Here is a 42,374-nt window from a genome sequence, read left to right as displayed (position 1 = left end):
TCCACAGCATTGTCATAGAGCCTTTGCATTTGAGCATTGGGATCTTCAACATCAAGAAGAGTGCGATTGCCTGTCAGTTCAAAGATTTGCTCACCCACCAGACGATATTCAAAATAAGCATCCCCCAACTTTTTGAACACGTGCTCAGGCTTATAATTGCCAATCTTTTTTAAGTAATAGTCCGATCCTAAAAATTTACTTGGGTTGATAAAATCTGGACGCGTCTCGACTAAAAATGGCACATCCGGTGTTTGGGTCTGAGCCAATTCTGTCTTGACAGAGTTAAGCCCATCTTGCGTTGGCACTTGTATGGATTCTGGTGCGGGTGTTTTTGTGCTTGGTGCAAAAAGCCCTTTGTGCCCTTTCAAACCATTGATAATACCGTCTAATCGATCATCACTAATCAGTGGTTTGGAACCGTCAAAATCGGTGTTTTTAACACCAGCCAAACCTTTATCGCCAGAGCTTAAGCCAACTTGCTCAACCCCCTCACGCACCGCATGATTGTCAATATAGCCTGTCAACTTGGCATCAAGCGTGCCACCAGCTTCAATCGTGCCGTAAACAGCATCATAAGTGCGTTTGAGTGTTTGGGTAAAAGTAGGACCATCCCATTCTTCTGCACCTTGCCCTATACATGCTGGATTTGTGGCACTACATTGCTTATATCTGTAGCGTGTTTCAGTTACAATCTTGGTTGTTTCAATTAAATCACGCCCCTCATTGAGCAGCGTATCACCCTGCATCTCAATGTTGCCATTAGCAGCAATCAAACTATAGCTATTGCGGATATCACCGGCATGGACCGTGAGATGACGCCCTACCAAAATCTGTGCCGCATTATTGGTAAAATGAGGCTGCTGACGAATGATCGTAGTGTCGATATTTTTCTTGATCCTTGTGTGTTTATCAACATTTGGGATATTTTCCCATTCTCCTCGCACGTAACTGTGAGAAATCACTTTATCGCTAACTTCAACCCCACCTTCGCGCATGTTGGTAAGCGCTGAGACATCGAAGATCATATCGCCTGACACGGCTTCTAAAAGACCCGAGCTGTTGATCACATGACCAGCCCGCTCTCCACTTAAACCACGGATGATGAGATTGTCTTCAGCAATGACATCGGCAAACTTATTGATAAAATCCCCATCTAAGGAGAAAATGGCAGATTTCTTGGTATAAATCAGCCCACTATTACTCAGATCAGCGCTCACATTGAGCGCAACCCCATCACCACTTGAGCCAATACTGCCGGCATTGTCCAAAACATCTGCGGTTAAAACAAAAGCGCCACCACTTTTGAGAACACCGTCTTCACCATTTAAAACCAGAGCAACTTGCCCCAATGACGGATCATGACTTTTTGCTATAAGCGTAAAGGCGCCATTGGATAAAGTACTTCTAGTAGATATGGTTATAGCAGTGCTAATCTTCACTATGCTGTTCTACAAGGAGCTATTAACCTTGTCGTGCAGAAGGAAAAAATATCTACAACACATTTGGGTCTTGTCCGAACCTACGGGCAACTCTCTTTCACCCCAAAAGATATGCAAGATGCAAATAAGAGTACTGTGGAAAAATGGTTACTCACAACCTATGGAACCATACAACATGACAAGTAGTTTCTATCTTGATACGCTGTTATCCTATGTCTTCCTAAAGGGAAAGATCACCAATGCCCTCATTAGTACAACCACAAAATTGAAAAATGCAAAAATGTTGGCGATCTCCACAACTGTTAGCAAACAATTTGCAACGGGTATCCAAGGCGTAACATTCGAACCGCAGGCACAGCTTGCCTATCAACATTTGATGTTTGATACCATTAAAGATGCTGATAATCTGACCATTAAGATGCAAAATCCTTCTCAATGGATAATCCCGTGTTGGTGGACGTTTGACAAAAACCATTGCCACTGAAAACAGCCGTCCTATGTCTTTCTATGGAAAAGTAAACTTAATCAAAACCTTTGGTGATGATCAGACATTCCATATTGATAAGTATTATAAATGTGACCCCTCGGGAAGTTTCGTTGAAGGTGGCCCACAATTGTCCGCTAACCTCTCCCTTCATGGTGATGTCAGCTATCAACAAAAGCTTCAAAAACTGGTATAAGTGGTGCAAGCTTTTCAGGAGGAATACTCTATCAGTTTTAAATCAAGACTGTAAAAATAGCCTATTCAATTTAACAAAAAGGCAGCATATTGCTGCCTTTTTGGTTTATTATAAGCTGTTTTTAAGCGCTTTTTTAAATAGAGAACAGCGAAATATTTGAAGACAGTCATTGACCATTGGATGTTTTTTACAAAAAATTCTTTTTATAAAGAATAAAACTGTAAAAAAGAGAACAACCAAAAACAAAATGATATTGTAAAATAATGAGAAGCTTTTCTAGAAAATACAACATTACTATCGTTTGTTATTTCTCACGAATTTAATGCTTAAAATTCCAAAATAAAACTTTTGAACATAAAATGATAAGTAAAAAATAATGCAATAATATCAAACAAAGGGATGTATGTTATAAGTCACTCATATATTTCAAAATGGAAGTTCTAATAGGATTTAAAATATTACAGCTCAAACACTGCCCAGAAAATTCATACTGAAAAAATCCTATTATCCCCTTCCCTCTTAACAATGCCGCCAAACATCTCCAGAAACTTCAAAACAAATAAAATTGCATTTTCTCTTCTGTAAAATTGATCATGCTCTTTGCTCTCTATGGACAATAGGCTCTATACTTGCTTCAAAAAACTCCTTTGTATAATCGTGTTGCGCATGTAGATTACGCAATTCATCATTGCTAAGCTCTTCAAGAATAATCCCTTTATGCATAATTCCAACACGTTCACAAATATGTGCAACAACAGCAAGATCATGGGATACCATTAAATAAGTAAGCTTTTTTCTCACGCGCAGTGATTTCAACAAGTTTAAAATTTCAGCCTGTACCGACACATCCAATGCAGATGTTGGCTCATCAAGCAACAACACCTCTGGCTCAATAATTAAAGCACGTGCAAGAGCAATACGCTGACGCTGCCCTCCAGACAACTCATGAGGATAACGATAAAGAAATGAAGAATCTAAACCAACGGAATCTAAAGCATCCTCCACCCGCTCTCTTTGATTATCCATTCCATGGATTTTGAGCGATTCAGAAAGAACCGTATGGACCATTTTTCTTGGATGCAGCGAAGCATAAGGATCTTGAAAAACCATTTGAATACAGCGTAAAAAATCCTTACTTCTTTTCTTTTCAACTTCTTGTCCAGCAAAAAGGAATTTTCCACTATAATCTGGAATAAGCCCCACCAATGTATTCAAAATAGTTGACTTTCCACATCCGGATTCACCAATCAAACCATAAGCTTCACCACGCTTAATATGAAAATTAACATTTTTAACAACTGTTACTGCCTTATGCCTGTGCCCAAAAGTTACAGATAAATTAGAAACATCAATAATATTCTCACAATTTGTCATGAGGAACCTCCTCAACGCCATTAACAATCGTAGGATTATACAACCAATCAGGATCACGCTCAGGAACAGCCAAAATATCAACTGGATTATCAAGCCGTGGCAAACTCGCGAGCAACGCCTTTGTATAAGGATGACAAGCGTGAGACAAATCAGAAGCAGGCAACTCTTCTAAGACACGGCCCGCATACATCACCAAAATACGATCACAAAAATCAGCAATCATATTTAAATCATGACTAATGAAAATAAGTCCCGTTCCAGATTTTGTCACAAGTTCATCTAATACAGATAAAACTTGTCGTCTGACCGTAATATCAAGTGCAGATGTTGGCTCATCAGCAATAATTAAATCAGGTTTTGGAATGAGCATCATTGCAATCATCACGCGCTGCCCCATCCCCCCAGATATTTCATGAGGAAAGAGACGCATCACATGTTCAGGATCACGAATATGAACAGATTCTAACATAGATATGGTGCGCTCCCTCGCTTCAGCTTTTGAAACACGGTAATGAATACGGTAAGCCTCCATAATCTGTTCCCCGATCCGTATTAATGGATTAAGTGAATATTTGGGATCCTGTAAAATCATTGAAATACGTTTCCCACGGATTTTTCGCATCTGAGGTTCACTTGCGGCCAATAAATCAACATCCTCAAAGCGCATTTTTTTAGCTTTAACAATGGCTGCTTTTGGACTCAATCTTAGTATTGCGCGCCCAGTCATCGATTTTCCAGATCCGGATTCACCAACAATTCCAATTTTTTCTTTTCCAACAGAAAAACTAACGCCACGCACAACTTCTGAAATGCCGCGCGTTGTAGGAAAAGAAATACGTAAATCTTCTACTTCTAATAATTTATTACCCATTGCGTGGATCCAATACATCACGAAGACCATCACCTAAAAGGTTGAAAGCAAGACTTGCAAATAATATTGCACAGCCTGGTATTGCCGCCAACCACCAATTTGTCATCATAAATTCCCGCCCTGAAGAAAGCATCGCACCCCATTCAGGACTTGGAAGTTGAGCTCCCAACCCTAAAAAACCAAGACCAGCAGCCGTTAAAATAATTCCAGACATATCCAAAGTTAATCGTACAATCACTGAAGGAATACACATGGGCGCAACATGAAACAAAATAATTCGCCAAGCAGAGGCCCCTTGCAAGCGAACTACAGAAACATAATCAGAAGAACGTATTGTCAAAGTCTCAGCACGTGCTAAACGTGCAATTGGTGGCCATGCTGCAATTGAAATTGCAATAGAAGCATTTTCAATCCCTGGTCCCAATGCGGCTGAAAATGCAAGAGCTAAAATCAAACCTGGAAAAGCAAGAAAAATATCGACAATGCGCATGAGCACAGTATCAACCCATCCGCCCATATAACCAGATACAGTTCCAACAATAAGCCCTATTGGACCTACAATAACTGTTGTAAGAAAAACAACATAAAGAGTAATACGGGAACCAAAAACAAGGCGACTAAAAATATCACGTCCCAATTCATCTGTTCCAAAATAATGCGCCATAGAGGGTGGCTGCAACCGATGCCCTAGATCATTGCTAAGAAAATCATGCGTAGCAATCCAAGGAGCAAAAAATGCACATATGATAATAATACAAATAATAAGCAGACCGAATACAGCCGAAAAGTTATGAAAAAACTTAGCCAGTGCGTGATAAATTCTTTGTATGTTCGCTTGAATTATGGAGTTTGGAACAGGATCGTTTAACCAACTACCTAAAGAAGATGATGATTGCGATTTATGATGATTACTTACTGTCATATTCAACGTGTCCTTGGATCAAAAATGCGATAAAGCAAATCAGAAAATAAATTAATGGCGACAAAGATAAATCCTACAAGTAAAGTACATCCTACAACTGCATTCATATCTCCGGCTAAAAGAGCATTTGTCAAGTAATGTCCAAAACCAGGCCAAGCAAAAACTGTCTCCGTTAAAACAGCCCCTTCTAATAAAAAAGCATAAGAAAGTGCAACAACAGTAATAATTTGAACAGCAGCATTTCGAAAGGCATGCCCCCAAACGGTTCGCGCCCACGATAATCCCTTTACACGTGCAGTAATGATATATTCCTGATTAAGCTGCTCAATCATAAACCCACGAGTCATACGGCTAATATAAGCCATAGCACCGAAAGCCAAGATCAAAGCAGGCATAATAACGTGACTAAAAACATTACCAAAAGCCTCCCATTGTCCTTGGCTTGCAGTATCCCAAAGGAAAAATCCTGTTTTGGGTTCAAAAGAATATTCATAAAGAAAATCAAGTCGTCCTGGGCCACCAACCCAGCCAAGCTTGGCGTAAAATATTAACAACGCCATTAATCCGAGCCAAAATGTTGGAGTAGAATAACTTACAAGTGTAAAAACACGGACAACATAATCAATAAATGAATCGCGATACATTGCTGCAAAAACACCAAATGGAATTCCAAGACTTGTGCCAATAACAATAGCAACGGTTGCAAGCTCTAATGTTGCAGGAAACACACGCATAATATCCGCTAGAACAGGTCGCCCAGAAGTTAAAGCATCTCCAAAATCAAACAAAAATACATTATGAAGATACTTCCAATATTGGACAATCAACGGCTTATCAAGACCCAGCTTATAATACATTGCATCATAAGCTTCCTGACTGATATTATCACCAAGAATAGACAGAACCGGATCTAGAGGAAGAAGATGACCAAGAAAAAAAGTGATCGTCACCAACCCAAGCAATGTGATAAAAACTGAAATAAGAAGTTTCAATCCTTTGCATAAAAAATCCCATAAAAATAATTTTTTCTGCTTTTCTGATACAGCTCTTTCAGTCTCTGAAAGTGGCAAAACCATTATAAAAATCCCCTCTGTAGCGACAAAACATAAAGCAAATACCTTTTTATATAACAAAACAATCTCTTATTAAGCATGTTCTACAATCCTTTTCTATAACATGCTTCTTTTTATTTTTCTGCTTCATTGTAATAAAGTCTATAACTGTTCCAAATCCATTTTTTGACATCAGGTCCCATACCAACGGTATAATATGTCTGAAATAAATAAACCATAGGACCATGCTCTAGCACATAATGCTGTAAAGTACGATATTGCATGATACGCTTATTGGGGTCTTTCTCAAACAAAGCATCCATCACCATGTTATTAATATTTTCATCATAATACCCAGCGCGCCAAGCTAAATACATATTGTGCTTTTTTGTAAATGTTGGATCAGGGTTAAACACGTGATTTAATGAAGCAGGATGTCCATCAGGATCGGCACTCCCCCACCCCATAATAGCAGTATCATAATTTCCACCACGTACACGGCTCAACAATTGATTTTGTGCCATTTTTTCAATTGTAAGCTCAACACCAATTTTGCGTGCATTGGCTTGAATAGACTGTGCAACAGACGACATATAACTAAGGCTTCCAACTAAAAGATTAGCTTTAAACCCATTAGGATAACCAGCTTCAGTAATCAGTTGTTTTGCTTTTTTCAAATCCAACTGAAAAGGCAAACCTTCTTTTTCATCTAAAGCACCTGGAACACCTAAAGACATATAAGTTGCCCGAGGAATAGCAATCCCTTTCAAAACAGTTTTTCCAAGACCTTCATAATCAACCAAATAACGAAGTGCCAATCTGACCTTTTCATTCGCAAAAATTGCATTCTTATTATTTAACGATAAGTAAATAATCTGCGGACGCAAAACACGACTAATTTTGACTGGGCCTCCTTTTTTTTCAAGATCTAAAATATCCTCTGAAGAAAGATCACGCACTATATCCACATCACCTTTTTCCAAAAGAAGTCTTTGACTTGATGAATCCGCTACATGCTGCACAACAATCTGCTTAATTTTAGGCACATCGCCCCAATAATGTTGTGTCGCCTCTAACACAACTTTATCTCCTGGAGACCAGCTCACCAATTTATAAGGTCCAACACAAGCTGTATGTGTTGCTAAATATTTATTCCCCATATCACCGTTAATACTCTGTGCTTCAATTGTTTTCCGATCAAGCAAAGCAGAAGCATAAGATTGTCCAATAACAGTCAATATGAGCTGAATAGGATAGGGTTTATCTAATTTTAATTGTAAAGTCTTATCATCAAGAGCCTGAATATTTGTTTCAATATTGTTTTTGGTAAACCCATAATCCATTAAAGATTGAGCATAGCTTAATCCTAATTTAATAATCCGTCGCATCGACCATACCAAATCTTGCGCTGTAGCCATCCTTCCATCATTAAACTTTAAATCATCACGAAGATGAAAGACTATTCTTTTGCCATTGTCTAAAACGTCCCAAGATTTTGCCATAGCAGGGCGAATTTTTGTAGGATCATGCTCATCATATTGCACTAACGCGCTGCAAATATTCGTTAATAACTCACTCGTCACAACCTCAACAGTTTGCGCTGGATCAAAACTACTAATTGAATCAATATTCCATGCCATTACCAATATATCTTTAGATGAGGCACTGAATGCCGTTGTTACAGCCCCATTAAAAAAAATGATTGAGCTTAATAAAATAGAAATTTTTTTCAATATTCTTTGTTTTCCCATTTTATCTCTTCCTTTTGTATTCTTCTACCTTTTCACACAAAGTGATTGTGATTTTGCTTAAATAGCATAGCATTAGACATCAATTTCATTTAATCAAACTAAGCATCTACAAAATAATTTTCTTATACATCAGTCTATATTCGGGATGCAGAGAATCTATAACCATAAACAAAGATCCTCCCCAATATAACTTTCTATATTCATCGCTCCCTATAAACGATCTTAATTATATACTGCTACTACACAAACATCCCTCACAGTTTCATCCTAAAAAAACTGAAGAGCTTTATATGGGAGAATATTTTCATCATGCAATTATGATTAAGCTCTTTTTAGCTTTGATAACACTAAAAAGACACACTTATTTTTCAATTTTACTATAAAAAATACGCGGTGCACTATTCCAAACCCATTTTTTGACATCAGGCGTCATCGCGACAACGCTATATTGTTGAAAGATAAACGCATAAGGTCCTTTTTGCATTAATTCACGTTGTAAATCAGCATAGAGTTGCGCTCGTTTTTGCGGATTTTTTTGAAACAACGCTTCTTCAACTTTTTGATTCATCTTAGCATCAAAATACCCATGCTTCCAACTAGGATAGGCTGTATTTCTAGCCTCAAAACGATTATCTGGATTGAAAATAAGACGTGAAGCCATGGTATGAGGATCCGCAGAATCATTATTCCATCCGATAAAAGCCGTATCAAAAGCTCGAGCATCCACTTTTGAAAATAACTGTGTACCTGCTACACGTTCAATTTTAAGACGTACGCCCGCCTGTGCAGCACTATCCTGGAGTGACTGAGCAAGTAACAAAGTATAAGGAGTGTTTGACACGAGAAAATTTGCCTCAAATCCATTCGGATAACCAGCTTCTGCTAAAAGCTGCTTGGCTTTTGCAATATCAAGTTTAAAGGGTTGCCCCTCTTTTTCATCCAAAGCCCCAAAGTTGCCAAGAGGAATAAAACTGGCCCGTGGGATACCAATCCCTTTGAGAAGCTTCTTGCCAAGACCTTCATAATCTATGAGATAACGCATCGCCAAACGTACTTTTTCCTTAGCAAAAATAGGATTCGTCGTATTGAATCCCCAGTACATCATAGTTGGCACTAACACTCTTTCAACTTTAACATCTGTTGTTTTTTGCAGATCTGCAAGATCTTCAGGTGTCAAATTACGAGCAACATCAATATCATGTTTTTGCAACAACAAACGTTGTGTTCCGGGCTCTGCAACATGGCGAATTAAAATCTGCTTCAGTTTAGGCGCTTGTCCCCAATAGTGAGAGCTTGCACGCAACAAAAGAGCTTCTCCAGGGCGCCAACTTTTTAACTGATAAGGACCAACACAAGCAGCATGACCTTTCAAATACTGATTTCCAAAATCGCCATCTTTTTCGTGTTTCATAATCGTCTTACGATCAAGCAAAGCTGTTGCACGACTCGCAACAATATTATTAAGAATGAGCTCTGCTGGATAAGGCTTATCAAATTTCATCACAACCGTTTTCTCATCGGGAGCTTGCAAAGCATCATCAACATTTTGTTCTGTAATTCCATATTCATTAAAAATTGCCGCATTACCCATCTTCAATTTGACAATCCGCTTCATACCCCAAACAAGATCATTGGCATTGGCTGATCTGCCATCATTAAACTTCAAACCATCACGTAAATGAAAAGTAATCACCGTACTGTGATCATCACCTGAAACATCCCAATGTGTTGCTAAAACGGGAACCATTTTAGCAGGATCATCTGTCGCAGTACTCACCAAGTTATCACAAATATTGTAAATAATTTCACTTCCATAAACATCATTAAGTTGTGCGGGATCAAACGTACTGATTGCATCAAGATTCCAAGCCATCACAAGGGTATCAGCGGGTGTTTTTGCTGAAACCTGTTGTACAACTACGCCCAAAGCCATAAGAGCAGCAACAAGAGAGCTGCTACTTTTCAATATTGTTTTCTTCAAGTTCATAAACTTTTCCCTTTATTTATTTTTATCAATTAATGACGCTGAAATAATATAGCAAATTTATAATTATAACATTGAATAAATACGTTCTAATCGCCTATATTTTTAATCACCTACACAGAGTCATCTACTTGATAAATTCATTGACTTACGTCTCAATAAACCATAACGAACATGCAATATATGTTTTGCTAACCAGTATTACATTCTTTTCATAACCTCTTTGCATATGATAATGCACTATATCAGTTCTCTATTAATCATCAATAAGCCTTGTCGCCCCAAAAATAGTGAGCTTTAAAAAAATCATTACGCAAAAATTTATGAATTCATTATTCTATTCCTTTAGGCGACATTTAAAATAAAATATGCAAACTTTTAAAATAGTCATCCCCCTCAAACACTGTTTCAAGATACGGCGCATCTTTACTACATGACAAAAACGACACTGGAACAGCAGAAAGACATAAGAAAATATCTTTTCTAAAACGCTATCCCCCACAAAAAGCTGCTTAATCTTTTGAAAAATAAGTGTCAAAAGTTTTACGTTTTTACCAACAAAACCAAACGCGTTAACAAAGATAAAGGAAAAATGAGAAGAATCATTCCTTCCACGCTTTATCTTTTGAGAAATAAAGCTTACAATAAAAGAATATACACTAAAATGCATCCCCCATTGATAAAAACAAAATTCATTAGACGCTTCCCCCCCCAAAAGACATAACGAATATAAACCCTTCTAAACTTTAGTGTGCATCATTGCTTTACCACCATAAAAATAGAACAGAAAACAACATACCGCAATAGAACTCTCGTTTCCAGCGGAAACATACAGAGATTCAACGAAGCAATGCAGTGAATACCAGTCTGTCTGAGCTTAAGTATCCTCCCAAAACTGGAGCTCACACGCAGTAAAATTCCTCTCTAGTGAAGGAAAGTTATCAGATAATAAAACCTAACACAAGCAGCTTGAGTCATTTAACTTCAATTTTTCATCGCTGTATTTTATTTTTATTACCTAGGTAAGCATTGAGCAATCGACCTACATATAAATAAACCGACAGTCATACAAGCAAAGTAAAACAATGCAACAACAGCACCCCATCTAAAAACCACTTTGCATTCGTCAATAATCATGAATAAAATATTCATTAATTATAACCGTCATGTCATTAACAGAAATAAAAAAAACTCTTCTCAACCATTACAAATGCCAAAGACTGTTGCACAACATTGAGAGCTAGTAAAGTGTGTGATGGTGCCGATTTGCTCCTTCATAAGCGTAAAGATGGAGTGCACAATGGATTTACTGTCATACCATTCACGGGCGCCACCGCGAAATGGGTTTTGGTGTACTAAATGTTTCTTTAAAACATACAAGACATTACCATTATCTCACTTCAGATACATAACAGTTAAGGTATCACTTCTTTTGGCATCTGTTTTTTCATCCTCAAAATTATACCTTTATCGTTTTTAGTGCCAACAACAGTAGAAAATCATTAATATTGTATAGTTTGTATATTTCAATTATCTTATACAGTGGAATTGTATAATCTATACATTTATTAAATAATTCAATTATTATCCTATTGATCATTACTCTTACAAAAGACAGTTTGCCAATTTATCGACAAAAACATCCTTCAAGATGATCATTAACAATCCCTACGGACTGCATAAAAGCATAACAAATTGTGGGACCAACGAATGTCCAGCCACGTCTCTTCAAGTCTTGAGAAAGACGAAGAGAAGCAGGTGTCATAGGGTTAGCCAACAGTGTTTGAAAGTCTATCTTTTCATAACGCTCTGATTGTGGTGGCTGAAAAGACCAAAAATAGCGGGACAAACTTCCCCACTCTGTTATAATTTCTTGTGCTCTAAGTGCATTATTAAGCACTGATTGAATTTTTCCTTGATGGCGAACAATGTCTTTATTTTGCATTAACATTTTCACCTTTAGCTCATCGTAATGAACAATCTTTTCAAAGTCAAAGTGATCAAATGCAACGCGAAAAAAAGAGCGTTTTTTTAAAATTGTAAACCAAGAAAGCCCCGCTTGGAAACCTTCAAGACAAATTTTCTCAAACAAACGAATATCCTCAAAAATAGGCTTTCCCCATTCGGTATCATGATAAGCACAATAAAGTGGATCCGTTCCAGCCCATGCGCAACGAACTTTTTCATCCACTCCCTTAAGAAGACCTTCCGCAAGCATGGCATTAACCGTATTAAAAGAGAGTTCCTTGATCATCGCTTGGCGACTTTATCTGCTTGTGTTTTGACCGTTTAGAAAAAACAGGTTCTTGTGTTGCAACACTGATATCTCCATCAAAAAAGCGTAAATTTATTTGCCCTGTTTCAGGAAACTGAACCAATCGTTTAATGGGCTTATGATCTTTCCCCAAAGCCAAAACAAAACCGCGCTCCAAAATATTCTGATATGAAGTGCTTCTTAAAAGCCTAGATACTACCTCTAACCCAGCACGTTGTTTTTCCACACTACGCACAAAAGCACGCTGAAGACGTGCCGTATATTCCTTTGTATTGCGTTGTGCTTTTTCACTATTTAACAAACGCGGTGAAAAACGCACACCAAGTGCATGAAAAGAAAAACGTTTTTTATCGTAGCTTACACAAAGAGCACGCTGCAATCGACTTGAAGTTTCATCCAAACCACGCCGTGGTAAAGCAAAAAGTTGATCGGCAGTCGGAAGAGCTCGTAGAGTAGCACGCAATTTTTGTCGATAAAAATCCAAATAACGCGCGAGTCCCTTGCGCAAACGTGCATCAAGCGATGCCACCAGCACCTCGAGATCAAGCTTAACAGGAACAGCCCGTTCTGCTGCGGCGGTAGGAGTTGGAGCGCGCCAATCAGCCACATAATCAATCAAGGTCCAGTCCGTTTCATGCCCAACAGCAGAAATAACAGGAAGAGAAGATTCATAAACAGCACGAACAACAGCTTCGTCATTAAACCCCCACAAATCTTCTAAACTTCCTCCTCCCCGTGCAACAATAATAAGATCAGGTTTTGGAATAAGTCCACCTAGACCAAGAGCATTAAAACCTTCAACAGCAACAGCCACTTCCCTCCCACTTGTTTCCCCCTGAACACGTACAGGCCAAACCAAAATATGCAACGGAAAACGATCGGATATACGATGAATAATATCACGAATAACAGCACCTGTTGGTGATGTTACAACGCCTAAAATTCGAGGCATATAAGGCAAAGGTTTTTTCTTTTCTTCATCAAACAAGCCTTCTTCTAAAAACTTTTTCTTACGATTTTCAAGAAGTGTCATCAAAGCACCAACCCCCGTTGGTTCAAGAGCCTCAATGACAATTTGATATTTCGATGACCCTGGATACGTCGTAAGTTTACCAACAGCAACTACTTCCATCCCTTCTTCAGGAGGGAATTTGAGCTTTTCCATAACTCCACGCCAAATAACAGCTTCCAACCGTGCCTTATCATCTTTTAAAGCAAAATAAGCATGTCCCGAAGCATGAGTACCACGGTACCCTGATATCTCCCCACGCACCCGTACATAACCAAACTTTTCTTCAACAACACGCTTTAGAGCCCCTGCTATTTCGGAAACAGTGAATTCTGCCACATTTGTTACACCTGTTTTTTCACTAAACAAACTTACCATTTTTCAATTCTTTACGCCCGTTTCTGTGAATCTTTTTGAAACAACACATCTTTAAACTTTTGATTTATAGCTTCATCAAAATACCCATAACACCGGCTAGAACAGCTTATATTTTTAATTTCAAATCGATTATCAGGGTTGTAAAAAAACTTGAAGCCGTTGTACGGGGATGTCTAGAGTCATTATTTCATCCGAAAATTGTATCAATAGAAGTTAAAATATTCAATCCTAACATCCAAACAAACACATCTTCTATAAGAATTCCTGAAATAAAATTCTCTACACAACATAGTAATCCATTCCCGATAGAATTCAATGTATTGCAAAGTATTAAAGAGCTTTGCAATACATCAAATATATCATGACCCTGTTTTTTATATTTTATAAACTTGATACCTTCTTATTTTTCAATTGCACTATAAAAAATACGTGGTGCACTATTCCAAACCCATTTTTTAACATCAGGTGTCATCGCTATCGTGTGATACGTCTGATAGATAAAAGCATAAGGCCCTTTCTGCATAAAATCACGTTGTAAATCAGCATACATTTGCGCCCGTTTTTTGGGATCTTTTTGAAACAATGCATCTTGAACCTTTTGATTCATAGTTTCATCCAAATACCCATGGCACCAACTCGCATAGCCTGTATTTTTAGCCTCAAGCCGATTATCTGGATTATAAATAAGACGTGAAGCCATTGTATGAGGATCCGCAGAATCATTATTCCATCCGAAAAAAATTGTATCAAAAGTACGTGCAGATAGTTTTGAAAATAACTGCGTGCCTACGAAGCGTTCAATTTTAAAACGTACCCCCACCTTTTTTGCATTGTCTTGGAGAGACTGAGCAATAGGCAAAGCAAAAGGATAAGGAGAGGCACCGGCAAAAATACTGGCCTCAAAACCATCCGGATAACCTGCCTCTGTTAAAAGTTGCTTTGCTTTTTGGAGATCAAGTTTAAAGGGTTGTCCCTCTTTTTCATCCAAAGCTCCAAGATTACCAAGAGGAATAAAACTTGCACGTGGAATACCAACATCTTTGAGAAGAGTCTTACCAAGTCCTTCATAGTCAATAAGATAGCGCATCGCTAAACGCACTTTTTCATTGGCAAAAATAGGGTTTGTCACATTGAACCCCCATATGATCACGGATGGCTCTAACACTCTTTCAACTTTAATATCCGTTGTTGCTTGGAGATCTGCCAAATCCTCTGGCATCAGATTACGTGCAACATCGATATCGTGTTTTTGCAACAATAAACGTTGTGTTCCAGGTTCCGCAACATGGCGAATTAAAATCTTCTTCAATTTAGGCGCCTCCCCCCAATAATTGGAGCTTGCACGCAACAAAATTCCTTCTCCAGGGCGCCAACTCTCTAGCTGATAAGGACCAACGCAAGCAGAATGGCTTGCCAAATACCGGTTTCCCATATCACCATTTTTTTCGTGTTTCATGAGTGTCTCACGATCAAGCAAAGCAAGAGTACGACTAGTGGCAAAATGGCTAAGAATGAGCTCTGCTGGATAAGGTTTATCAAATTTCATCACAACCGTTTTGTCGTCCGGTGCTTGAAAAGCCTCATCAACGTTTTGTTCTGTAATCCCATATTCATTAAATGTCGCCGCAGTAGCCATCTTCAATTGAACAACCCGCTTCATGCTCCAAATAAGATCATTAGCATTCGCAGGACGACCATCATTGAACTTTAAACCATCACGCAAGTGAAAAGTAATCACCGTACTCTGATCATCACTTGAAACATCCCAACTCTTCGCTAAAGAAGGAACCATTTTAGCAGCATCATCTGTAGCAGAAACGACTAAATTATCACAAACATTAACAAGAACTTCATTACCATAACGGTCATTGATTTGTGCGGGATCAAATGTACTTATTGTATCAAGATTCCAAGCCATCACAAGCGTATCGGCAGGTGTTTTCGCTGAAACTTGTTGCACAAACATCCCCATTGCAAGAACAGCAGAAACAAAAGAACTGCCCTTTTTCAATATTTTTCTTTTCCCGTTCATAGAATTTTCCTTTTAAGATTTAAGGTTATTGTATAACTTCTCATGTGACAACATGCAAAAATGATAAGATCATGCTTAGAAAACACGCCTCCTAGAGGTAAAATATCAAAATCTCTAAAAGCAGCAGCCACTTTTCAAAAGCTCCTTCCCTCCCAAATACGTATAGAACAAACGAACATATGCAACGCAAAACGATCTGATTAAAATGAAGCTATCACGCACGATAGCACACGACATCACGGCACTTATAATTCAGAGCATATCAGACCAAAATCCTTCCTTGTTTCATTAAAAAGATTTCTTTTTCAAGTTTCTTCTTGCGATTTTCTAAAAAGTATCATCAAAGCGCTACTCTAATTGCTTCAAAAGCCTCAAAACAATTTGATATTTTGATGATCCTGAATAAATTTTTTCGTAACCATTTTCACCCTTCTTCAGAAGAAAATTCGAACTTTATTATAACTCCGTATCAAATAACAGCTTCGAACCTATAGATTATCATATTTTAAGTCATAAGGAATGTAACCTGAGGTATGAGAAGAGTAGCTTGATGTTTCCCCACGTACCCGCATACAACAGTTTTTCTCACCAAAACATTTTATAAAGTCCCCATTTTTTCAGAAACACTAAATTTTGCTTTATTCGTTACACCTGTCTTTTGCAACAAACAAATTTATTACTTTTTATACATATAAATTGAAATATCAAATATTAATATCTATATACGTAGAATTTATCGAAATAAATAACCTCTCTTCCCAATAGAATGTTTTGAAACAAAATTCTCTACACAACATGGTAATCCATTCCCGATAGAATTCAACGTATTGCAAAGTATTAAAGAGCTTTGCAATACATCAAATATATCATGACCATGTTTTTTTATATTTTATAAACCTGATACCTTTTTATTTTTCAATTGCACTATAAAAAATACGTGGTGCACTATTCCAAACCCATTTTTTGACATCAGGTGTCATCGCTACAGAAACATATGTCTGATAGATAAAAGCATAAGGCCCTTTCTGCATAAAATCACGTTGTAAATCAGCATACATTTGCGCCCGTTTTTTGGGATCTTTTTGAAACAATGCATCTTGAACCTTTTGATTCATAGTTTCATCCAAATACCCATGGCACCAACTCGCATAGCCTGTATTTTTAGCCTCAAGCCGATTATCTGGATTATAAATAAGACGTGAAGCCATTGTATGAGGATCCGCAGAATCATTATTCCATCCGAAAAAAATTGTATCAAAAGTACGTGCAGATAGTTTTGAAAATAACTGCGTGCCTACGAAGCGTTCAATTTTAAAACGTACCCCCACCTTTTTTGCATTGTCTTGGAGAGACTGAGCAATAGGCAAAGCAAAAGGATAAGGAGAGGCACCGGCAAAAATACTGGCCTCAAAACCATCCGGATAACCGGCTTCCGTTAAAAGTTGCTTTGCTTTTTGGAGATCAAGTTTAAAGGGTTGTCCCTCTTTTTCATCCAAAGCTCCAAGGTTACCAAGAGGAATAAAACTTGCACGTGGAATACCAACATCTTTGAGAAGAGTCTTACCGAGTCCTTCATAGTCAATAAGATAGCGCATCGCCAAACGCACTTTTTCATTGGCAAAAATTGGATTTGTCGCATTAAATCCCCATATGATCATGGAGGGCGCCAAAACTTTTTCAACTTTAATATCCGTTGTTGCTTGGAGATCTGCCAAATCCTCTGGCATCAGATTACGTGCAACATCGATATCGTGTTTTTGCAACAATAAACGTTGTGTTCCAGGTTCCGCAACATGGCGAATTAAAATCTTCTTCAATTTAGGCGCCTCCCCCCAATAATTGGAGCTTGCACGCAACAAAATTCCTTCTCCAGGGCGCCAACTCTCTAGCTGATAAGGACCAACACAAGCAGAATGACTGGCCAAATATCGGTTTCCCATATCACCATCTTGTTCGTTTTTCATGAGTGTCTCACGATCCAGCAAGGCAGCAGTGCGATTAGTGGAAATATTGCTAAGAATGAGCTCTGCTGGATAAGGTTTATCAAATTTCATCACCACCGTTTTGTCATCCGGTGCTTGAAAAGCCTCATCAACGTTTTGTTCTGTAATCCCATATTCATTAAATGTTGCTGCATTAGACAATTTCAATTTGACAACCCGCTTCATACCCCAAACAAGATCATTGGCATTCGCAGGACGACCATCATAAAACTTTAAACCATCACGCAAGTGAAAAGTAATCACCGTACTCTGATCATCACTTGAAACATCCCAGCTCTTCGCTAACGAGGGAACCATTTTAGCCGCATCATCTGTAGCAGAAACGACTAAATTATCACAAATATTGTTAACCACTTCAATTCCATAACGGTCATTGAGTTGTGCAGGGTCAAATGTATTTATTGGATCGAGATTCCAAGCCATCACAAGCGTATCGGCGGGTGTTTTTGCTGAAACTTGTTGCACAAACATCCCCATTGCAAGAACAGCAGAAACAAAAGAACTGCCCTTTTTCAATATTTTTCTTTTCACGTTCATAGAATTTTCCTTTTAACGTTTATTGTATAAATTCTCCATGCAGCAAAACGTGCTTAATTTAAGTTTAGACGAACGATAGGCTCCTAAAGACCAAACTTTAAAATCTTCAAGAACAAGCACCTCTTGCCAATGACTCCTCTTGTCTACACTTATAAGCCAAACTAAAACATACAAAGGAAAACACTCTAATATACAATGAATGCTCACCAACAACAGAGCTTAATCACGATATCATAACGCCTACTATTGAAGACTATAAAACCTGTATTTTTTCTATCTTGTTAAGCAAGCTTGTCTCGTATTTCTTCCGGCGTTTTCTATACCATCAAAGCACTACCCCTTTTAGCTCAAGTACCTTAATAACAACGAGCCTTCATAACAATTTGACGATTTGATAAAACAGAAAAATTCGTTAGTTTGCCAAATGCAACGACTTTTATTCCTTCTTCAAAAGAAAATTTAATTTTTTCATCACTCCCCGTAAAACAACACCCTCCAAATGACATCTCATCATCTTTCAAAGCAAAAGAAAATATAAACACCATAAAAAACTGATATCCCTTGTGTACCCCCATAACAAAACTTTCCTTCAACATCGCAAAACCTTTGCACCTTTAGCACCACTAAATTCCGCGATATTTGTTACACTTAGTTTTTTTATGTTACTCTCAGTTTTTTAACAAATAAATTGACCACTTTCTAATTCAGAAAAATTGAAATATCGATCTTAACATCCACTTAAATACACCTCTAATGAGAATGAAAAATATCTTTAAACGAATGTCTTGAAAAGACATTCAACAATATATCACGCATTACCTATGATCTTCGACGCATTGCAAAACTTGAAAATTTATACAATACGCCGAATATATCATGACGATGCCCTTTATCTATTGAACAGCATTGAAGACACTCTTATTTTTCAATTTTACTATAAAAAATATGTGGCGCACTATTCCAAACCCACTTTTTGATATCAGGGGTCATCGCGATAACAGTATATTTCTGAAAGATAAACGCATAAGGTCCTTTTTGCATCAATTCACGTTGTAAATCAGCATAGAGTTGTGCCCGTTTTTGCGGATCTTTTTGAAACAATGCATCCTGAACCTTTTGATTCATCGTTTCATCCAAATACCCATATTGCCAACTAGGATAGGCGGTATTTTTTGCCTCAAGCCGATTATCTGGATTATAAACAAGACGTGAAGCCATGGTATGAGGATCCGCAGAATCATTATTCCATCCGACAAAAATCGTATCAAAAGCCCGGGCATAAAGTTTAGAAAACAACTGTGTACCGGCCATCCGTTCAATTTTAAGACGCACCCCCGCCTTTGCGGCACTATCTTGGAGTGACTGAGCAACTAACACCCTATAAGGAGCATTTGATACGAGAAAATTTGCCTCAAATCCATTCGGATAACCAGCTTCTGCTAAAAGCTGCTTGGCTTTTGCAATATCAAGTTTAAAGGGTTGCCCTTCTTTTTCATCTAAAGCCCCAAAGTTGCCAAGAGGAATAAAACTGGCCCGTGGAACACCAACACCTTTGAGAAGCTTCTTGCCAAGACCTTCATAATCTATGAGATAACGCATCGCCAAACGCACTTTTTCCTTAGCAAAAATAGGATTTGTCATGTTAAATCCCCAGTACATCATAGATGGTTCTAACACTTCTTCGATTTTAACATCTGTTGTTTTTTGCAGATCTGCAAGATCTTCAGGTGTCAAATCACGAGCAACATCAATATCGTGCTTTTGCAACAACAAACGTTGTGTTCCGGGCTCTGCAACATGGCGAATTAAAATCTGCTTCAGTTTAGGCGCTTGTCCCCAATAGTGAGAGCTTGCACGCAACAAAAGAGCTTCTCCAGAGCGCCAACTTTTTAACTGATAAGGACCAACACAAGCAGCATGACTTTTCAAATACTGATTTCCAAAATCGCCATCTTTTTCATGCTTCATAATTGTCTGACGATCAAGCAAAGCTGTTGCCGGACTTGCAACAATATTATTAAGAATGAGCTCTGCTGGATAAGGCTTATCAAATTTCATCACCACTGTTTTCTTATCTGGGGCTTGCAAAGCATCATCAACATTTTGCTCTGCAATTCCATATTCATTAAAAATTGCCGCATTACCCATCTTCAATTTGACAATCCGCTTCATACCCCAAAGAAGATCATTGGCATTGGCTGATCGACCATCATTAAACTTCAAACCATCACGTAAATGAAAAGTAATCACCGTACTGTGATCATCACCTGAAACATCCCAATGTGTTGCTAAAGCGGGAACCATTTTAGCAGGATCATCTGTCGCAGTACTGACCAAATTATCACAAACATTGCGAACAATTTCACTTCCATAAACATCATTAAGTTGTGCCGGATCAAATGTACTAATTGCATCAAGATTCCAAGCCATCACAAGGGTATCAGCGGGTGTTTTTGCTGAAACTTGTTGTGCAACCATCGCCAAAGCTATAAAAGCAGAAACAAGAGAGCTGCTATTTTGTAATATTTTTTTCTTCAAGTTCATAGACTTTTCCTTTTAAAGTTTACTATATAAATTTCCCACACAACAAGCACATGCTTAATAATAAGGTTAGATGATCCATAAGCGCCTCAAACAAAGTATTATTAAAACCTTCAAACAACACCACTTACCAACCACGGACTTCTACCCATGGCTATAAGCCAAGACAAACCAAAACATGCAACAACAAACACTCTGACATACAATGAATGCTCCCCATAACAGAGCCTATTCATGATGTCATAACGCCTACGATTGAAGACTATAAAACCACTATTTTCTCTCTTTTGTCGGGTAAGCTTGTCTCTTCTTTCCTCTCGCCTTTTTATGCCATCAAAAGACTCTTCTTTGTTAGCTTAAGCGCCTTAATAACAAAGAGCTCTACTAACAATTTGACATTTTAACAAAACAGGAAAATTCACCCATCAACCGACATGATCTCCTCCCCCTACAAGAGGAATTTTGAATTTTTCCATAATCCTCTGCCAAATAACAGCTTTTAAATTATATTTTATTTCTAAATAAAAGGAGCATAGGCTCCCCCTGATATTCCTTTACGCACCCACACATAACAAAACTTTTTTCCACATCGTATTTTTAATATCTTTGCTCCTTTAACAACACTCAATTCATTGCTTACATTTTTTCAGAAAAAAAGATCTTTTCAATGCACTAAGGTTGAAATATCTAAATATAATACCTATATAAGCATACCCTTATTAGAATAGATAGTCTTTTTTTAAGTAAACTGTCTTGAAATATTATTTCTATACACGACAATAATAAGTTCGTTACAAAATCTTCAATATACTAGAACTCTCACTCTGATCAGAAATGCTGAAACGTTATAAAATTTCTCTACAAATTCTCGAGACGAAAGGATATCCCTTCATTTAATAAAAGAAGCGCCATGAAAATATCGCAAAAAATGCAATAAAACATGTGTATATTTCAAAAACCAGCACCGTTAACCAGACTAAGGTGATAAACTCAAAAAGTAAGAAAAAATAAAAAAATGTTTTTCCTTTATGATAATAACATCGCTGTACCATGATAATACAATAAAAAACACGATCTTTGAAAGTATATTAAAATGAAGCGAAAAAAAAAATTATTAGATTCTTTTCATGCGTTTCTTGGAGGAAAATCACGCCGCGTTAGTCTAAAATTGCTTATCCTTTCATTCTTCATTGGTATCGTAATGAATTTTTTGGGATGGACACCTCGAAACCTCATACAAAAAATAGTCGATTTTTTTCAATCACTATGGGAAGCAGGATTTATAACGCTTACAAATTTCTTCCATATAACTATGACAGGAGCTATTGTTGTTGTGCCTATTTTTCTTATCTTACGAATTTTTCATAAAAAATAAAAGCCTTAACATTTTCCTTGCGTTAATCTTTTCGAAAAATCAAACGACACAAAAATCCTGTAGTAATAGCAATAATCACTGCAACAATACCGTATAAAAAACGATACTTGTGCGCTGCATAAAAAATTGTATAGGTGATATGTGCTTTAACAATTTCAAGAGTCGTTGTTGCACTATCAATAAACTGTCCATCACGAAAAAGATAAGCACGAACTTTATAATGTCCAACCGGGATATTTGCTGGCAAACGAAAATGCGCTGTGAAAAGTGTGTCAGAACCAAAACGAACCCCACCCACTTCCTCATAATAAAGGCTTTTAGCTTTTTGCAATTTTATAAGTTCATCGCGAAAGGTTTGTATTTTTTTCTGATCTTGTTCATCCGTCTGCAATGGCAAATAGAGTAATCCTAACCCTAAGCGTTTATAATCTTCAATGCTCGTAATATCGTCAATTTCACGTGTTGTGACCATAGAGTAAAAAAGAGGAACCTTTTTAAAAATAAGAGAATCTGTATTGACCCATACACCGGCATTGCGTTTTTTTTCTCGCATCACCATTGTCCGATCTTGTCCCTCTAAGCTTACAACAATATCATAACGGTTCTGTCGAGAATATAACGGATCAATATTTTCTAAAACACCAGCAATATAAAGATCACGACCAGCAAAATTTGCATCCACAGTAATCGTATTCGTTGTTACAATAATTTGGACAGTTTCGTGGTCAACTTGATCAATGAATGTAGCTGGCGTCCCAACATGTGACCATGTAGAAAAAGAAATAAAACAAAAGCAACCTGTAATGATGTATAAAGAAAATAATCTACCCATTTTTATCTCATAAGAATATCCAGAGAGAAAAGATTATCAGGGCGTATAAATAATTGAAAAGCAAGACGCATACACACAATCAACACTAAAAATGCAAGTGCCATACGCAATTGTTCAGCCTTTAACTTCCGTCCAACCCGTGTTCCATATTGCGCACCAATACTTCCTCCAAGCATTAACAAAAAAGCCAAGACAATATCAACGGACTGATTAGTCATACTTTGCAAAACTGTCGTGAAAGAAGACACAAATGTAATCTGAAAAAGTGAAGTCCCAATCACCACACTGGTTGGAACACGCAGAAGATAAATCAATGCTGGTATCATAAAGAACCCCCCACCAATTCCCATAATAGAAGACAACAACCCCACAATGAGACCAATCCCTAAAACTGGAATAATGCTAACATATATCATAGATGTCCGAAAACGCATTTTTAAGGGTAAGCGATGAATCCAATTATGTCGACCAGCAAGACGAATATTGGCTTTTCCTGCCTTACGCTTGCGCATCATATCATACCAACTTTCAACGATCATCAAGCTTCCTACACTTCCAAGAAGAATCACATAAAGAAGCGAAATCATTAAGTCTAATTGACCTAACTTTTTCAAAACAGAGAAAACCTGAATCCCGATTAAAGAACCAATCCCTCCTCCAATCGCCAAAAGAATACCAAGTTTAATATCGAGCGTACGTCTTCTAAAATGTGTAATTGCTCCTGTTACAGATGAAGCAATCATCTGGTTAGCACCTGTTCCAACAGCAATAGCAGGAGGAATATTATAAAAAATCAATAACGGCGTGATAAGAAACCCACCACCGATTCCAAAAAGTCCTGAAAAAAAACCAGCAACGACTCCCATACCAATCAAGATCAGCATATTGAGTGACATTTCAGCAATTGGTAAATAAATACTCACTTACAGAACCTTCAAGATAATTTGAGGTTTTTTTACAATTAGAGAATCCTTCTCCAATTATCCTCTTTTCCAATAATCTCTGTTGCGTGTTTAAAAGGATAATTTTAGTTGCTATAGCTTCCGCACAAACACGAATGCGCAATACATTTCACATCTATTAACATCAACATCATAAAAATTAAAAAAAACGAGCTCCTTTTAAAAAGCTATAAAAACATAACGTTATCGCTACCACAAATGCAACGGTTAAAAAACAAAGAACACCTTTTTTTAGCAAATAAGATAAAAACGACACATGTTCCCGAGACTGCGTCCTTAAAGAAGAAAAATCATTCTCAATGCAATGATTAGATGCCTGAGCACCCATCATCCCCTTTTCTTTTATCACAGCATGCTTCACTACTCCCTCAACCTTTTTAAAAGAAGATTGCAGAGCATCACTGGGCAAAGGGCTTCTATTTTCTTGCTGCAACGTATTTTCAACATTTGTTTGGAGTGAAATTATGCTGTTTTCTTTCGAATAATTTTGCACCTTTTGAAGTAATAAGCGTTCTTGATTTCCCTCACATTCCATGTGAGCAAGTTTTTGTACAACAGAATCAGGTGATTTTGAACGAGACACCCGTCGTGTTACCGCTGCTTCTTCTAAGCTTTTTTTTTCACTCTGCAAACTTTGAACAATTGTTTTAATCTGCTCTAAAGACTGGAAAAGCTTTTTTTCTCTTTGACGACGTATATAATGTTCAGCCAAAATGGCCCGACTAATATCATCTAAGTAAGATTTAAAATGCTCTTCTACCGAATTCTGCTGCATTAAAGAACGAGGCGAATGCTTCATTTGCATTTGCGCATAAACGGTGCGTAATTTTTGAGCAATATCCGACATCGTTACTTCTACAGAAGTATCCATTCTCTCTTTCTGTTCAACAAAAGAAAAGACTTTATCGTTCCTAACCTGTTTGGTCGCCTGGTCGATCGTATGACCCTTCGTATTCACAAACGCCTACCCCTCATTAACCTTTTTGAAAAGAATCGCAACAAATGATGAGAAAGTGTGCTCTATTTTAGTAAATAGAGCTTTAAGAACTTCCAAAAACTTTTTTGTTAGAAATATTTTCCCCAATCTTTATCTAAAATATTTGAAAGAAAGATCTTTAATTTTTCTGTCTTCAAGATTTGAAGAGCAAAATCATTCCCCCATTTTTATCTTTTTCACTTAATTTTTCATTGCATAAAGGACCTATTGCACCATCATAAACAAAGCATAAGAAACTAAAAAAGAATATTCTCACAAGACAGTTTGATTTTTTTACTTTTTATTCAAGCAAATAAGGCAATTATGGCAATGCAAAAATATGAAGATTGAAAATGACGACGAGAAAGTACAAGTAAACATAAAAAAGCTTATACGAAAGAGAACACAAGTTATAAATTGAGACTTCATTCTAAACAATTTGGTTTCTTATGAGTATTGCTATAAACTTGTAACATACAAACAAAGAGGATCATTATGAAGATAATTGTCGCTGTCAAACGTGTTGTTGATTATAACATCAAGATACGCGTCAAACCGGATAGTACAGGCGTTGATCTGTCTCACGTAAAAATGTCTATGAATCCTTTTGATGAGATAGCCGTGGAGGAGGCCATTCGCCAAAAAGAATCCGGTAAAATTTCAGAAGTTCTTCTTGTTTCAATTGGCCCAGAAGCAGCTCAAGAAACTCTACGAACAGGACTTGCAATGGGAGCTGATCGCGCACTTCTTGTCACAACGGATCAAACACTTGAACCCTTAGCAATTGCTAAGATTCTCAAAACCATTGTTGATGAAGAAAAACCCGACATGGTCTTTTTAGGAAAACAAGCAATTGATGACGATAGCAACCAAACAGGACAAATGCTCGCTGCTCTTCTTGGGTGGGGACAAGCAACTTTTGCCTCACATCTTAACATAGAAAATGGGCATGCTACAGTTACTCGTGAAGTTGATAATGGAACACAAACCCTTTGTCTTCCCCTTCCCATGGTTATGACCGCCGATCTACGGCTCAATGAACCGCGTTACACCTCTCTCCCCAATATCATGAAAGCAAAAAAGAAAATCATTGAACAAAAATCTCTTACTGATCTTGGCGTCGATACGAAAGCACGCTTAATAATTTTAAGCGTTGAAGAGCCAAAACCCCGTCAATCCGGTATAAAAGTGGCAAATGTAGTAGAACTTGTCAGAGCCTTAAAACAGAAGAACTGCATTTAATATTCTCACCACTAGAGTAAAAGCAACACTCACATAAAAGGGCAAAAACTTATGGCAATTCTTTTATTGGCCGATCATAATACAGAAGAAACAGCAAAAGCACTCACCGCTGCACGCGTACTCAGTAATGATATCGATATTCTGATTTGCGGAGAAAAAATTCAAACGATAGCGGAAAATAGTGCTAAACTTAATGGTGTGCGGCAAGTTCTTATTGCAAAAGCAGACTATTTAGCCCATCAACTTGCCGAGCCTATGTCAGATACAATTCTCATGTTAGCAAAGGATTATGATGTGATCATGGCAGCATCCAGCAGTACTGGGAAAAATGTGATGCCGCGCGTAGCAGCTCTTCTTGATCTTATGCAAATTTCAGATATTACCGCCATTCTTTCACCCAATACCTTCAAACGACCAATTTATGCAGGCAATGCATTTGAAACTGTACGCACCAATGATTATAAAAAGATTATAACAGTTCGCACCGCTTCTTTCACCCCAACGCCTTCCCAAAATAATTCTGCTCCCATTAAAACAATAACACCAGCTCCCAATCCAAATCTTTCTTCTTTCGTAAAAGCAGAGACAAACAAAAGTGATCGTCCTGAGCTCACCTCAGCACGTGTTATTATATCAGGCGGGCGTGGTCTTGGTTCTCAAGAGAAATTTATGGCCCTGCTTCTTCCTCTTGCAAACAAATTAAATGCTGCTTTAGGTGCCAGCCGCGCAGCAGTGGATGCAGGCTATGCTCCCAATGATTGGCAAATTGGACAAACAGGAAAAGTCGTTGCCCCTGAACTCTATATCGCCGTTGGCATTTCCGGTGCAATCCAGCATGTAGCCGGTATAATGGATGCACAAATTATTGTTGCCATTAATAAAGATGAAGAAGCTCCCATCATGCAAATTGCCGATTACACCCTTGTAGGTGATCTCCACCAAATTATTCCAGAATTGGAGAAAGCTTTATAAGCCATGAAAGCACCTCTGCATGACCAACGTGAAAGTATGGAGTTTGACATAGTCATTGTCGGAGCAGGACCTGCAGGGCTTTCTGCCGCAATTCGTTTTAAACAAATTAATCCTGAGCTTTCTGTCACAATTGTTGAAAAAGGAACCGAAGTTGGTGCACATATTCTCTCTGGCGCAGTTGTTGACCCCATTGGTATCGACACACTCTTACCAGAATGGCGAAATGATAACGACCATCCCTTCACAACCCCTGTCACACAAGACCAATTTTTTTTTCTAAAGCCTCAAAAGTCCACAGTATTTCCCAATATTTTGCACCCTAAAATCTTATCAAATAACGGATGTTATATCGTTTCGCTTGGGAGCGTCTGCCGCTGGCTAAGCAAAAAAGCTGAAGCGTTGGGTGTTGAAATCTATCCTGGTTTTGCAGCAACAGAACCCATCATCCAAAAAGATAACGGAGCTATCATTGGTGTTCTCACCGGTGATATGGGGCTTAACAAAGATGGAACCCCTGGAAAAAATTATATGCCTGGGATGGCTTTATTAGCAAAATATACTCTGATTGCGGAAGGAGCACGCGGCTCAATTGCAAAACAACTGATACAACATTTTAATCTTAGCAAAAATCGAGAACCACAAAAATTTGGTCTTGGTCTCAAGGAGCTCTGGGAAATTGCCCCCAACAAACACCAACGCGGTTTAGTACAACATTTCACTGGTTGGCCCCTAGACAATAATACCGGTGGCGGTGGCTTTATTTATCACCAAGAAAACAATATCATTTCTGTCGGTTTTGTTGTGCACTTAGATTACAAAAATCCTTATCTTTCTCCCTTTGAAGAATTTCAACGTTTTAAAACACATCCAAAACTCTATAAAATCTTTAAAGGCGCAAAACGTCTTTCCTATGGTGCACGTGTTATCAGCGAAGGAGGTTGGCAATCTGTACCAAAACTCACCTTTCCTGGTGGGGCGCTTATTGGCTGCTCTGCTGGATTTGTCAATGTTCCTCGTATCAAAGGATCACACAATGCCATCTTATCTGGCATATTAGCTGCCGATAAAATGGCTACCGCTCTTGCACAAGGGCGTGCCCATGATGAGGTTAAAGAAATCGAAGAACAGTGGCGAAAAGGGCTCATTGGCAAAGATCTTTATAAAGTGCGAAATGCCAAACCGCTCTGGGCAAAATATGGGACAAAATATGGAATTAAACTTGCTGGTTTTGATATGTGGTGGCAACAACTGTTCGGATTTTCCTTATTTAAAACACTCTCCCACGGAAAGGAAGATTATGCATGCCTTGAACCAGCAGAAAAATTTCAACCCATTTCTTACCCAAAACCAGATGGCGTTGTAACCTTTGATCGCCTTTCAAGTGTTGCCCTTTCCAATACGCATCATGAAGAAAATCAACCTTGTCATTTAAAAATAGCCTCATTAAAAAAGCAAAAGGACTCTGAATATGCAATCTATGGAGGACCCTCTACACGCTATTGTCCCGCCGCTGTCTACGAGTGGCTAGAGGATAATGATCATCTGACTTATATGATAAACGCTTCAAATTGCATACATTGTAAAACATGCGATATCAAAGATCCAAACCAAAATATCACTTGGATCTGTCCGCAAGGCAATGAGGGCCCCTTCTATCCCAATATGTAATTCCCCAATGTATAATCATTGTTCATTTTCCTAAAATTGAAATATACAAAACGCAATGGATAAAAATATTTCCCTCAGATCAGAAATCTATCAATCACCTTCCTGCATACGTTCTTTCACAATGTAAAAAGAACTCTATTCTCATATAAAATACTCTCTTCACCGCATGAATTTTTTCAATAGAAAAACATAACATATTTTTATCAAAATTTTTTTATTTAAATGACAAAACAATAATAAATATATTCTTGACAATTCTGCGATAAAGGAACAGCCGCGGTTCTCGAAAACCTGAAGGAAAATAAGCCCGTTCTACTTTACCCCCTCTCCCATATGATCCAAAATGCTTTTAGCCCTCTCATAAGAAACATCAGTCGTTTTAACTAGCCAAGAGCAAAACCTACGGAGGTACAATTCAAGTTTATTTTTTCTCCTACACTTGCCAAGTAATGCTCACTCAAGAAAAACCACGAATGAATGTAGAAAAAACATTGTGAGATAAAGAGATAAAGAGCATGCTTGTTCAAGCCCTTTATAATGTTTCTACTGATAATGACACGAAAAAATCTTTAATCTCACATTAACCTTTTATTTTTGCATCAAGGATAATCGCCTTGCATCTAACCTTACCAATATACTGCAATGAATGTGTACAAATACCGTAAGAATAAGCAGATGCCAAGCCATGGAGACTATCGCTATTAGCAAAACACCTGATAAAAAACAAAATAGCTTTCATGACCACTCTATGACGCGTTTTATAGAGTTGTTTTTTTTATAAAGCTTGTGCTTTCGCTATTGCTTGTAAATCAACATCCAAATTGAACACAAGTGGTATATTTAAAAGAAAGATTAAGGTGAATGAAAGCTCTGCACGCCGTTCCAGCTTTTGTAGCTAGAGCAAAAATATTGCATATTCTATTTGAGTAATCTCTGAAACGAAAATACAGCTTCATTTAGCAAGAACATCAAATCTGAAAGGAAAAAACTGTTTTCCTCTTTACTATCATCTGTCCATTCGGTTTTAAAACTTTCAAAAGCATCACAATATCCTCTAAAAAGAAGAGATAACGTATTGTCCCCGCTTTTATTACTTACGTTTTTTTATGGGAGCATATCCTTCAGAAAAAATAAGGTATCCAAAATTAAAGCAGACTTGTGTTGTTCAGTCATGGGCTTGTTTTTAAGAGATAGCTCTCATATCAAACAATAATTTTGCGACACTATCCGAAAAAGGTATAACGCAATCCTGTGAACGAACAGTTCCATATTTATGAAATAAAAAGTACAAGCTAACAGCATTATTTTCTCTGCGATCTCCAATGAGGCGATAATCTTTGTTTTAAGGAGGTTTCAAGATGCACAAAAATGATTTTGATTAATTGACTATAAGAAGAGCTGAGATAATGTTACGATATTTAAAGCTCCTAATTAATAGGCAAAATAATAAATTTTCTATTATAAATCAAATGTTTAAGATAAAATTTAGCCTTAAACTTTTCTAAGGTACTCATTATACTGTATACTGTTAAAGCTGTAGAGAATATGAAAAAATAAAGTATTTTGCTGATAAGAGCTTATATTTGATCAAGTCAGCTGCCAGTTAACTGTATGTGTTTCAAAAGGGGCTGTTTACATTTGCTCAGAAAAACAGTTTGGATATCAATAGAATATTTGAAAAATCGGCGTTATGGAAATAATCTAAAAAGCTTAGCTTTTAAAAGAGCACAAACAAGCATGAGATTATAACATTGGGTAAAATTGTTTTTTGGTTCTCGAAGGAAAAACTTTATAGAAAATCATGGGGTAGATAGAATATTGGTTACATTTGGAATTTGTTTTACTGGAAAAAATAACGCGGATCAAAATAGATAATAATGTTAAATTAAGATATTAAATATGAAATTATCTTATTGTAGTGTAATCGATTATTCGAATAAGGTAAGCCTTTGTAATGATAAAAAATGTGCTGGTAAAAAATGAGCTAAAATGGCTTATGAGTATGGATAAAAATCTTGTGGTGAGGAGAATTTAATGAAAAGAAAAGAGCATGTGTGAAAAAGCATATTTTATAGGTGCGCATGCTTATTCTGCACCCGTTATAGAATCAGGGCTTTATCTTGTGGCAACACCTATCGGAAATCTTGCAGATATTACGCTTCGTGCTTTGCAAGTACTTGCAGGAATTGATATTTTAGCGTGTGAGGATACGCGAGTAACACGTGTTTTGTTGGAACGTTACGGTATTCAAAAAAAACCTTTTCTCTATCATGAATATAATGCGCAAAAAGCGGGTCCGAAGCTCTTAGCGGCTTTAGCAGAAAACAAAACAGTAGCACTTGTTTCAGATGCCGGAACACCACTTATTTCTGATCCTGGATTTCGATTGGTGGAAGAGGCCCGTAAAGCTGGTCATAAAATTATTCCTATTCCTGGAGCATCCGCTCTTTTAGCCGCTCTTATACCGACAGGGCTTCCTACTGATAGCTTTTTTTTTGCAGGTTTTTTGAGTGCACGAAAGCTACAGCGCCGAAAACGGTTGGAACAATTAAAAGAGATTCCAGCAACTTTGATTTTTTATGAATCACCGCATCGTCTTGTTGAAACTTTACAGGATATGGTCACTCTTTTTTCGGCTGATCGACCTGCTGCCATTTGTCGTGAATTAACAAAAAAGTTTGAAACAGTAGATGTTTCCAATTTGGGAAATTTGTTAGAAAATTACAGAAAACAAGCACATATTCGTGGGGAAATTGTTGTCCTTGTTGGAGAATCATCTTCTTCTTTAAATGTGATAAGTGATCAAGAAATTGATGAAATGCTATTAGAACGCGCACGGACACATTCTGCTGCTCAAGCGGCAGCTTTTGTTGCAAAAAAAACCGGTTTTAAAAAGCAGGAACTTTTTCAGCGATTAATCTTTTTAAAAAATGCGTAAAATGATACAAAAAAAACGCAGACAAAAGTCTTTTTATCGAGGGATTCGTGCAGAAAAATTGGCAGCTTTGTGGCTACGTTGCAAAGGGTTTCACATTGCCGAAAGGCGTTTTAAAACAAAATGTGGAGAAATTGATTTAATTGCACGACGCGGAAATCTTGTGTTAATCGTTGAAGTTAAAGCACGTTCAACGTTGGCTGAAGCAATGGAAGCGGTTTCCCGAATGAATGAAAAGCGAATTGAGGCAGCTGCCGATATTTGGCTCGCACGGCAAAAAGATTATGCCCTTTTGTCTGTACGCTTTGATTTAATTGCAATTTTACCTTGGCGTTGGCCACAGCATATCCCTGCATTTTTTACATCTGATCAATAAACGGCACCCCCCGTTTTAACCATATTCAATAAAAAACATTTCGTTTTTATGTGCATATGCGTTAAAAAGTGTGTAATAATTGAGCGCTATAAGGAGCGAAATATGGATGATTATGAAAAGTTTGCAACAGGTTTGCTCATCATTTTTGGAGCGCTAATTATTGGTGGTTTAATGGCAATGCATATTGTGCTTATGAATAAACCAGGTTTTTTATTTGCATTAGCCGCAGCTGTTGTTGGTTGGTTTTCTGCTTTTGCCGTTCTCTTTGACAAGCCCAAAATCTATTTGGTTTTGATTATTCTTGCTATGTTATGTGTTGCTTCTTCAATTAGCGTTTATGTTAGTTAAAACACCTGAGATGTTGATTGAAATTCCTTTTAAAATATGAAACTGAGAAATAGATAATGAGACTTGGCTTTTTGGGAACGGGTACAATCAGTGCTTCAATGGTGAATGGCTTAATGACAAGCAACTTTGATGTTTCTTCCATTATTGTTTCGCCTCGCAATGCACAAACAGCAAAGCGCCTTTCACGCACTTATGATAAAGTTATGATTGCTGAAAATAACCAAGCGTTGCTCGATGTTAGTGATTGTGTTTTTCTTTGCTTGCCCAATCAAATTGCAGAAGACGTTTTGCGCTCTCTTTGTTTTCGTCCAGAACAGCTGGTTATTTCCGTACTTGCTATGGCAAAAGCAGCAGAAATAGAAGAGTGGATTAATCATAAAGTTTATCGTGCTGTTCCATTACCTTTTGTTGCAAAATGCAAAAATTTGACACCAATCTATCCCAATCATCCCTTTTTGCGCACTTTATTTGATGCATTGGGGGGCACATTGGTGCTGGATAAGGAAGAGCAGTTTAATCTTTTTATGACAGCTGGTTCACTTATGGGAGTATATTTTAATTTTATAAAAACTGCCCATCAATGGTTTATAACACAAGGGTTAAAAAAACAACAATCAGCAGAATTCCTTACCATGATGTTTGGAAATCTTACAGATGAAATGCGTAAAACTATAGCAACGGATCGTTCTGTATCTCTCGATTTTGCACTGCTTGAAAAAGAGTTTTCAACAAAGGGTGGAACAAATGAATTTTTGTCAAATTACTTTTCTCAACAAGGGGGAAAGAATGCTTTAACAATGGCTCTTGAAGCTACTTTGCAAAAAATGAATGCTTCTAAAAAGACTTGACCAATATTTTTATCATCTCAATAAGAAAAAACTAAATGTTGAAGATGTATATCAAGAAAACTCACATCAAAAAATGCTTTTTTATGAAAAAATTGATTATTAAAATATTTTTTACAACCTTTTACAATTTTTCTAAATTATTTTTATTTTCGGTCTTCTTCTTTTTGCCTCAAGTCCAATATTTTTTTCTACCTCACAGCTCTAGCTCTTCAATTTTGTTCCCCTTCAGGTTATCCAAACGCATGAATAATTTTTTGTTTATTTAACCTATATACTCCATTCACACATTAAAACTTCCTCTTACAAAGAAGCGACTATTTTTATGTCTTTCATGATTGTGTTTTAATAAACTCTCTTATAACATCCCCCCCATTCAAAAGAGTTGATTTTTTATTTGATCAACAATTTTACGATATAGTTTAGCATGCTCTTCACTAGGCTTAGCAACAAAAATAGGGATTCCTTCATCTGAAGAAAATCGTAAAGCTGCATCAAGCGGTATTTCCGCTAAGAAAGGGACTTCTCGACGTTCCGCTTCTGCCCGTGCACCACCATAGCCAAAAATATCATAGCGTTTTCCCGTATCAGGAGCGATAAAATAACTCATATTCTCAATGAGTCCTAAAATAGGAACATTAACTTTCATGAACATTTCTATTGCTTTACGTGCATCCACTAAAGCAAGATCTTGGGGCGTAGAGACAACCAACGCACCTGTTAATTGTACCTGTTGGGCAAGCGTTAATTGTGCATCCCCTGTACCGGGCGGCATATCAACGACTAAAACGTCCAGAGGCCCCCATACAACATCTCGTAACAATTGCGTTACAGCTGCCATAACCATAGGACCACGCCATACTACCGGCTTTTCTTCCTCAACCAAAAATCCCATCGACATCAATTTAAGTCCAAATTTTTCAAGAGGTTGAATCTTTTTTTCTCCAATAAGCTGTGGTTTTTGATTAACAAGTCCTGTCAAACGTGGCAACGAAGGACCATAAATATCAGCATCCATCACCCCCGTCTTGAAACCAGAATCTTGTAAAGCTAAGGCGATATTTATTGCCATCGTAGATTTTCCGACCCCTCCTTTTCCAGAAGCAACAGCAATCACATGCCGCACACCTTCTATGGGCATTTTGATCGGTAAGAGATTTGCTCTTCGACTAGGTGCTGTCTTTGTTATTTTTTCTGCTGTAAGTGTAACAACAGCAGATTTCACTCCCTCCAAAGCACATACCACCTTTTCAGCAGAACGACGCAATGATTCCCATTTTTGCACACCTCCATCAGGAACTGTAATGGAAAAGAAAACCTTACCATCAGCAATCAATATTTCTGAAAGAAGACCCAACGACACAATATCGCTTTCAAGATCTGGTCCTTTGATTGTACGTAATACGTTGCGGACAGCCTCACTTGTGATAAGATTCATGTTCTTTCCTCTCTATAAAAATACCAGCAAATATAAGCATAAGAACGAAAAATACTTACAAGGTTCATCACCTGATAATTTTCTACTTTACTCAGCATTATAAAGTATACATCTCTTATCTCTTTAAAAATATGAAACCATCCTTAAAATAAAGAAGCTCAAACATAAAATCTGCTATAAAATCCTATCAATCACGTTTGTGCTACAACCACTTTAATGAATATTCTGATAAAAATTTTGTAAAAACAAAAACTGAAAAAAACTCTTAATCTTAAAGGATATTTTAAATTGAGCATACAGTAATCAGTCACACCTTCTTTAATTCTTTAAGGCCCTAGCTATTTATGTTCTGTAGCTTCAATCGTTATTTTCTAACACTCCTACAGTATTGTAAAAAAGCGTTACAGATAGTTATAAGGTGTTTTGTATTCTTTCAAGAGAGAGAAAAACAATCTAAGATTGACTTTTTTTATATTTTTCCTTATGGGTTAACAGCCGTATGATAGGATAAAATTGTTTATCTCGCGCATAACTACTCATAAAACGAAGATTAAGAAGGGCCGCACTCCGCGGTATTTAAATAAATGAAACGTACTTACCAACCCTCTAAACTTGTCCGTAAACGCCGCCATGGGTTTCGTGCACGCATGGCCACAGCTGGAGGACGTAAAATTATTGCTGCAAGACGTGCTCGTGGACGTAAGCGGCTTTCTGCTTAACCATTTAAATTTTCACAACCGTTGAGGATTGCTCATCGTTTCTTCGTTGTGAAACTTTTATTATGAACCTACAATGTCTGCTTGCAGGCATTTAATGAAATTGCGAAATATTCTTTTATGAAGAAAAAACATCCCTGCCGTATTCGCAAAAGAGCAGACTTTTTGGCTGTCCGTACAGGAGAAAAACGACGTGGTCCTTTATTTTTGCTCGAAGTTAAATCTCGTGAACAAACAACAGAAAGAAAAGATTCTCTTTTTGCACGTGTAGGCTTCACTGTTACCCGTAAAAACGGTAATGCTGTGAAACGTAATCGTATTAAAAGGCGCTTGCGTGAGGCCGTGAGAGTTGGTGTAACAAACCACATGGAAGCAGGAACAGACTATGTCATTGTAGCGTACCGTGATGTGTTACATGCACCTTTTACATCCTTGATTAGTGAATTAAATCGGCGAATAAAACCAAAAATAAAACATCAGCAACAACAACAAGGGTGTACGGATGGAATATAATCGCAATTTCTTTATCGCTATTGGCTTATCTTTCGTGGTGCTCATCGCATGGCAATTTCTTCATGTTGCTCCCAAACAAGCAAAGTTACAAAAACAACAAGTCATCGCACAGCAATTGTCAAAACAACAATCAGCCCTTTCTACTACCACGACAGATTTTTCTGACGATACCTCAACGTATCAAGCTACATCTATCATCGAACAGCCCATGACACCTGAAATCCGGAAAGCTGTATTGGCCAAAACAGAGCGTATTGCGATCCAAACCAATGAACTGGAAGGCTCTATTAATCTTGTTGGTGCACAATTTGATGATCTTCACCTCAAAAAATATCGTTTAACAGTCGATAAAAAATCACCGGAAATCGATTTGCTAAACCCTAAAGGTTTCAAAACGACCTACCTTGCTGAATTTGGTTTTGCAAGTGCGTCTTTGCCAGCAAAAGCCTTGCCACAATCGGATACAAAATGGCAAGTAGAGGGAAACAATACAATCCTGACTCCTTCAACACCTATCACTTTAATTTATAATAATGGACAGGGACAAATCTTCCGACGGACCCTTTCTGTTGATGATCATTTCATGTTTACCATTGAGGATTCTATCAGCAATGAAAGTGATCAACCAATACATCTCTCGTCCTATGCCCGCGTTGCACGTGCTGCACCACCAGAACATACAAATGCAACCTATTTACTTCATGAAGGTATGATAGGTATTGCTGGAGATTCGCTCAAAACTGAAAAATATAAAACCTTAGCAGAGCTTGACCCAAATCCTGATAATGGGCAAAAGAGCGTGACTTTTTCCAAAGTAACAGGAGGTTGGATTGGTATTACCGATAAATATTGGGCTGTAGCAGTTATTCCCCCGCAAAATAAAGAATATACAAGCCGTTTTATTTATTTTGATCGTTTGCAAACACATTATCAGTCTGACTTGCTAGGGTCGCTTTTAACGATTGCCCCAAATGAAACAAAAACTGTTACAAATCGTCTTTTTGCTGGTGCAAAACAAGTTGAAATTATTAATAGTTATCAAAATGACCTAAAAATCAAAAAGTTTGCTCTTTTAATTGATTGGGGCTGGTTTGATTTCATCACCAAACCAATGTTTTCCCTCATTGATATTCTTTATAAACAAACAGGGAATTTTGGTATCGCCATCCTTCTTGTCACAGTGCTCTTAAAAACTCTTCTTTTCCCTCTAGCCAATAAATCTTATAAATCTATGGCACGCATGAAGCTTTTACAACCGCGGTTGCTAGAAATAAAAGAAAAGTATCCCGATGACCAAACCAAACAACAAAAGGCAATAATAGAACTATATAAAACCGAAAAAATAAATCCCCTTGCAGGCTGTTGGCCGATGTTGGTTCAATTCCCAATATTCTTTGCTCTTTATAAAGTTCTCTATATCACCATTGAAATGCGCCATGCCCCTTTCTTTGGCTGGATTAAAGATTTAGCGGCACCCGATCCAACTTCTCTTTTTAACTTGTTTGGTCTCTTGCCATATACAACGCCAACATTTCTTATGATTGGTGCATGGCCTTTGATTATGGGAATAACGATGTTTTTACAAATGCGTATGAATCCCGCTCCTCAAGACCAAACCCAAGCGATGATATTCACATGGATGCCTGTTGTCTTTACTTTTATGCTCGCCTCTTTCCCTGTTGGTCTCGTCATCTATTGGGCATGGAACAATATATTATCAATCATTCAGCAAGGTATCATGATGAAGCGCCAAGGAGTTAAAATTGAGCTTTTTGATAATCTGAAAGCCATCTGGAGAAGATCACCCAAAAAAGAAGTGCATGAATGACAAGAGATTCTTCCCTTTCTGGAATTTTTTCTCGCAATTGGATTTTTATTCGTGGTGTACCAGCAATACGCTTTCTCCCCCCCGAAGGACCACCAGAAATTGCATTTGCAGGACGTTCCAATGTTGGAAAATCATCTTTAATCAACGCACTCGTCCAAAAAAAAAGCTTAGCACGTACCTCAAATACACCAGGACGGACTCAAGAGCTTAATTATTTTATCCCCGATGGATTCAGTGGGCAACTAGGAGACCTTCCCCCTCTAGCATTAGTAGATATGCCTGGTTATGGTTTTGCTGCTGCTCCTAAAAATCTTGTTGATGCGTGGACAAATTTGATTTTTAGCTATTTACGGGGGCGCACAACGTTAAAACGTGTATATATCTTAATTGATTCACGGCACGGAATCAAAAATAATGATGAAGATGTTCTTGCTCTCCTTGATAAAGCAGCTGTTTCTTATCACATTGTTTTGACAAAAAGCGATAAAATCAAATCAAATGCCTTGGAAAAATTAATTATGAGCACACAAACAAAGCTTCTTAAACGCCCAGCAGCTTATCCTGAGCTTCTTGTAACCTCTTCAGAAAAAGCTATCGGTTTAGAAGAATTACGTGCTGCCATTTTGCAAACCATCGCATAAGAGAACAATTCCTAGTCATTAACAATTTATTAATTATAATTACTAGCAGCTACTAATGATCTTGTACTTCTAGTCAAGCATCTTTATAAAAATGATTACTTGAAAGAATTCTCTTCAACTCTATTTGATAGTGTAAATTATGCTGACACTTTTTCACTCTCCCCTATCCTCTGCCTCGCGCTTCATACGCCTCATTCTTGGGGAATATGGTGTAACCACTCAACTGATTGAAGAATATGAATGGGCAAGAAGACACGAATTTCTAGCCCTCAATCCCGCTGGTCATGTTCCTGTTTTTCTCGATGAACACGAGGTTCCATTATCAGGTCCTCTTGTTATCTGCGAATATTTAGACGAAACACATGGAAGTTTACGACAAGAAAATAAGCTCTTTCCAGAAAATCCTTTAGATCGTGCGGAAGTACGCCGTCTCAATGACTGGTTCTTAAATAAATTCGAAAATGAAGCAACGCGCCATATCGTACGAGAACGAATCCATAAACGTGAAATGCCACTTGCCATCGGCGGTGGTGCTCCTAATTCACAAATTTTACGCAATGCACGTGCCAATATTTTACCACATATGAACTATCTCAATTGGCTCTGTGCCTCTCGCGATAGCTTAGTCGGTTCTGCCTTATCCTATGCAGATCTAGCAGCAGCAGCTTCTATTTCTGTACTTGACTTTCTAGGGGAAATTGACTGGGAACAATCTCCTGCTGCCAAAGACTGGTATATGAGAATTAAATCACGCCCTTCTTTTCGTTCTCTTTTAACAGATCGCGTCCGCGGAATTGTTGCAAGTGCTCACTATGCAGATCTTGATTTCTAGCCTTCTCTCACAAACAAAAATAAAAGTGATATTTTATCTAAAGGATATTTATAGGTTTATGAACTTTTATGCATGCGTATAAACGATATAATGATTTATAATCGTATTCAACAGGGAATAAGACCCATTATAATTGAATCAAAAAAAATACTTTCTTATCGTGTCACAAAAAAAGATTAGCACAGGGATAAAAAATATTTAAGAAAGCATTTTAACGACTCTCTTTAAATACAAGAGCTGTAGCATCATTAGAAGCTAGGCAAATAAAATAACAATACTTAACGCATGTTATCCTCAAGTCTCCCCAATATATGAAAAAACGCATTGCATAACATATATACTATTTGCTCTATAATAAAAAAATCCTCATCATGCGTTTTTACAACATAACAATTTTTTTAACTGACTTTCCTAAAAGATGAAGAATCCGACCAACTCTCGTGTGTAAACAATCCAACTTCTTGTTAGCCCCTTGTTTTACCCCCTTTTTACGTGATTGTATTTATGGATAACATATTTATATACAATGATAAATAATCGTTTTTTTACTTTAATCATCAATTCCAAATACCTTTTTCTCATTACCTTCATCACATTTAAAACAATCAAAATCGCTTTCTTATGCGTCACAAATAGAATTGGTAAATGAAAGAATATTAAAGAAAAGAATGAAAATGCCTAAGTGCCAAGAATTATTAAAACATTAAAGGCTAACAAAACGTGATAATGCTAATTTTCTCTATTTATGAAGCATAAAGATAGTGGTGCAGAATAGATGTTATATTATTCATGGATACTCTCTCGTGATACCACTCACGAGCACTATCATAAAATAAGTTTAGAAGAATTGATAAATATTTCTTTAAGAAAAGCGCATGAATTGACAACATAGGTGTATTTTGTTTGGGAGATCTTGTTTTGCATGAAGAACGCTCCCCCCTTAAAGAACGAAAGAAACAAAAGCGTAAAGTAATACACAATCTCCTTTAGGTGTCATAAGCAAACCTTACTTAGGAATATTCATCACACACTCAACGAAAAACATCTCTATTTAAATTTGTAGATCTTATATCACTTGCTCTAAACAACAGTATTTTACAGCACAACAAGATAAATTAAAGCAGGAAAAAAATTTTTCTATAAAGAAAAAGAACCATTGGAAAGAAGGCAAGAATTTGCCTATACTGCACAGTAAAGTATTATAAGGAGATAAAAATGCGCCTTACAGTTGTTGGTGCAAATGGAAGAATGGGACGTGAACTCATTACAGCAATCCAGCAGAGGAGAGATGTAGAACTTTGTGCTGTTCTTGTACGTAAAGGCTCACCGTTTGTAGGAAAAGATGCCAGTGCATTAATTGGTTCAGATTCTCTTGGGATTAGTATCACTGACAATCCCGAAAATGCCTTTTCTAATACAGAAGGTATTTTAGATTTTTCACAACCAGAAGCCAGTATTCTTTATGCTAACTACGCTGCTCAAAAAAGCCTTGTCCATATTATTGGCACCACAGGATTTAGCAAAACAGAAGAAGAAAAAATTGCAGATTTTGCGAAATATACAACAATTGTCAAATCCGGAAATATGAGCCTTGGAATAAATCTTTTAGCCAACCTTGTAAAGAAAGCCGCTAAAGCATTAGAAGCCGATGATTTTGATATCGAAGTTTATGAAATGCATCACGCTAACAAAGTTGATGCTCCTTCTGGAACAGCCCTTCTTCTTGGCCAAGCAGCAGCTGAAGGCCGCAATGTTATGCTTAAAAATGTGTGTGTCAACGAACGCAATGGTCATATAGGTAAACGCAAAAAAGGCGCCATTGGCTTTTCCTGTTCACGTGGTGGGACAGTTGTTGGAGAACACAGTGTCATTTTTGCTGGTTCCAATGAGCGCATTGTTCTTTCACATACAGCGCAAGAACGCTCTATCTTTGCCAATGGCGCATTAAAAGCAGCTTTATGGGCACAAAATCATGAAAGCGGTCTTTATTCAATGTTCGATGTTTTGGGATTGAACGATGAATTTTAAGTAATCAATAGAATAGAGGCAATTTATAATGGGACGCATACTTACACTAATTCGTCATGGACAAAGTGAATGGAATCTCAAAAACCTTTTTACCGGTTGGAAAGATCCCGATTTAACAGAAAAAGGTCATGCAGAAGCGATAGCAGCAGGAAAAAAACTGAAAGAATATGGTTTGAGGTTTGATATCGCTTATACATCTGCCTTACAGCGAGCTCAAAAAACCGCTCAGCACATTTTAGAGCAAATGGGACAATCAGATTTAGAAGTGATAAAAAATCCCGCATTAAATGAACGTAATTATGGTGATCTTTCTGGTTTAAATAAAGATGAAGTACGCCAACAATGGGGGCAGGAGAAAGTGCAAATGTGGCGCCGCTCCTATACGATTGCGCCGCCGAATGGAGAAAGCCTACGCGATACCGGTGCACGCATCTGGCCTTATTATCTTTACCATATCCAGCCTTATATTTTGCGCTCCCAAACTGTTTTGATCGCAGCACATGGAAATTCTCTTCGTGCTCTTATTATGGTGCTTGAAGGTCTCTCCGGTGAGGAAATTATATCTCAAGAATTAGCGACCGGCATTCCTATTATTTACACATTTAATCCGGATTCAACAATTTTATCAAAGACAGTCCTCACACCTTAAACTTCTAAAATCATGATCTCCCTCAAAAGTTCAATGCTATCGTTTTAAGCTGAAAAAATAAATTCTATAATTTTATTGACAGAGTTGCTTCATGCGCTTAGATGAATTTTATAAGCCCAGATGGCGGAATTGGTAGACGCGCAGGTTTCAGGTACCTGTGCCGTAAGGCGTGGGGGTTCGAGTCCTCTTTTGGGCACCATGTTCTTTTTTATCCAAAATAATTTATTGATTTTCCATATATTTTTTACAGTGAGGGACGCGTAAATAAAAGTTAGGGAATAGGATTTTTCAACCTATCTCTATAGGACGCCTCTTTTTTTGCAAACTTTCTCAAGAACGTCTTTTAATTC

32 protein-coding genes, 1 tRNA gene and 2 pseudogenes are annotated in these 42,374 nt (G+C 37.5%); 17 read left to right on the top strand and 18 right to left on the bottom strand.

Going from position 1 to position 42,374, the window contains the following annotated elements; genetic code table 11:
* A pseudogene (locus ACFINK_RS07420) lies at positions 1-1,439 on the bottom strand (DUF637 domain-containing protein); the annotation flags it as partial.
* Between ACFINK_RS07420 and ACFINK_RS07415 the strand changes: the two are divergent.
* Positions 1,410-2,160 (top strand): annotated as a pseudogene (locus ACFINK_RS07415) (autotransporter domain-containing protein); the annotation flags it as partial. The pseudogenes ACFINK_RS07420 and ACFINK_RS07415 sit on opposite strands and share 30 nt — an antisense overlap.
* A 550-nt stretch (positions 2,161-2,710) precedes the next feature.
* Here ACFINK_RS07415 and ACFINK_RS07410 read toward each other — a convergent pair.
* The 12 genes from ACFINK_RS07410 to ACFINK_RS07355 all read right to left on the bottom strand — a co-directional run bounded on the left by ACFINK_RS07410 (position 2,711) and on the right by ACFINK_RS07355 (position 20,851).
* Entirely contained in the window at positions 2,711-3,493 is a 783-nt protein-coding gene (locus tag ACFINK_RS07410) for an ABC transporter ATP-binding protein (protein ID WP_273790734.1), read from the bottom strand.
* Entirely contained in the window at positions 3,480-4,364 is an 885-nt protein-coding gene (locus tag ACFINK_RS07405; protein ID WP_273790733.1) for an ABC transporter ATP-binding protein, read from the bottom strand. The genes ACFINK_RS07410 and ACFINK_RS07405 overlap by 14 nt, the downstream gene beginning before the upstream one ends.
* On the bottom strand, positions 4,357-5,286 hold the full coding sequence (locus ACFINK_RS07400) for an ABC transporter permease (protein WP_273790732.1): 930 nt from the start codon (positions 5,284-5,286) through the stop codon (positions 4,357-4,359). Before ACFINK_RS07400 ends, ACFINK_RS07405 begins: the two co-directional genes overlap by 8 nt.
* Before the next feature lie 2 nt (positions 5,287-5,288).
* On the bottom strand, positions 5,289-6,362 hold the full coding sequence (locus tag ACFINK_RS07395; protein ID WP_375613823.1) for an ABC transporter permease: 1,074 nt from the start codon (positions 6,360-6,362) through the stop codon (positions 5,289-5,291).
* A gap of 110 nt (positions 6,363-6,472) precedes the next feature.
* Positions 6,473-8,089: an ABC transporter substrate-binding protein gene (locus ACFINK_RS07390; RefSeq protein WP_375612275.1), complete on the bottom strand. Its 1,617-nt coding sequence runs from the start codon at positions 8,087-8,089 to the stop codon at positions 6,473-6,475.
* Positions 8,090-8,450: 361 nt separating this feature from the next.
* Positions 8,451-10,076 (bottom strand): ABC transporter substrate-binding protein, encoded by a 1,626-nt coding sequence (locus tag ACFINK_RS07385; protein WP_375638553.1) that lies wholly within the window; start codon positions 10,074-10,076, stop codon positions 8,451-8,453.
* 1,624 nt (positions 10,077-11,700) lie between these two features.
* Entirely contained in the window at positions 11,701-12,327 is a 627-nt protein-coding gene (locus ACFINK_RS07380; protein WP_375638551.1) for a DNA-3-methyladenine glycosylase I, read from the bottom strand.
* Entirely contained in the window at positions 12,305-13,735 is a 1,431-nt protein-coding gene (gene xseA / locus ACFINK_RS07375; protein WP_375638549.1) for an exodeoxyribonuclease VII large subunit, read from the bottom strand. Before xseA ends, ACFINK_RS07380 begins: the two co-directional genes overlap by 23 nt.
* Before the next feature lie 400 nt (positions 13,736-14,135).
* On the bottom strand, positions 14,136-15,767 hold the full coding sequence (locus ACFINK_RS07370) for an ABC transporter substrate-binding protein (RefSeq protein ID WP_375638547.1): 1,632 nt from the start codon (positions 15,765-15,767) through the stop codon (positions 14,136-14,138).
* 908 nt (positions 15,768-16,675) lie between these two features.
* Positions 16,676-18,307: an ABC transporter substrate-binding protein gene (locus ACFINK_RS07365; RefSeq protein WP_375638545.1), complete on the bottom strand. Its 1,632-nt coding sequence runs from the start codon at positions 18,305-18,307 to the stop codon at positions 16,676-16,678.
* A gap of 356 nt (positions 18,308-18,663) precedes the next feature.
* Positions 18,664-18,882, bottom strand: a complete 219-nt coding sequence (locus ACFINK_RS07360) for an exodeoxyribonuclease VII large subunit (RefSeq protein WP_375638543.1) — start codon at positions 18,880-18,882, stop codon at positions 18,664-18,666.
* Positions 18,883-19,225: 343 nt separating this feature from the next.
* Positions 19,226-20,851 carry an ABC transporter substrate-binding protein gene (locus tag ACFINK_RS07355; protein WP_375638541.1) on the bottom strand — a complete coding sequence of 542 codons (1,626 nt, stop codon included), beginning with the start codon at positions 20,849-20,851 and terminating at the stop codon, positions 19,226-19,228.
* A 1,090-nt stretch (positions 20,852-21,941) separates the two neighbouring features.
* Between ACFINK_RS07355 and ACFINK_RS07350 the strand changes: the two genes are divergently transcribed.
* A complete protein-coding gene (locus ACFINK_RS07350; protein ID WP_375621636.1) occupies positions 21,942-22,223 on the top strand; it encodes a DUF6460 domain-containing protein in 282 nt (93 codons plus the stop codon).
* A gap of 22 nt (positions 22,224-22,245) precedes the next feature.
* On the opposite strand, the gene ACFINK_RS07345 is transcribed toward ACFINK_RS07350, so the two are convergent.
* The 3 genes from ACFINK_RS07345 to ACFINK_RS07335 form a co-directional block, all read right to left on the bottom strand.
* Positions 22,246-23,055 carry a TIGR02186 family protein gene (locus ACFINK_RS07345; protein WP_375613504.1) on the bottom strand — a complete coding sequence of 270 codons (810 nt, stop codon included), beginning with the start codon at positions 23,053-23,055 and terminating at the stop codon, positions 22,246-22,248.
* 2 nt (positions 23,056-23,057) lie between these two features.
* Complete coding sequence (locus ACFINK_RS07340) at positions 23,058-23,978, bottom strand: sulfite exporter TauE/SafE family protein (protein WP_375613503.1); 921 nt, start codon at positions 23,976-23,978, stop codon at positions 23,058-23,060.
* 178 nt (positions 23,979-24,156) lie between these two features.
* A complete protein-coding gene (locus tag ACFINK_RS07335; RefSeq protein WP_375638539.1) occupies positions 24,157-24,975 on the bottom strand; it encodes a hypothetical protein in 819 nt (272 codons plus the stop codon).
* Between the two features lie 513 nt (positions 24,976-25,488).
* On the opposite strand from ACFINK_RS07335, the gene ACFINK_RS07330 reads away from it, so the two are divergent.
* The 3 genes from ACFINK_RS07330 to ACFINK_RS07320 are packed head-to-tail and all read left to right on the top strand — an operon-like array spanning position 25,489 to position 28,875.
* Positions 25,489-26,235, top strand: a complete 747-nt coding sequence (locus ACFINK_RS07330) for an electron transfer flavoprotein subunit beta/FixA family protein (protein WP_375628246.1) — start codon at positions 25,489-25,491, stop codon at positions 26,233-26,235.
* Between the two features lie 51 nt (positions 26,236-26,286).
* Positions 26,287-27,207 (top strand): electron transfer flavoprotein subunit alpha/FixB family protein, encoded by a 921-nt coding sequence (locus tag ACFINK_RS07325; protein WP_375628248.1) that lies wholly within the window; start codon positions 26,287-26,289, stop codon positions 27,205-27,207.
* A gap of 3 nt (positions 27,208-27,210) precedes the next feature.
* Positions 27,211-28,875 carry an electron transfer flavoprotein-ubiquinone oxidoreductase gene (locus ACFINK_RS07320; protein WP_375638536.1) on the top strand — a complete coding sequence of 555 codons (1,665 nt, stop codon included), beginning with the start codon at positions 27,211-27,213 and terminating at the stop codon, positions 28,873-28,875.
* A gap of 580 nt (positions 28,876-29,455) precedes the next feature.
* Here ACFINK_RS07320 and ACFINK_RS07315 read toward each other — a convergent pair.
* Entirely contained in the window at positions 29,456-29,614 is a 159-nt protein-coding gene (locus ACFINK_RS07315) for a hypothetical protein (protein WP_375638534.1), read from the bottom strand.
* A gap of 1,311 nt (positions 29,615-30,925) precedes the next feature.
* On the opposite strand from ACFINK_RS07315, the gene rsmI reads away from it, so the two are divergent.
* From rsmI to ACFINK_RS07295, 4 genes are all read left to right on the top strand, one after another.
* Positions 30,926-31,813 carry a 16S rRNA (cytidine(1402)-2'-O)-methyltransferase gene (rsmI, locus tag ACFINK_RS07310; protein WP_375613498.1) on the top strand — a complete coding sequence of 296 codons (888 nt, stop codon included), beginning with the start codon at positions 30,926-30,928 and terminating at the stop codon, positions 31,811-31,813.
* Between the two features lie 4 nt (positions 31,814-31,817).
* Positions 31,818-32,186, top strand: coding sequence for a YraN family protein (locus tag ACFINK_RS07305; RefSeq protein WP_375638555.1), 369 nt, complete (start codon positions 31,818-31,820; stop codon positions 32,184-32,186).
* Positions 32,187-32,288: 102 nt separating this feature from the next.
* Entirely contained in the window at positions 32,289-32,534 is a 246-nt protein-coding gene (locus tag ACFINK_RS07300) for a hypothetical protein (protein ID WP_375612261.1), read from the top strand.
* Positions 32,535-32,590: 56 nt separating this feature from the next.
* Positions 32,591-33,382, top strand: a complete 792-nt coding sequence (locus ACFINK_RS07295) for a pyrroline-5-carboxylate reductase (protein WP_375638533.1) — start codon at positions 32,591-32,593, stop codon at positions 33,380-33,382.
* A gap of 373 nt (positions 33,383-33,755) precedes the next feature.
* Here ACFINK_RS07295 and ACFINK_RS07290 read toward each other — a convergent pair whose 3' ends face one another.
* A complete protein-coding gene (locus tag ACFINK_RS07290) occupies positions 33,756-34,817 on the bottom strand; it encodes an Mrp/NBP35 family ATP-binding protein (RefSeq protein ID WP_375638531.1) in 1,062 nt (353 codons plus the stop codon).
* A 584-nt stretch (positions 34,818-35,401) separates the two neighbouring features.
* Here ACFINK_RS07290 and rpmH point away from each other — a divergent pair.
* From rpmH to ACFINK_RS07250, 8 genes are all read left to right on the top strand, one after another.
* On the top strand, positions 35,402-35,536 hold the full coding sequence (rpmH, locus tag ACFINK_RS07285; RefSeq protein ID WP_375612258.1) for a 50S ribosomal protein L34: 135 nt from the start codon (positions 35,402-35,404) through the stop codon (positions 35,534-35,536).
* 117 nt (positions 35,537-35,653) lie between these two features.
* Positions 35,654-36,046, top strand: a complete 393-nt coding sequence (gene rnpA / locus ACFINK_RS07280; protein WP_375612257.1) for a ribonuclease P protein component — start codon at positions 35,654-35,656, stop codon at positions 36,044-36,046.
* Complete coding sequence (gene yidC / locus ACFINK_RS07275; RefSeq protein ID WP_375613495.1) at positions 36,036-37,874, top strand: membrane protein insertase YidC; 1,839 nt, start codon at positions 36,036-36,038, stop codon at positions 37,872-37,874. The genes rnpA and yidC overlap by 11 nt, the downstream gene beginning before the upstream one ends.
* Positions 37,871-38,515, top strand: a complete 645-nt coding sequence (gene yihA, locus ACFINK_RS07270; protein WP_375613494.1) for a ribosome biogenesis GTP-binding protein YihA/YsxC — start codon at positions 37,871-37,873, stop codon at positions 38,513-38,515. The genes yidC and yihA overlap by 4 nt, the downstream gene beginning before the upstream one ends.
* Positions 38,516-38,654: 139 nt before the next feature.
* Positions 38,655-39,347 (top strand): glutathione S-transferase family protein, encoded by a 693-nt coding sequence (locus ACFINK_RS07265; protein ID WP_375612254.1) that lies wholly within the window; start codon positions 38,655-38,657, stop codon positions 39,345-39,347.
* A gap of 1,215 nt (positions 39,348-40,562) precedes the next feature.
* Positions 40,563-41,375 (top strand): 4-hydroxy-tetrahydrodipicolinate reductase, encoded by an 813-nt coding sequence (gene dapB, locus ACFINK_RS07260; protein WP_375638529.1) that lies wholly within the window; start codon positions 40,563-40,565, stop codon positions 41,373-41,375.
* Between the two features lie 28 nt (positions 41,376-41,403).
* Entirely contained in the window at positions 41,404-42,024 is a 621-nt protein-coding gene (locus ACFINK_RS07255; protein ID WP_375612252.1) for a 2,3-bisphosphoglycerate-dependent phosphoglycerate mutase, read from the top strand.
* Between the two features lie 114 nt (positions 42,025-42,138).
* Positions 42,139-42,223: transfer RNA gene (locus ACFINK_RS07250), tRNA-Leu, on the top strand.
* Positions 42,224-42,374: the final 151 nt, after the last annotated feature.

This window comes from Bartonella sp. AA16NXGY (assembly GCF_042197325.1).
Classification (GTDB): Bacteria; Pseudomonadota; Alphaproteobacteria; order Rhizobiales; family Rhizobiaceae; genus Bartonella.
Note: the sequence above shows the minus strand (reverse complement) of the source record. Positions and strands in the feature narration are given on the sequence as shown.

Bases quoted from the DNA above. Each gene is read 5' to 3' on its own strand.
- ACFINK_RS07410 (WP_273790734.1), bottom strand. From the start codon at position 3,493: ATGACAAATTGTGAGAATATTATTGATGTTTCTAATTTATCTGTAACT.
- ACFINK_RS07405 (WP_273790733.1), bottom strand. From the start codon at position 4,364: ATGGGTAATAAATTATTAGAAGTAGAAGATTTACGTATTTCTTTTCCT.
- ACFINK_RS07400 (WP_273790732.1), bottom strand. From the start codon at position 5,286: ATGACAGTAAGTAATCATCATAAATCGCAATCATCATCTTCTTTAGGT.
- ACFINK_RS07395 (WP_375613823.1), bottom strand. From the start codon at position 6,362: ATGGTTTTGCCACTTTCAGAGACTGAAAGAGCTGTATCAGAAAAGCAG.
- ACFINK_RS07390 (WP_375612275.1), bottom strand. From the start codon at position 8,089: ATGGGAAAACAAAGAATATTGAAAAAAATTTCTATTTTATTAAGCTCA.
- ACFINK_RS07385 (WP_375638553.1), bottom strand. From the start codon at position 10,076: ATGAACTTGAAGAAAACAATATTGAAAAGTAGCAGCTCTCTTGTTGCT.
- ACFINK_RS07380 (WP_375638551.1), bottom strand. From the start codon at position 12,327: ATGATCAAGGAACTCTCTTTTAATACGGTTAATGCCATGCTTGCGGAA.
- xseA (WP_375638549.1), bottom strand. From the start codon at position 13,735: ATGGTAAGTTTGTTTAGTGAAAAAACAGGTGTAACAAATGTGGCAGAA.
- ACFINK_RS07370 (WP_375638547.1), bottom strand. From the start codon at position 15,767: ATGAACGGGAAAAGAAAAATATTGAAAAAGGGCAGTTCTTTTGTTTCT.
- ACFINK_RS07365 (WP_375638545.1), bottom strand. From the start codon at position 18,307: ATGAACGTGAAAAGAAAAATATTGAAAAAGGGCAGTTCTTTTGTTTCT.
- ACFINK_RS07360 (WP_375638543.1), bottom strand. From the start codon at position 18,882: ATGGGGGTACACAAGGGATATCAGTTTTTTATGGTGTTTATATTTTCT.
- ACFINK_RS07355 (WP_375638541.1), bottom strand. From the start codon at position 20,851: ATGAACTTGAAGAAAAAAATATTACAAAATAGCAGCTCTCTTGTTTCT.
- ACFINK_RS07350 (WP_375621636.1), top strand. From the start codon at position 21,942: ATGAAGCGAAAAAAAAAATTATTAGATTCTTTTCATGCGTTTCTTGGA.
- ACFINK_RS07345 (WP_375613504.1), bottom strand. From the start codon at position 23,055: ATGGGTAGATTATTTTCTTTATACATCATTACAGGTTGCTTTTGTTTT.
- ACFINK_RS07330 (WP_375628246.1), top strand. From the start codon at position 25,489: ATGAAGATAATTGTCGCTGTCAAACGTGTTGTTGATTATAACATCAAG.
- ACFINK_RS07325 (WP_375628248.1), top strand. From the start codon at position 26,287: ATGGCAATTCTTTTATTGGCCGATCATAATACAGAAGAAACAGCAAAA.
- ACFINK_RS07320 (WP_375638536.1), top strand. From the start codon at position 27,211: ATGAAAGCACCTCTGCATGACCAACGTGAAAGTATGGAGTTTGACATA.
- ACFINK_RS07315 (WP_375638534.1), bottom strand. From the start codon at position 29,614: ATGAAAGCTATTTTGTTTTTTATCAGGTGTTTTGCTAATAGCGATAGT.
- rsmI (WP_375613498.1), top strand. From the start codon at position 30,926: ATGTGTGAAAAAGCATATTTTATAGGTGCGCATGCTTATTCTGCACCC.
- ACFINK_RS07300 (WP_375612261.1), top strand. From the start codon at position 32,289: ATGGATGATTATGAAAAGTTTGCAACAGGTTTGCTCATCATTTTTGGA.
- ACFINK_RS07295 (WP_375638533.1), top strand. From the start codon at position 32,591: ATGAGACTTGGCTTTTTGGGAACGGGTACAATCAGTGCTTCAATGGTG.
- ACFINK_RS07290 (WP_375638531.1), bottom strand. From the start codon at position 34,817: ATGAATCTTATCACAAGTGAGGCTGTCCGCAACGTATTACGTACAATC.
- rpmH (WP_375612258.1), top strand. From the start codon at position 35,402: ATGAAACGTACTTACCAACCCTCTAAACTTGTCCGTAAACGCCGCCAT.
- rnpA (WP_375612257.1), top strand. From the start codon at position 35,654: ATGAAGAAAAAACATCCCTGCCGTATTCGCAAAAGAGCAGACTTTTTG.
- yidC (WP_375613495.1), top strand. From the start codon at position 36,036: ATGGAATATAATCGCAATTTCTTTATCGCTATTGGCTTATCTTTCGTG.
- yihA (WP_375613494.1), top strand. From the start codon at position 37,871: ATGACAAGAGATTCTTCCCTTTCTGGAATTTTTTCTCGCAATTGGATT.
- ACFINK_RS07265 (WP_375612254.1), top strand. From the start codon at position 38,655: ATGCTGACACTTTTTCACTCTCCCCTATCCTCTGCCTCGCGCTTCATA.
- dapB (WP_375638529.1), top strand. From the start codon at position 40,563: ATGCGCCTTACAGTTGTTGGTGCAAATGGAAGAATGGGACGTGAACTC.
- ACFINK_RS07255 (WP_375612252.1), top strand. From the start codon at position 41,404: ATGGGACGCATACTTACACTAATTCGTCATGGACAAAGTGAATGGAAT.